This window comes from uncultured Chitinophaga sp. (assembly GCF_902168175.1).
In the GTDB taxonomy this organism is placed as follows: domain Bacteria; phylum Bacteroidota; class Bacteroidia; order Chitinophagales; family Chitinophagaceae; genus Chitinophaga.
This window is the reverse complement of sequence record NZ_CABHOU010000002.1, coordinates 1-47,495: the sequence shown is the minus strand read 5'-3', so window position 1 is coordinate 47,495 and position 47,495 is coordinate 1. Positions and strand designations below refer to the sequence as shown.

Sequence of the window (47,495 nt, the reverse complement as noted above, 5' to 3'; positions counted from 1 at the left end):
TAACAACACGCGTTCAGCTTCGGCTATTTCACCCTTTCTGAAATGTGCCTGGGCAACCTGGTACTTTTCCCATGGCGTGTGCCCCCCGCTATCACCTCCCAATACAATTATTGAATCAAGCAGGTCGCTGCAGGTAGGAAAAGAAGTATCGGAAGGGGGTAAATAACTAATCAGGCCGGCAATTGTTTCAAACACCCGCTGGGGATCATTTTTTTCATGCGCGTACCTGGTCATCGACAGCCAGTACTGCTTTCCGGTTACAAAATCTTCCTGGGAGAAATAACACATGGCTATGTACACGTTCATGCCGTTCGCATCGTCAAAAAGTCCGTTATCGAGGGCTGTTTTTTGAGCCAGAAAGGCATAGTGCAAGGCGCTGTCCTGCGCACTCCGACTGCTGCTCTGCCGGTAGGCGTAAGATAATCCACGCATGAAATAAAGCCGGTCGGACAGGGACAATTTGGGTAAGAAGACCTTCATCTGCGCTATGTCCCCGGATTCTATCGCTACCCTGGAACTAAGGTATTCGGCTGTCTCCAAACCCCGCTGATATTTTAATTGCCGGCAAATAAGCGTTGCGTTGCGAATCAGTTGCCTGGCACTGTCGAGATCTGCTACCCTTTCTTCGGGCTTGGAAATACAGTACTTCGCCAGCTCCAGCATTTGGTTTGCCAATGTTGTATCCCGTGGTGAGACGGTATTTATGCCCTGCATGAGGCGCGCGCGGTGCATTTGCGCTTTGGCAGGCATTGTAAACAGGAATAATAATAAACATATCAGGCACCACCTCATTACAGGCTATTTAAATTGACAAGGTATTTCACACTGCGGCTTTTTTATCTTCAGGTTTAAATAGCACAGTGATCGTTGTACCCCGTCCCTCCGCGCTATTAATCATCAATGTGCCATCCATATCCGAGGCGAGACCTTTCATCAGGCTCATTCCCAGCGAATCGCCCTCGCGTACCCGGTCGTTATCAACGATCCCTATACCGTCGTCGGCAATTAACAGTGTAATGCTGCCGTTGTAGTCCTCGTGCATCCGGACACTGATCAATCCCTCTTGCCTGCCATTAAAGGCGTATTTGAAACAGTTAGTGATCGATTCATTCAGGATAAGTCCGATTGGCAAAGCTTTGCCAATGTCTAATACTATATCATCTATGTTAAGATCAAACCGTACCAGCCGGCTTTGGTCAGCATATTCGCTTAAATGCTCCGTAAGCTCTTTGATGTAATGCGGCATATCCACCATCGCAGGATTGTCTGACTGGTACAGCTTTTTATGTATCAGTGAAATGGCGTTTACGCGGTGTTGACTATCCCTTATGGCCGAAATAGCGGTATCGTCCTGCAGGTAGTACGATTGGATATTCAGCAGGCTCATGACCACCTGCAGGTTATTCTTTACGCGGTGATGTACCTCTTTCAACAACCACTCTTTTTCGCCCAGTAACTTTTGCAGGGAAGCGTTTTTGTCAGAAATCAGTTCCCGCTGCTTCTCCAGTTGCCGGTTACTGCGTTGCTTAAGACGGTAGCGGCTGAAAATAAGTACCAGCAGTAATACCAGCAGCACCCCGCCTCCGAAAATAAGATTTCGCGTATTCCGGGCCTGTTTCAGCAAGTTCTTTTGTAAGCCCCATTCGCGGTTAAGCAAACTGTATGTTTCTTCGGCGTGCTTCAGCGAATCACCACGTTGCCTGGCCTGGCTTTGCGCACTGGCAATATACCCGCGTTGCAACTGGTCGCGCCTGCGGGCGTTTGTCCGGGTTTCGTTCAGCAGCGTTTCCCGCAGTCGTCCTGTTTCTGTGAGCCATACAATTTCATTCGCCTTCTGATCCAGCTCCTGTTGTCTTTTCGCCATTTGGTAGCGAACATTCAATGCCTCCAACTGTCCCATTTTTTCGCTGTTAAACAAACTATCGCTCAAACGTTTATGTTCGGAGAAATGCCGGATAGCATTCAGATATTGGTGTAAAGAGTTATTCACTTTATACCACATGAATTCGGCATGAATTTGCCGTGTTAGCTGCAGGCGGGCACGCGGGACTTTAGATTCACCTTTTTGCAGGTAAAGGAGCGCCTGCTGGTAATGCCCCATTTCGTAACTTACGTTAGCGAGTAAATAGTAGATATCCGAAGTAAGGTTATCCAGTTGATAATCCATCGCGGGCAATTTTTTTTCGGCATCATTCAGATAATAGATCGCTTTATGATAATCACCGGCCGCCAGGTAAAACTGCCCCATATGTTTGTCAAACTCAATGGCGTAACGTTCCGTTTGAACAGGTATTTTGTCCCTTCTTTCCAAAAGGTATTTAATGGCTGTTACCGCTCCCTTACTTTCACTAAGCGCCGTAGCATAGGCCAGGATCGTGAACCAGTTCTTCAACTGATCGGGGGGCATACCGTTTGTGATCTTACTGAGTTGCTCCTGAAATTTATCCGGCTTTTGAAAAGAGGCCTCAACTTCAGCCAGCCGGCCTTCGTATATCCCGTTGAGTTGAGGGCTGTTTTCTGTGATTTGCGCATTTGTCAATGCTTCCTTTGCATAAAACAGCGCCTTCGCCTCATTGCGTTTCGCCTCGTATAGTTTGCTAAGTATCTCAAAAGTTTTATACCGCTTAGTTTCTCCGATAGTTGCCTGCAGGGTGTCCAATTCCAGCATAAAGACTTCTGCTGCATCGAGCTCGCCTTTCCAGATCAGCAATTCACCCATATCCGACAATCCGATAACCAGACGCCTGTTGTTCTTTGATGCCCTCGACAGTTCTATCACCCTGAAAAGGCATTCCTTTTTTGTGGGATGGGTGGTATCATCGCCGGTGAGCGTAGCTGCCAGGGCCTGCCAAACAAATATCTCATTATCCCTATCATTGTTTCCACGGTGGTAGTCGGCCATTTTCAGGAAATGCCGCTTCCCTTCTTTTAGTTGATTTTTCCGCAAGTACCCCAGCGCAATATAATATTGCGCTTCATTTGCCGTGCTGTGATCCCTGAATTTGGTGGCATACTCTTTCATCAGGAACGCGTAGTGCAGTATACTGTCAGACGCATGTTGATCTTTGGACTGTTGGGCATAATATCCTGTCAGGATTCTTACCAAGCCTAAACGGTGTTGCGGGGCGACCCACTGCAGTTCCTTCGTTAACTCCGCCCAGTTTTGGGACCAATAGGCCCAATCTGCCCTCAGTTTGTGAACTGTCAGTTTTGCTTTTTCATCTTTTAACTGGGTGCAAAGATCGATCGCTGCATCCAGCAACTGCCTGGCGTTTTCCAGGTCTGCAGTATTTTCACCCGGCTTCTCGATCAGAAGACTCGCCGCCTCTGCTAACCGGCGGACCAGCAGCGTATCGCCCGGCGAGGCAGTATATCCCTTTGGGGGTATGCGTAATGGAATCCCTGCGTCAGACTGCGCATGGACTTCCAACCTGAAAACAAATAGTAAACAAATGCTCAGTAACAGCCTCATGAAGTAATCGTTTTGGATAAAAGACCAGCTATGAGCGTTCCATACTGGCGGCAGCTCTTTATACAACATTCAAAACAAGTAAACAGGAACAGTCCGATCATGAAAGCCTGGCATCTGGCTAAACCCGGATAAAGATACTGATATTCGGCAATCGCAGGGAGGTTTTAGCGCTGGTACAGGAACGAAGACTATCGGAAAAGATGACAATTTCATCGAAATGGTTGGGCGTGGCGTTTAAGCATGCAAAATATACGGTAGGTGACTGAGGACGGCAGGGCTCTTTCGCACCAATCTACGACTCATACGAAAGGCCGGAGTACTAAAACCCCGGCCTGTACGCTATGATAAAAAGCACCTGATTATGCCAGGTATTTCTTCAATTCGGCTGCTGCATGTAATATCAACGATTTGGTGGCATCCAGTTCGGCCATGCCGTTCAGCATGCCCCAATCGTGAATAACCCCTACATAACGGACCGTCGTTACTTTTACGCCTGCCTCGTCCAGCTTACGTCCGTAAGCTTCGCCTTCGTCGCGCAGGATATCATTTTCTGCTACCTGGATCAATGTTGGAGGCAGGCCTTTCAGTTGTTCTGTGGTAGCTTTCAGGGGTGATACATAGATGTTTTCCCTGTCGGCTTTATTGGGGGTATACTGATCAAACATCCATTCCATTACCGGCGCGGTAAGAAAACGTTGTGCGCCAAATTGTTTATAGGAAGCCGTCTGGAAATCGGAATTGGTTACCGGCCAAAACAGCACCTGTAATTTGATCGCCGGGCCGTTTTCCGCTTTAGCTCTCAACACCGTGGCGGCACTCAGGTTACCGCCGGCGCTGTTACCCACAATCGCCAGTTTATTACCATCCACATTGATTTCGCTGCCATGTTCGGCCACCCATTTGGTAGCGGCATACACTTCGTTTAATGGAACAGGGAATGTTGCTTCCGGGGAACGGCTATATTCCACGAATACAGAGGCATAACCGGTTGCCACCACCAGGTCGCGCACCAGCCGTTTGTGCGTGGGAAAATCGCCCAGTACCCAGCCGCCGCCATGTACAAATATGAAAACGGGCAGGGTTTCTTTAATGCCTTCCGGACGTACAATAAAGAGTTGAATATCCATACCATCTGTGTTGATGGTTTTTTCTGTTACTTCGATACCCGACAGGTCTACTTTGACTGCCTGCTGCGCGCCTTCCAGCACCTTACGGGCTTCCACCGGCGGTAAGGTTTCCAAACCAGGACCGCCACCATTCAGGGGTTTCAGAAAAGCTTTTGTTTCGGCAGTCAGGTGTGGGTCCACAGAATAGTCAACCGGCTGGCCGCTCGCAACGAGGGCCTCAATACTTAGCGTTGCTGTGCTCATGAGGAATTAGTTTGTTTTTTCAATATGAAGTGTACCGGGGCGCCGCGGGCGCCCCAACAGTGCATGCCTGTTTTAACGAAACAAAACTACGGCCTGCAACACCTCTCATCAATAACAAATACCCGGCTTCTTTTGCCAATATCATCGTAATAAAAAAGGCGGCCGATTACAGCCGCCTTCCTCATATTATAGCTTTACTATCTAAACGTCCATCGTTCCCTGCCCAGCTCCGCTCCCGCTGGCAGTTCGCCGTTATTACGTGCGGGGGGCTCCACGCCCATCAGATGTTTCACAAAGAAATCACGCTTCTTCATTCTGCCGTAAGGGCCGCCATCGCTATGTCCCATACCCGGCACGGCGAGAAAATCGAAATCCTTATTGGCTTTGATCAGTGCATCTGCCACACGGTACGTGGATTCGGGCGGCACGTTGGTATCGTATTCGCCTACGATGAGCAGCAGGTTGCCTTGTAATTTCGAAGCATTGGTTACGTTCGATTGTTCGTCGTAGTGTTTGCCTACAGGATATCCCATCCACTGTTCGTTCCACCATTGTTTATCTACGCGATTGTCGTGGCAGCCACAGGCCGATACGCCGGCTTTGTAGAATTCCGGATGGAACAGTAAAGCCGACACGGTGTTTTGTCCACCGGCCGAGGTGCCGTAGATACCCACGCGTTCATCATCTACGTACGCATATTTTTTGGCCAGTGCTTTTATCCAGAGGATACGGTCGGGCAAACCTGCATCGGCCAGGTTTTGCCAGCATACATCGTGAAAGGCTTTTGAGCGGTTGGCCGTGCCCATTCCATCGATCATTACCACGATGAAGCCCAGTTCTGCCAGGCTTTGCATTTCGCTGTAGGGCGTAAAGGTTTTAGGTACGAAGGAGCTGTGCGGGCCTGCGTAAATATTCTCCAGCACCGGGTATTTTTTAGTGGGATCATAATCGGAAGGACGGCTAACAATACCATAAATATCCGTTACGCCATCACGGGCCTTCGCTACAAAAACTTCCGGCGCACGGGCACCTGATAGTTGATACTGAGAGATATCGGCCTGTTCCAGTATAGATATTTCTTTGCCATCGGCCGATCTTTTCAGTTTTGTAACCGGGGGCACGTTTACCTGCGAGTAATTATCCGTGTAATAAGTTCTGTCTGGCGAGAACACGATTTCATGATTACCTGTTTCTGGTGTGAGCGGGGTAAGCCCTTTACCATCAAAACCAATACGGTAGTAATGCAGGTTGTATGGATCTTCACCCGGCTGCATACCGCTTGCCTGGAACCAGATCTGTTTCTTCACCGCATCAATGCTGTCAACACTTCTCACCACCCAGCTGCCTTTGGTGACCCGTTGTTCTTTGCCTGTTACCAGGTCTACCAGGTATATATGTTTCCAGCCGTCTTTCTCGGAGGTGCGCAGTAGTACGTTGCTTCCTTCCGGGTAGGCGGTAAACAGGGTGGATGCATAGATGAAGGTGTTCGTTTTTTCGTCTACCACTGCTTTGGCTTCCGCGGTTTGTGCATCCACCTCCATTACCCGGAAGCGCTGGTGACCGCGGTCTGCTTTTTCGTAGGTAAAGTAACGGGCATTGCCTTTTCGCCAATGCAGTTCGGGCGCCTGCAGGAAGTTGATGGGTTCGGCATTTACTTTCACGGCTTTCTGTTGTTCGAGGTTAAACAGGAACAACGTGTAAGTAGTAAAAGGATCGCCGGGTTGTTTGTAGGGTTGCGAGCGAAGTTGCCCGCGCATAGTGCCGGGTACGGATGTAAGAATGTAATAGATCGCCGAATCTTTTACCGGTTGTATGGCGTAACCTGCGAGGTATTTGCTGTCGGGACTCCAGGTAAGCCTTCCGTACGGTTGTTCATTACTGCCGTTGGTCGTAAACTGAACAGGCGCACCACCGGCAACAGGTTTAACAAATACATTCCCCTTTTCCAGGTAAGCTTCCCATTTTTTATCAGGCGATATCAATTGCTGCGGTCTGAAATTACGCTCGCGGCTGGCAACTGGCGGTGTTTGCAGCGTATCAGCAGCGGTAGCCGGCCGCCTGGTGCCTTTTACTGCATCTATATAAATATATTCTTTCCTATCCTTCAGCACATTACAATACCAGAAAGCCTTACCGCCGGGCAGCCATTTCGCATCTACGGTATATTTAAACACCGCGTCTTTGGTCAGGCTATCCATCCCCGCTGCCCTTTTATACCTCGCCACCAGTTCGTCGTGCGAAGGCTGGAAGCGGGTTACCGTTTGCGCGGTGGCTGGTCCCGCAACGGCCAGCATTACTGCTATGGCATTTAATAATTTCCCCATCTGCTCTACATTGTTTGAAGCGTTAAATATATTGGTTTATCGCATGCGGGGGTTCGTGGGGATTAACTGATTATTGACATTCTTTAGCAGTAAGGCTGGTGGTTGAGGGTAAATATATGGTTACAGGGGCACAGGAACGCCTTCAGCGATTACCGCGTGTTATCCTTTAACTACCCCCGCTGCTGCATGTCCGGATCGGCCCCTCCCATCCCCTTATTCACGATCTCCCCTCTTACCCAGGCCGCCATGGTATCGGTGAGCTTTTTATCTACCTTACCCCATACGCACTGGAAGCCCCATTTTTTACCGGCATGGGTATAATATGGCTGGTCGTCGTTTACTTTCCATACTACCAGGGGCATGGTGCAGAGGACGAACAGGCAATCCCAGGTGAGGTAGAATTGCCGGGGTTTAAGGCTGGATAGCGACGGTCTGCCATAGCTGCTGGCGCGTTGCCGGTCGCCGGGGGGCATGAGCAGGTATTCGGGGCGGAGTTTTTTTACCGGTGTTTCGATTTGCACGTCGCCGGCCCGGCGTTGCAGCGGTTCATCGAACAAACCCCGCCAGATGTCCTGCAACTCATGAACGTACTGAGCATAGCGCAGTTTCCCGATTTTGTCCAGTTCCACGATCCAGCGGTCGGTGTTGGTAGCTTTTAACTGTACGGTAACACCGTTAAAAGTCTTTTGCCAGAGGGTATTATTAGAGCCGAAAACGGGTGTAAACTGCAGGGAAAACAAACGTGACCCTGTGATGCGCAGGGGCATTAGTTCGCCCGACAACTCGGGCATCAAACGCAGGTCTGACGGCTGTATCCTGACGACCGTATTCTCCAGGGCGAAGTAATAATTCACCCGTACATCTTCATGCTCTACCATGCCTGCAATTTACTAATATTTTTAGCAAAACAATCCATCTTCAATAACTACTTTTTTATTAAATTTTCTGGCACCTAATTCGCACAGCCCTTCTTATGTTATATGAACAACAAGCAAAGCTGGAAATGGAATTCTGGCAATATAATATGCAGAAACGCCCCTCCTGGTTCGGCAAGGCCACTAAAGGCCTGCAAGACAAAGTGAACCAATGGATACCGCAAAAGGTACATGACGGTATTACCGCTGCTATTAAACAAATGGTGAAGGGGGTACTGTTTGGCTCCACGTACACATCTCCGGGCAAACAGGACTTTACCTCGCTGTTCGATGTGGAAGATGCGGTACGCAAACGAATTGTATGGTACCGCAACACGGCGGCGGCTGAAGGCGGTATTACGGGAGCGGGCGGTTTCTTACTCGGGCTGGCCGACTTCCCCATCCTGCTGACCATGAAGTTGAAACTGTTGTTCGATATTGCTACCTACTACGGGTTTGACGTGAAGGATTATAAAGAACGGCTGTACATCCTGCATATTTTTCAGCTGGCTTTTAGCAGTCAGCAGCACCGGCAGCGGGTGTATGAGCAGATAGAAGACTGGAACAATAAAGTGAAACAGTTGCCTGAAGACAGTGAATCATTCGACTGGCTTAAGTTTCAACAGGAATACCGCGACCATATAGACCTGGCTAAAATGGCGCAGTTGGTGCCGGTAATCGGGGCAGCGGTGGGCGTAGTAGTAAACTACCGGCTGGTGAACAAACTGGGCGACACTGCCATCAATGCGTACCGCATGCGGCTGGCACAAAAGGGCGACCTTTAATCCAACACCGTCCGCGTAAACATAGACGAATCTTTCATCGTAAACACGAACTTTCCTGTAATACGCATCTCCATCGCATTAGGCCCTGCGTTTTGGGTGAAGCCGGGTATCCTTATAAAATCTACTTCCATCGAGTCGAGGTACAGGTAACTGATACGCATGGTGGTATAACCCACCTCCTTCATATCACGGAAGGCCCGGGCGGTTTTTTCGTTGTAATGTTCTAAAATGGTCAGTTCTTGCGGAAATCCACCATGCGACAGCCGGTAATCCTTCATAGCGGCGGTAAAGCTGATGGTCGGGAAGGTTAATTTCCGTTCCTTTTTGCGGCCCAGCGGTACGTATACCCTGTCGTCGCCATAACGCGGTGGGGGATGATTACGGGTATAAAATCCGCAGGATGAAAAAACGGATGCCATTAAAAGCAGTAGTGTGCTAACTTTTTTCATGGGTAGATAAGGAGTCATTTGGTAACAAATTTAACTGCGGAAAAGCTGAGACGGTAGTATGCCTGTTTAAAACAACGATCTGGTAATTTGAAGCGGCACATTTATGTGTTTATTTGAATATCCCCTACCTTCGTACTATGACGACGGAAAAATTTATCAGGGAAACATATAACCAATTAAGGGAGGCAGTGCTGAACTTTCCGGAAGAAGATACGGACGATATTTACGCCATTTCTTTCTACAAAAGCAATGTGGACGACGATTTGAGACTGCCCGTGCTCACAGTGGGCTATAACACGGTAAGCAACTGGAAACTAAGCGCACCCGGAGAGATCCCTTCTCACCACGAAGAAGCTAAATGGAACTATGCCTTTTGGCTGCAGAACGAAGAAATGCTCATTGGCGGCGACGAAGATGCAGTATTCGACGCCTGGGTAAAAGGGCTGCCTTTCTATTATTCGGATGAGGAAGAAGAGGCTGAATACGAAGAGGTGTTTGAAAAGGGAATGAAGATACAGGAAGCGTTTATGGCCATTACTACGGCCCTGTCGCTGCGCCTGCACGAAGAAGGCGTAATCAGGGAAAAGTTCGGCCGCGATATACCCGTAATTATCCATGAACTGGAATACTACGATGAGCCCATTACCTGGACGCGCAAAGGCAATCCTCCCGGACTGCCAAACGAGTTTGAAGCCTGGGTTTTGTCGCTTCAGTAAGCGTATTTTACCTTAACATGATAAAAAGTCCGGGATTTCCCGGATTTTTTGCTTAATATGTAGGTAGAAACCTACAACATGAGATTTGGCTTTTTGGTGCTGCTGTTATGCCACGCGACCCTGAGCTATGCGCAGCCTACTCCCGACACTGTGAATCCGGCTAGGCCTGCATTACACTATATCCCGGCGGATACTTTCCGCCTCCCTCCTCCCATTCGTTATTCGCACAAACAACTGATCGTTCCTGCGGGACTTATTATTTCCGGCATCCTGGTAAACGGGAATGGGGATGAGAGTATCAAAAATGAGGTGAAGGAGATGCGGAATACGCACATGACGAGCTTTAAGACCAAGATGGACAACTACCTCCAGTACTCCCCCGTGTTGATCGCCTACGGGCTGGACGCTATTGGCATTAAATCGCGGAACACGGTTGTAGAACGCAGCCTCATACTGGCAAAGGGGGCCGTGCTGAACTACGCCACGGTGAACATCCTGAAACGGGTGACCCGGCAGTTACGGCCCGACGGAACTACTTACAATTCATGGCCGTCCGGGCATACGGCCAATGCCTTTGCGGCCGCTACCTTCCTGAGCGAAGAATATAAACACCGTTTTAAATGGATGCCTTATGCCGCCTACGGTTTGGCAGGCACCGTAGGTGCCCTGCGCATCTGCAACAACCGCCACTACATCAGCGATGTGCTGGCCGGCGCGGGCTTCGGTTATCTCTCCATGAAAATGGCTTATTGGACGCACCAGTACAAATGGAGCAAAAAACGCAAGAAGGACTACCCTACATTTTAGCGGTGTATACACCAACAGCATATACAAACTAACGTTACCCCCTGTTCCTGGAAACGAACAGGGATTTCTCCTATTTTTTGATATTTTAGCGCAGCTGAGGACAAAACATCCGATCAACAGATTCCTGACCTAAAACAAAGATTACCTCATGACGAGCTTAAAGAATGGCATTATTATTTTGTCCGCACTGCTTTCTCTTTCTTCCTGTTCAGAACCAAATAAAATTAAGCTCACCCTGGGGCATGGTATTAAGATCAGCCGCTTCCGTATAGAAGTGCAAACGATCGATTCTACCGTTAAAAAAGTGCAGTTCCGCCGCGATTCGGTGTTCTACATTCCCGACTCACACGGCGAAAACGACTGGCGTTTCATCTACAACGACAGTATTGAACTGGCTTTCCGGCATATCAAAACCAACCGGAACGATCATCACACTTACACTTTTATGGTGTATGAAAAAGACAGCACGATGATGGCCGACATCTCTATCAGGGGCGTGTCGAAGTTCGACACCATCATGCCGTTCAAACCTGTTAAGCGATAAATCCTCTCTTAATTTTTATTCACCAGGTCCTGGAAACGTACATCTGTAAAGGTTTCGGAGTACAGGATCAGCAGTTCATTGCCTAAACGTTTGGGGGCAAAACGGTTGGGGGTGGGTAAACGAAAACTGGTGCGGGCACTGCTGGCAATAGCGGCCAGGGCATATTCTGTGTCCTGCTGGTTCTTAAATTCCATGCTGATCATACCCAGGTGAAAGCGGCGGTCTTCACATTCGAAATACCTTACGGACGTAGCCGCGGCAAAGTATTGGGTACGGAACTCCCGGTTGAGGAAGGTTATACGGCCTTTCGTACGTTTATCATTCTCATAAATCCTGGTATCCTCACAAAGATTACCTGGCAAACGTTGCTGCAACTGGTCGAACAACAGATGTCTGTCGGCTGGTTTAAAAGAGAGGCAGATCAGGAAAAGCCATATATACTTCATATTCGGTATCATTTAGTAGTAAACGGATAACGCCCCAACGCCTTCCAGGGACCTTTAAGATACTGCCAGCTCAGCAGGCCGGTGGCAGTAATGGAAAAAGGCGTAAAATCTTTCAGCAGTTCCTCGTGCAGGCAGCTGGCCTTAAAAGCCGTCACCTTGTTTTGGATGGTGATGTGCGGCCAGCGCCTGAGCCTGTCCTGCCGGATAAGCCAGGGCCAGAAAGCCTGTTGCATGTCAACGTGTAAGGTATCCAGCTCTGGCGAATTGATGTTATAGGCCACCCCTTTGCCAAAGTTTTTAACACCACTTACCTCCAGCAACATAGGGCCGCGAACAGCAAAACGTTCGAGGTGTTCATGCACAGCCGGCTCATCACCCGGTAACTTATGAAAAAGTGTAATGTGCGCGTCCAGGTAATTAGCATGTCCGGGGAAGTGTTTTTCGCGAAGTGCATTAAAAAAGGACTGTGCCCCCGGCTCCAGTTCCAGTGTTATGATCAGCGACATCTAGTTCACACTGATCTTAATCACCACCTTTTTAACAGCCGCCGGCGCTGCGATCCTGATATTAGGCATATGCAGATCGGTAGGAAAAAAGATGGCGAAGTAACCCTTCTCCAGTTTTGAAAAGAACGCCGGTGTTTCGCCCCAGAGCATAAAGTCCTTTTCGGCATCATAAGCCTGCGAAGGAGCCTGCTGCAGCAGGAAGTCGTGCCCGATCAGTTCTGCACCGCTTACGATGTATTGCACATCGATGTACTTTTTGTGCGATTCCATCTGTTCTGTGGTGGCATCTACTGTATCGTACTCGTTCACGATCGCGAAAATATCCTGCCCTTCTATCTCGTATTTCCCCTTTTGCACCGTGGCAAAATCGGTTTGTGCCAGGTATTGAAAAGCCTTTTCGAATTTAGCGCCAAGGCCAAAATATAAGTGAGCGTTCTGTAACGTATCAATAATCATAATCCGGGTGCGTGTTTAGGCTGGCAAGATAGGGGGAAATTGGGAAATAAGCGACAGCAGGCGGCTTAACGTTTTCTTAATAATTCCTTAACCGATATATATAGTTAAAAAGTACCGTTTTTGCGACCTATGTATAAACGTCATGTCATGGAGAACGGGAAACCGATATATGAAGAGATCATAGCCCGCTTTCAGCAGTTGCTGAAGCAGGTGCAGCCACAGGTAAAAGAACTGAAAAGAGGCGATGTACACTTATTTAAAGCCCGCGGCCGGCATATGGGCCTGGTCAATACTTACGCCGATTACATACAACTGGTGGTGTTCCCTCCCACCCGCAAATTTGCCCGCAATATGGTGTATGACTACCGGGCAGATGAGCAGATCAACTGGCACCAGATTGAGATGATCGTGAAAGCTAATTACCAGCAGGCATAACAAAGCCCCGTCGTATGACGGGGCTTTGCTTTTTTATGTAGAATTATCTTATTGCACTTCTATCTCCAGCGCAGCTTCCCCTTCATACCCTTCAAGATCGTTATCTCCATCGGCCTGTTTCACCTCGTAAAAATGGACGCGGGAAGAGGCGAACTGCGCCATATGCTCGCTCTCAAAGTTGGTTTCATTGAAAAAGGCGAGCACCTTAAAAGTTTTACCGGGAAACTCTTCATGGACTTTATTGGCCAGCCGGTGGGCAAATTCGAGGGTCCATTTCAGGTATTCCAGCTCATCGTCTTCCTCTGGCAGGTCCGTATCGAACCTGTTCCTCGAGTATTCAAAATCCATCCTTTCCTGGTCGTCGGCAAATGAAGGCACATTTCTACCCTTATTGATGGCCGCAAGCAGGATGGTGTTATCCTGCTGGATTAACCCGTCATTGAGCACATTTTCTAACGCTTCCGGCAGCACGTAAGCTGCAGTGCGGAAGTCGTAATTCAGTTGCTGGAGGTAGGCCTCCATGTTTTTGTTGCTACGAATGATCATAGTCGTAAATGTAGGTAAAAAAAGAGAAAACTAAAGGTTTGGAAGGAAGATGGGGGAATAAACCGTTGGGAATCATGGGGATTAAAGTTAAAAGAGGACGAGTTGTATATCCCCGCTATATCGTTTCTATATCGTTTGTATATCCTCGCTATATCGTTTCTATATCCAGGTTAGTTCCAGGTACCTTTCATCCTCCTTCCAGGTAATATCGACCTCCAAAAAATCCTCCGTTCGGGAACAGTTTTTACTCCGTTCAGGAACAGATTCCGCCTGTACCCCAACCTATCTTTGTGGGGTAATCATTATTTCTTAATCATTTAAATTTTACACAATGTCAAATTCAAGAACAAACGCCATCACGTATGGCATGAGCGGAAAATTCGGTAATCAATTCGTACTCCGCGACGGCGTCCTTTGCCAGATGCCGAAGAAAAAGAAAGGCAAAAAATCGGAAAAGCAGCAAAAGGCGAACGACAACTTCCTGCTCGCCGCCAGGTATGCAAAAGCCGCTATTGACGATCCGTTACAAAAGGAAGTTTACCAGGCAAAGGCAAGCGCCAAAAAGAACGCTTACAACTTAGCCATGAGCGATGCATTTCATGCCCCGAGAATCCTCGCGGTAAAGACTATGGATTACTCAGGTGAAGCAGGCAGCAGGCTGCTGTTCAGTATTGTGGACGACTTCAGGGTACAGTCGGTAAAAGTGAGCATTTACAATGCTGCCGGCGACCTGTTAGAAGAAGGTGTCGCTACACAGGAAAACGGCCAGGCTGACTGGCAGTACCTCGTCAAACAGGGCGGGCATAGCCCGACAGGCGGGAAGGTACTGGTGAAAGCCACGGACCTTCCGGGCAATGAAACGGAAAGAGAATTCCTACTCTAACCCGTCGGTGAAGGCGGGTGCCTCTTTAGGGGCGCCCGACCTTTATCTTTTCAGCTATTTCCTGAACTTACCCGGGGATTTGCCTGTTATCTTTCTAAATATTTTACCAAAAGAAGGCAGGCTTTTATACCCAAGCATATATGCTATTTTACAGACCTTGAAGGTAGTTTCGCGCAACATCCGGCAGGCTTCTTTTATCTTCTTTTCAACATTCAATTCGCGCCTGCCTTTCTTGTTCCGTAGCTTAAATCCATCGCGCAGTTTGCGCTTGTTCATGGCAAACAACCGGGATAGTTGCTCTTCGTTTGGCTGTTCGTCATGCTCCATTTCCGCCAACGCATCCAGGTTTTTGATATCTTCTTCCGTATAAGATTTGGGTAAAGCAGCCCGTTCGACTGTAAATAACCGCATATATATCAGCAACAGGTCATTTAGCCGGCTCGTAAAATAAGTACTCCATTCCGGCTCGTGAAAGTCACATTGTATCATCTTTTTAAGCACGGCCTTTACATCGGTGGTCATGCGTCCCCTGATCTGCTGTATACCCAATTCAGATCCCGCGGCTACCCTCTCGCACACCTCGCGTAATTCGGCATATTTCAACGCCGCGCGTTTCAGGAAATCGACATGCAGCTCAATCATCAGGATCGTACAGTTGCCCTTATGAATAGACAAACTGTACTCCCCGCGTGGCAGGTAATAAAGATGATAATAACCTTCCCGGAACACGGTATCACCGACCCCATTCAGCTGCCAGGTAGCGTGACCTTTCATCACATAACAAAATGCAATGGTGGGATGCTCCGTATGCAACGGTACTGTGCCCGGCATCTTCATTTGGGAGTTCTTAAGCCGGATAGCATGCGAGTCGCCCTGCCTCTCCTGGAGGCTTGTACGACCGGAATTACTGGCTAAAACAAACACCTCTGCATGTGGGATAGCGGGCTCGCCCCCCGATAATTGACTGGAGGTGTAAAAGTCATCTTGCGCGCCGTTAGGCAAGCGGAATTTCATAAGCGTTTTACTGGTTTTGGGTATGGTGTTTTAAACGCTTAGACGATTTAAATAGACGGGCTGGGGAAATAAATTTAGGGGATTTGGATTGTTTGGCAAAAAAATACAGGCACAATGCACCTCCTTCGTTAACAAATGTTTAACCAAATTAGTTTATTAACAACTTTAAATTGTTGATTAGTAATTCCACGAATAATTATAATCAATAATCCCTAATTAACTTCCTCCATGAGCAAAGAAAAATTTGGTTTTCAGGCGCTCGCCAAAAAGAGCCTGGCCATTATAGCAGCAGCCCTGAGTACCCTGGCTAGCAGCAAAGGCGAAGCAAAGCCGCTGCCGACACTTTTAGAACCTCATCCAGACAATTCAGCAGACTACCACAGAAATGTTTTAAAACCGAAACTTGTTCTCAAGCTAAACACATCGAACCCAGAAAACAGCCTGGTTATAATGCACAGGTCACACAGCTCTCATCGGTCGCATTCGTCCCACAGTTCCCATAGTTCTCACTATTCATCATCTTATAGTCCCAGCAAGTCGAGCTATACCCCTCCGGCGCCGGCATATACACCATCTACCAGTTCTTCATCAAGCGGCTCGTCAACAAGCGGTTCTTCATCAGGCAGCTCTTCAAAAAAGACCTCGACAAGTCCTGCGAGATCTTCAAGAAGTGGTATTTCTCCACTATATACACCGGCTAAATCTTCTGCGGGTAAATCTACCTCCAATTATTCCCAAACTGATTCATCAACTTTGAGTTTAGGTGAACGAGTATTAAAAAGTGGATGCGAAGGCACGGACGTAGAAGAGTTGCAACGGTTACTACAGATTTTAAATAAGGACATTGTAATAACTGGCTACTATGGGCCTCAAACTCAAAAAGCCATAACAAAATTTCAAAATGAAAATGAACTTAACCCCAATGGAATAACCGACCAAAAGACGCTTACCGCGATAAAAAACAAAGCTAAATGAATTATATAATTGATAACCATATACTGAGTTTCCAAATTGACGCGCAAATTTACAATGAAGAAACAGTTTTGAAGACGCTCTACTGGCTCAGTGGGTCTTACCAAATAGACCTAAGAAAACCAAGCGAATTATGTTTTACTGTCCAGATAAAGCCAACTCACAATGAAATTACCGACTGGAACAATGTGATGACGAAAATAAACAAAGATTTGATTGACAATCAGCTAAGGTATATAATCAAAATTGAAACCTGTAATATCCGCGACCTGATAGTAGCCAAGGCATTTTTACATTACGACCTCTTAAACGAACCGGAAAACCCGGTTTCGGATCCTGTCGGCTTTGATCCTAAAGCAATTTAACATGACAAACACCCCAGCTGCCATCAAAGGGAAAAGAAAATTCACGAGCAAAGATACTTTCAGCAATAGTGATCCATCAGCCTACTTTCTTCTTCCGTTCAGATTCCTACAGTTAACCAGCGATTCGGAGATAATTGTCAATGACATTGGTGACTTTCTGATCATTCCATCGGGAACTGTTCAAAAAATAGTTACAAAGGCCATTTGCAAGGATCGACAGTCAGAATTATATGCAGACTTAATAGCTAACTTTTTCATCTCTGAAAAAGCTATTCCAGAATTAGTAGATGTAATTTCAACCCGGTACAGAACAAAAAAATCCTTTCTTGACAACTTTACTTCGCTTCACATCTTTGTCATTAGTTTACGCTGCGAACACACTTGCCACTATTGCCAGGTATCCCGCGTCACTTCAGACAAAGAGATGTTTGACATGAGCCGGGAAAATATAGATTTAGGGATAGAAATAATGATGCGATCACCATCTCCTAACCTCACAATGGAGTTCCAGGGAGGAGAAGCACTACTGGCTTTTGATAACATAAAATATGGGGTAGAAAAGGCTACGACTGAAGCTGGCAGAAAAAACAAATCAATCAGCTTCGTCATCTGCACAAATCTTGCGCCGCTAACAGATGATATTCTATCATACTGCAAAGAACACAACATACTAATATCTTCTTCTTTAGATGGACCTGAATTTATACATAATAAAAACAGGCATAAACCGCGTGCTAACAGCTATCAATTGGCTGTAGAGGGAATTTTTAAATGTAGAGAGGTTTTAGGAGAAGAAAATGTTTCAGCGCTGCTAACAACAACAAATCTATCCCTTCAACACCCGGAAGAAATCGTAAATGAATATGTAAAGCTGGAATTCCGGAACATCTTCTTAAGACCTATCAGTCCGTACGGATTCGCCACAAAAGCTGCTGAGAAAAATCACTACAACACGACCCTCTTTATAGAATTTTACAAGAAAGCTTTAGATGTCATAATCAATCATAATCTTAATGGATACTTCATAAGAGAAGACTACGCCTGCATCATACTAAAAAAAATACTAACCCCATTCCCTACGGGCTATGTTGATTTACAGTCACCGGCAGGACTTATAAACAGTGTGATTGTCTTTAATTATGATGGAAAAATATACGCCTCCGACGAAGCAAGAATGCTTGCTGAGATGAAGGACCACACCTTTCAACTTGGAACATTAGGAGTTGAAACTTATGAAGAAATATTTTACGGAGATAAATCGCAAAGCATCGCTGAATGTTTCCTCAATGAGTCTCTTCCTGGATGCTCCGATTGCGCATTTCAACCATACTGTGGAGCTGATCCGGTATTTAACTACACAACTCAAGGTGACATGAATGGCCATCGGCCAAGCAGCTCTTTTTGTCATAAGAACATGGAAATAATACGACACCTTTTCGTGCTTATGAATGAGGATAAAAGAATTCAAAAGATATTTAGAAACTGGTTAACTGGTAAGAGTTAAATTATGGAACTTAAAACCAAAGGAATCCCATTTGGCATAAATCGCCCGATTGTAGGGGTCGTAAATAAAAGCACGCTTGATCCTGGCTCAATAATGATCAATACCTTTCCAGGCGAGCAATTAATCGAAGACTGTTTTACCCTTTCCACTACTGGCGTGCCCCCTTATGGCCCCAACGGCATTTATGCCATTCCTGACCTAAATTATCTAAATGATGGCGACGTAATTGTTTTGAATACGGATGGAGTAATTAATACAATTTACAGATGCGAATCCAGACACAATTTTCTACTATTTACGGAACGTTGTAACAGCAACTGCCTTATGTGTTCTCAACCGCCGAAAGACAGGGATGACACCACTTATTTCTATAATTTGTACAAAGAAGCAATTCCCTTAATCCCTAAAAGCTGCTCAGAATTAGGAATAACGGGCGGCGAGCCTACTTTGCTAGGGGAACGTTTCTTTGCATTATTAGAATTATTGCAAGTTAACCTACCCGACACAGAAATACACTGCCTGACAAATGGAAGGTCATTCGCATGGAAAAACCTGTCGGACAGGTTGGGTGACTTATCTTACAACAAATTAATGCTGGGCATCCCTATCTACGCAGACTATGCAGATTTGCATGATTATGTCGTTCAAGCTAAAGGTGCGTTTCAACAGACGGTTTTAGGCTTACATCACCTCGCGGCAAACAATGTACGAATAGAACTACGGATCGTCCTCCACCAACAGACAATACCCAGACTGAAAAAACTATCCCGTTTTATATATAAAAACTTACCATTTGCCGAACATGTAACGTTTATGGCACTTGAAAACCAAGGATATACGCCGCACAACATTGATAAACTGTGGATAGACCCAATAGACTACGCTGATGAGCTGGAAGATGCAATTCATTATTTATCAGACTTTGGCATGAACGTATCGTTGTACAACGCGCAATTGTGCACAACACCTAAGAGTCTCTGGCAGTTTTCCAGAAAATCAATTTCCGACTGGAAGAATATTTATCTCAGGGAATGTGAAAAATGTGAGAAGTTAGACGCATGTGGAGGATTTTTCGCTTCCAACAAACTATTATTCAGCAGAGGTATAAAAGCGTTTGAATAAATATAAGCACCCCGCCCCCCTTAATTAAGATAATTACTATCTTCCCGCCATGGCACTACTCAAAGACCTATACAACACCACCTTCTACAAACAACTCTCCACCTGCCTCGCAGAAGCCATCCCTGGCTTTGATAAAAAGAAATTCTTAAAACAGGTAGATGTACCTGCGCTGGAGGCTATGGAGTTGAAAGCCCGGATGCGGCATACCACGGTAGTGCTGCACGATTTTCTATCGCAGGATTACCCGGAAGCATTGACGCAAATATCCTCGCTTATAAAAGTTCTAAGGGCACATGATTTCGCCGAACATGGTTTGGTATTCATGTTCCTGCCAGACTATATCGAATGTTATGGACTTGACGACTACAGCAAATCGGTGAAAGCACTGGAGGAAGTAACGCAGTTCATTAGCTGCGAATTTGCGGTGAGGCCCTTTCTGATAAAATATGGGGAGAAGATGGTAAAACAGATGGAGAAGTGGTCGAAACATAAGAGCTTCCACGTACGGCGTTTCGCCTCTGAAGGCGCGCGACCGGCACTCCCCTGGGCCATGGCGGTACCGGCATTAAAACAACACCCTGAACAGGTGTTGCCCATCCTCGAAAATCTTAAGAATGATCCGCACCCCTGGGTACGCAAAAGTGTGGCGAACAACCTCAACGATATATCAAAGTACAACGCAGACATCGTACTGGATGTAGCCAGCCGCTGGAAGGGCATTAGCGCCGAAACGGACGCTATTATCAAACATGGCTGCCGTACGCTCCTGAAGCGGGGAAATGCATCGATCCTCAGTCATTACCAGCTCGACAGCAGCACGCTGAGCGTGAAGGACTTTGCCATCGTTACGCCTGAGGTGATAGTGGGGAACAGCCTGGAGTTCAGCTTCTCGGTAAAAAATGAACATACGGCCAAACAAAAGGTGCGGTTGGAGTACGCGGTGTATTATCGCATGGGCAAAAACCAGTACTCTAAAAAGGTGTTTAAGATCAGCGAACGGGAATTTGGCGCAGGTGAAACTGCTGTTATCAAACGAAAACAACCTTTTAAAATCATCACGACACGGCGATTTTACCCTGGCATACATCAGTTGGCCATCATCGTGAATGGCGCGGAGGGACAAAAAACAGAGTTCATATTGGGAATGTGAGCCAAACACATCTATTCGCCTCCCCCATGCTCTTCTTCTGGCTTTTTTCGCTATATTCATTGCCGGAACCAGATCTATACGAACCAGGAAAAACCGGATAACTGCATGGCCCAACACTTTACTTGTCTACTTATTGATGATGACACTGACGACCAGGAAATATTCATACTTGCCCTTAAGCAAATCGACGATAATATCGGTTGCCAGGTGTTCGACAATGGCAGAACTGCCATCGAAACGCTGAAGCAGGCGCCGGAGTTACCCAACTACATCTTCCTCGACCTCAATATGCCCCTTATGGACGGCAGGCAGTGTTTGCAGGCCATCAGGCAAATCAGCCGGCTGGACGATGTACCTGTTATCATTTATTCTACCTCATCTGACCCAAAGGATAAACAGGAAACGTTGAAGTTGGGTGCCGGACATTATATAGAGAAGCAGGCCAGTTTGCCTCAACTGGTTAAAAAGCTGGAATATTTCTTTTAGGCACAGTCAGATGGGCGCTGATATTTAAGTGCCTGAAACAGCAAAGACCAGTACGCCGGTACGGGCGTTGGACTGGCCTTATGTAAAAAAATAGTGGAAATCACTGGGGGTAAAAGCGGCAGGCCGCAATATTTACGGTATGCCTGCCCTGCAAAGAATTAACTTCTCATAATACTCCACAACTTATGCTCCCAATCGGCAATCGCCAGCTTCGGCGTTTTTCCGAAACCTAATATCCCATTTTCTGCGTCTGCGCCCAGCAGGCAATAATAAAGGCTGCCCTGGCGGTATAATACGGGTTCAAAACTTCTAACGGCAGGTACTATATCTTCTGGTTTGAAATCGAACGGTATCTTCTGGTTATGGTCACCTATCATCTGCTCCATTTTTAAAACTTATTTTATGCATTTTACGCATTAATACGCAAGAAATATGCCGTTTGATATTTATTAATCATAAGTTCATTTTAGGGGCAATTATGGCAGGGTTTTCTACGAAATGTTATAAAGATCAGCCCCGGCACTCACCGGGGCTGACATGCACTATTTATTGATCACTATTTTCTTTGTAAACACTACTCCCTGGTTATCGCTCACCACAAACACATATACACCTGTACTGAACCCCGCAATATTAAGCGGTGCATTGCTGCCCGAAGCTCGTGTAGTTAACACCCTCACTCCCGCCATTGAAAATGCCTCCACGGTATACAACTTTGCCGGATCGGGGCCATTCAGGTAAATGACACCTGCAGCCGGATTGGGCCATAGTGCATTCAGGGGCGATTTAACAACCGGGTTTACGGCCAGCTGCTGGCTCAACAACAGTTGATCAGGATAGGTGAACGGGAAGTCGAGTTTAGCCTGCTGAAACTCCAGCTCATATTGCTCATTCCAGCCAAAAGCCGTGTCGGCCTGGTTGCGCAGGCTGTACTGCGCTGCCCCGCTCCAGAAGTGTACCATCTCTCCCATATTCAACCCACGCGCATACCCGCCGTTGTACTGCGGAAAGTATTGCGATAACAACGTAAAATAGCGGTTAAGGGCCGCGCTGGAATCGGCACGTGTGTAAATGGGATAAAACCAGTTTTTGAACCATTGCGTATTGGCGCGCGGAAAGTTATCGTACTGGGTTTGCATTTCCGTATACAAATCGTTGGCATCCTGCGTCCAGCCCATTCTTTTGTAGATATCATAGTTAAATATCTCACACCACTTGCTATCGCCCCAAAGACCGAATGTAGGCGAGTGATTTACGTTTTTGGAAGCCCCCTCCACGATATGACCTATTTCATGCGTGGTAGCACCAACATTCCAGGTGCTGCGTGTAGCCCAGCCACCGCTAAGGTCTACGGCATTCCTGTAATCATGGTCGGCATTATAGGGCGATACTGCATGCCCTCCGCTTAAATGTGGTTTGTTTACACTATGGAAAATCATGTACAGCCGCGGGTCGGAAAAGCTACCATAGTTTTGCTTCACATACTGCCAGGCCGCCGTGAAATTGCTGAACATCCAGTTGATGGAGGTACTTACTGCCGGATCGTAATAAACGGCTATATGCTGATCGTAATACACGCGGCTCAGGTTTTCGTTATGATCACCCCAATGTTCGGTCCAGGTGAGCGGTGCCTCGCCGGTGGTGGTGGTGCGGGTGGTAAATACCCAGGCCGAGTTACCTGCAGCATTGGTGGCCCTTACACGGTAGTAATACTTTGTAAACGGGGTAAGGCCACGGGAATAGAAGGTATTGTCGTTGGCGGGCAGGTCTTTCTGATAAGCCCAGGTTACACTATCTGTCGACATCTCTATCCGGTAACCTGTTTCGTTTTTCGCAGCATCCGTCCAGCTAATGATGTTTTGATACCCGGATGTAGCAAAAGATGATATGCCTGTGGGCGCAACGGGCGCACCGTTGTTTGAAGTACCGGTACCGGTGCCAAATAATTCCCATTCAGCGATCTGGAACCCGGAATTATCCAGGGTGGCTGTTACTTCTATGCGATAGTAGGTATAGGTAGTGGTATTGTACGGCATCGCATACAACCTCCGCTCCTTCCTGTTGGCGAACGCCTGGTTTGTTTTGGTGTCTAACACCGTCCAGTTGGTGCCGTTGTTGGAACCCTGTATCTGCCAGTTTTTAGGATCGCGGCCTGGTTCGTCATTAGCGGAGGTGAGGGCATAGGCTTTAACGATGGCGCCACCGGAGAGGTAGTATCTCAACCAGCAATAGGCTGCACCGTTATAGTACTTGGTATGCGGATTATTATCTACCACCATGGCACGGCCTTCGTTATCGTTTTTGTTGTAATAATCGCTCATCACTCCATTGGTAAAATCGGTGATGTCGGTTTGTGTAGTGATAGCGGCTGTCCTGATAATAGCCGGTGTGGATGGATTTGACACACCGCTTGCATTCTCGGCCCTTATGCGATAAACATATTGCTTGTTTGCGGCCAGTCCCGAATCGGGGAAACTCTGGGTATTGGCGGCCAGACTTTTAATAAGCAGGTACTTCGATCCGTCCACACTTCGTTCCACTAACATCGCAGTTTCATTATTGGCATTGTCGGTCCAGGTAAGGTTTACCTTGTTATTGGTTTGCAATGCCGTGGCCAGGTTCGTGGGCGTACCTGCGGGATGGTTGTCGGAAATCAGCTCCAGTTCGGCGAACTGAAGATCGCCGGCACCATGGTTCTGGGTAATACGCAGGCGAAAGTTCTTATACTTTGCCGCACCCGTCACGGTAAATTCCCTGCGCTGAAAACGCGTGGCAAAATCCTGGTTAGACCGGCTGTTAAGCGCTACCCATGTACTGCCATCCGCAGAGCCTTCCAGCGTCCATGCACGAGGGTCGCGGGTGGATGCGTCGTTAGCGGAGGTAAGGGCGTAACGGGTAATAGCAAAGGCATACTGGGCGTAAAAATATACGTTGATAGTAGCCGCATCAACATAATACTTAGTATTAGGATTATTGTCAAACAACTTCGGATAATTTTCACCGTCACCATAATCATAGGAACTGTCTGCCCAATAAGTGCCGCCGGGCAGGTCGGTAATATCTGTTTGTGCAGAAACGTTGGCCCATGCGAGTAATAAGCATGCGGCCATGCAAGACACCTGTAGTCGTCTTTTCATGTGAGTGTTGATTTTGGTTAAAACAAATGGTTCTATATTTCGCTCCCGGGGTGGAAATTCAAATTAATGCAGCTTCGCTCACATTGTCATATAGGCATTGCCTGAAAATAACGTTCCTTTTTACACCAACCTGTCAACAGAAATTAAACAGATTGTTAACGAAATTTAAATAACATCAAAAAGCCCCGGCAAAACTGCCAGGGCCTGTTGTTAACTTAAGAATTAAAGTGACTAGTACTTGATAACAGATGATTGTTTCGTTACTAGTATCTTTCTCGTAAACACCACACTGCCTTTATCACTTACGGCGAACAGGTATATCCCTGTGTTGAGCGCCGAAATGTTGAGCGGTGCGTTTTTACCTGAAGCTTTTGTGGTAAGTACCTTCACGCCAGCTAAGGTGTATACATCTACGGTATATAATTTACTTTCATCCGGACCATTAAAATAAATGGTACCCGATGCAGGGTTAGGCCATAATGCGGTCAGGTATTCCTTCACATCGTCCCAGTTTTTAGGCGGCTGTGGTTTGGGACGGCATTGTTCAGGGTAAGTGAACGGGAAGTCGATACGTGCCTGGTTAAACTGCAACTGGTATTCTTCGTTCCAGCCAAAGGCGGTATCTGCCTGGGCTTTCAGGTTGTAGCCGGCTGCTCCGCTCCAGAAGTGGATGAATTCACCCATGTTCATTTCGCGGGTATAATGACCATTATGTTGCGGGAAGTAATCGCGCAGCAGTTCGAAATAACGGTTCAGCGTTACACTGCTGTCGCCATTGGTGTACAGCGGGTAAAACCAGTCGCGGAACCAGTAAGTGCCTGGCCTTGGATAAACATCTGCGTTGGTTTGCATTTGCTGGTACACGTCGTCTGCATCCTTTTTCCATCCCACTCTTTTGTACACATCATAGTTAAATATCTCGCACCATTTGCTATCGCCCCAAATACCGAATGCAGGCGATTCTTTGACGTCTTTTGCGCTACCTTCCACAATGTGGCCTATCTCGTGAACAGGCGCACCAATGTTCCAGTCGTTACGGTTGGTCCAGCCGCCGCCTAAGTCGATCATATTGCGGTAATGGTGGCCGTAGTCGAATACAGTAGCAGGGTGACCGCCGCCGTATTTATCCTCGTGCAACACCACGTATAACTTAGGGTCGGCGAATGTACCGTAGTTCTTTTTGATGTATTTCCAGGCGGTGGTAAACTCGCTGAACATCCAGTTGGTGCCGTACGGTACATCCTTATCAAAATAGATCGCCACATCTTTATTGTCGTGTACGCGGGTGATGGCCTGTGTATGTACGTCCCAGTCTTCCTGTATATGCAGTTCCGCGCCCGCAGCAGGTGTGCTGGCCGTTGCATAGAGGTAGGGCGAGCGACCATAATTATTATAGCTGCTCAACCTGTAAAAGTAGGTTGTGTTAGGCTCCAGGTTGCGGGAGTAAAACTGCGTACTGCCCGGGTTCAGATCATTCACCGTATTCCAGCGCAAACTGTCTTTCGAGCGCTCCAGGCGATAACCGGTTTCATTGTCGGCTACGTCTGTCCAGTTTAAAATTACCTGGTAAGGTGATGCGTTGTTTACGTAGAAGCCTTGTGGCGCTACCGGCTTATCTTTCGCTATAGTCCCCCTGCCCTTACCCAGCAGTTCGAATTCGGCAATGTAAGTACCCCACCATCCGGCGTTTTCGGTAATGCTCAGGCGGTGATACTTGTAACTGGTGCTATTTGTAAATGCGTACACCCTGCGCTGGCCGCGCGAAAACAACTGGTCGGTCTGCCTGTTTAACTCCGTCCAGTTGCTGCCGTCGTTCGAACCTTCGAAGGTCCAGCTTTTAGGATCGTTGCCTGCACTGTGCGTCATGGCCGTAATCGCATACTGTTTCAGTACAGCGCCGCCGGGCAGGTAATGCTGCAGGAAACCGGTATAGCCGTAGATGTTTAGGAAAGTGTTGGGCGAGTTATCAATGGCTTTTGGCAAACCATTTTCACCGGCATAATCCCATTGCGAGGTTAACTGCCCTTCTTTGTACTCCGTAATATCAGTGTAAGAAGGCCCGTTGTCCGTACGGATCAGCACTGTAGCTGTAGCTTTGGAAGCACCTATCGGGCTGAGCGCCCTTATGCGGTAAGTGTATTGCTGGTTGGCGGCCAGGTTACTATCTATCCATAATTTAGTATTGGGCGGTACAATGGCTGCCACGCTGTAGTTTTGTCCGTCGGAACTGCGATCTATCGCGAAGCCCATTTCATCGCTGCTTTTATCGGCCCAGCCAACTTTTACACGCTGACCGGCTAGCATAGTTGCTACAGGACTGGCAGGCGCGGCCACCGTTACAGGTGCCAGCAATTCCCATTCGGCCAACTGAATATAACGGCCTACAATGGTAGCGAAAGCAATCAGCTGGTAGTGGGAAAACGTATCCGGCGTAGCAATGGTAAACACTTTACGCTCGGTGCGGGATGAAAAAAACTGTTGGTATTTGCCATCCAGCATCACCCAGTTCACGCCGTCTTTACTGCCCTGCAGCACCCAGTTCATAGGGTCGCGGTTAGGCTCATCATAAGCACTGGTTACCGCGTATTGCGTTACCAGCGAAGGGTGCGCAGTTTTGTAAGTAACGGTGAAAGAGCCCGACTCAAACAGATATTTAGACGTGGGATAATTATCTATCAGTTTGGGAAAGTTCTCGTACTTGTAACCGTTAACGTTAGGCGATGAAATAACTCCTCCGTCGTTGGTTACATTTACCTGGGAAAATACGGGTACATAAAGGCATAACAATCCCGCACACAAGGATAACCTGTGTAAAATTTTGATCATAATGGTTGATTTAATTACTAGGAAATAAGATCAGATATTATTGGGTAAAAGATTTCGGTCATTAGCTTTTGGTTTTTCTTTTCTCTCCTTCAAGTTCAAGAGTATAAAGCAAGATCAATAGAAATTCTTAGCGCCTTTCTTCATTTTATTTGACAGTTGACAAAATGTTAGCTGTGGTATTAAAAAAGTATTAGCTATTTTAAAGTTCCAAATCACGTTATGCTAAAAAAATTGCTCCCCGGCCTGCTACTGGCCCAGTTACTGGTAAACAACGCTTATGCCCAGGGCTTCCTGAAAACATCGGGCACTAAGATCGTGAACGAAAAGAATGAAAACATCCTATTACGCGGTATGGGCCTCGGTGGCTGGATGCTGCAGGAAGGGTACATGTTACGCGTGAACGGCGAAGGGCAACAGTATAAGGTCCGCGAACGGCTTACCACACTGGCGGGCGCTGAAAAAACACAGGCCTTCTACGATGCCTGGCTGGCCAACCATACCCGCCGGACGGATGTAGATTCGCTGAAGGCATGGGGCTTTAACTCCATCAGGCTGCCCATACATTACAATCTATACACCTTACCCATTGAGCAGGAACCAGTGGCGGGGCAGCATACCTGGCTGAACAAAGGTTTCGATATGACCGACAGCCTGCTGGCATGGTGTAAGGCCAATGAAATGTACCTGATACTCGATTTGCATGCGGCACCCGGTGGGCAGGGAAACGATCTCAATATATCCGACCGCAATCCCGCGCACCCTTCCCTGTGGGACAGCCGCGCGCAACAGGAAAAAACAATCGCGCTTTGGCGCAAACTGGCCGACCGTTACAAAAACGAACCTTGGATAGGCGCTTACGACATTCTCAACGAACCTAACTGGGGCTTTGAAGATCCGGCCGATAAAAATGGTTTAAAGGAAAAGAAGAACGCGCCGCTCAAAGCCCTGATGCAGGAAATTACCGCCGCCATCCGCGAAGTAGACCAGCGGCACATCATCATTATCGAAGGCAACGGCTGGGGCAACAATTATAATGGCATCCTGCCACCATGGGATAAAAACATGGTACTCAGCTACCATAAATACTGGAACTATAACGACCAGGCATCTATCGCCCACATCATCAAAACCCGCGACGAATACAACGTTCCGGTATGGCTTGGTGAAACCGGCGAGAATTCGAACGTATGGTTCACTGAATGCATTCGTTTGCTGGAGCGCAACAACATTGGCTGGTCGTGGTGGCCGTTGAAAAAACTGGGCAACAACAATCCGCTCGAAATTCCGATGAACAAAAACTATCAGCAGATACTCGATTTCTGGGCAGGTAAAGGCCCACAACCTTCTGCCGAAGATGCTTACCAGGGTATGATGCAGTTGGCCGCCGACAGCAGACTCGAAAACAACATCCTGCACCGCGACGTGGTGGATGCGATGATCCGCCAGCCCTTTCAGCCCAACGCAATTCCTTATCAACCCAACATCATCAAAGGTAAAACAATCATTGCCGCCGTCAACTACGACCTCGGCCCTAACGGTGCCGCGTACTACGACAAAGACACCGCCAACTACCGCATCTCCAACCCGCAACTGCAGGGCGGTAACCGCGGGCGCACTTACCGCAACGACGGCGTCGACATCCGCAAAGAGGGCGACACGTACATGGTTACCAACTTCGAAGCCGGCGAGTGGCTGCAATACACGTTACAGATCGATCAGAAAGGCAAATACACCTTCACCCCTTCTGCCGCTGAAGGCATTAGTGTGTGGGTAGATGGCAAGCCTGTTGCGGGGGCGGTGCAGTTAAGTAAAGGCCGTCATGTTTTACGCGTGCAGGCCGATGCGGGCGACCATACGATTAAAGAGATAGTGGTGGAGAGGAAATAGAGAGGGGATTAGCTCCTCCTGTATGTGTAAAAATATTCGGGCGACGCTTAACACCGATCGTCATTGCGAGAAACGAAGCAATGACGATAAGGGAGATGCCGGCTCTATCAGCAGTAGCGCGTACCTAGCTGACTAACGCGAACACGGCGCAACAGGATGTCTTTAGGAACACTTACCTTTCAAATAGCACAACTACGCCGTCCTGAACGCCAACGGTGTTACCGCCACCTGTTTCTTAAAGAAGTTATTAAAATGCGAAGGCTCCTCAAACCCCAGCGCATAACCGATTTCCGACACGTTCCAGTTCGTATGTTTCAATAAAGCTTTCGCTTCGTTGGCGATACGTTCGGCAATGTGTTCCGTAGTAGTTTTACCGGTGGTGAGTTTAATGGCGCGGTTGAGGTGGTTTACGTGTACGGCCATCTTATCTGCATAATCCTTGGCAGAACGCATCGTGAATTGCTGGTCGGGCGATTCGATGGGAAACTGCCGGTCGAGCAGTTCGGTGAATACGGCGGTAATACGCGAGTTCGCATCGGGGTGCTGGTACAACATGCCGGAAGGTTCCATTTTCAGCGCGTTGTGTACCATCTCCGTAATATAGTTGCGGATAAGGTCGAACTTATAGGTGTAGTCCGACTGCATTTCCGTGAGCATCTTTTCGAATATCGCTTCCACATTTTTTTCCTGTTCGGCGTTCAGCATATAAAATGGTTTTCCGCCAGGCGCGAACATCGGGAGGTCGCGGATGTTGCTTCTCATATTTTCAACGAAGAAACCTTCTTTAAATACGCAGAAGTAACCTGTAGGGTCGCCCGCCACGTTTTCCCAGGTGTAGGGAACGTGAGAGCTGAAAAAGGCGAGCGCGGTGCCAGCTACTTCCAGGGTTTTATCGGCGTAGTGGTAGCGGTTGGTGCCCCTGATCAGGGTTATTTTGTAATAGTCACGGCGACTGTAAGGCGAGGGTTCACTGGTGCATTTAAGCACATCTTCCAGGCGGAACACGTTAAAATGGTTGCCGTCCTGCGCCAGGTTAGCCGGCAGCTCGTAAAACTTGTGCTGGTAAAACTGCTCCAGGGTTTCCGGGGCCGACAATTGTTTACGTTTCTCCATACTATACAAATTTACTAAAAATCAGGTGTTTAAGCCCGAATGCAGTACAAAGGTAGGGATCTGTTACCCTATGCCGCTTATGTAAGCCAAAGCAAAAATTGCAAAATTCAAACAATTGGGGCACACTTTAACATTCCGTTGCAGGATATTTCCTTAAGTTCGTTTCACCCTAAGCCGTGTGTCGCTTGCCTTAATACAAATAAAACCCATTAAGATGCTGTGGTACGAGAAAATCCCTGAGTTCCTGTTCATTGTAGCCTCCCGCTATTATTTGCTGGCTGGAATTGCCTTTATTATCTGTTACCTGCTGCTGCGCAAACGCATCAGTAAATGGAAAATACAGTTGCGCTTCCCCGCTACGAAAGACTACCTCCGCGAGGCGGCCTACTCCACCCTTACCATTTGCATATTTGCCACGGTGGCGCTCATCTGCCTCTCATCCCCCTTAAAAGTATACACCTTAAGGTATAAAGAGATAGGCGAATACGGCCTTACCTGGTTCATACTGGCCTTTCCAGTCATGTTTTTGGTACATGACGCCTATTTCTACTGGATGCACAGGCTAATGCATCATCCGAAACTATTCAAGTCTTTTCACGTCGTACACCATAAATCCACCAATCCATCGCCCTGGGCGGCATTTGCGTTTCAGCCAATGGAAGCACTGGTAGAAATAGCCATACTACCCATTTTGCTGGTAATCATGCCGTTAAGTCTTCCCCATCTTACTGCTTTTTTCCTGGTACAGATGGTGTATAATGTTTACGGGCATTTAGGCTGGGAGTTATATCCAAAATGGTTCAGCCGTCACTGGTTTGGCAAATGGATCAATACATCTACCAACCACAATCAACACCACCAGTATTTTAAAGGCAATTATGGGCTTTACTTCCTTTGGTGGGACAGATGGTTCGGCACCATCCGTGAGGACTATGAGAATAAGTTTGAAGAAATAAGAAGCAGATAAATTGAAGAGGCCCGGTAAACACCGGGCCTCGTGCTATCTCACTAATGAGGTAGTATATCGAAAAAACGATTACTTGTTCAATATGGATTCCAGCTTCTTATAAAGCGCGGCTCCTCTTAGTCCTCTTGCAATTACCTTGCCGTCTTCATCTACCAGGAAGTTATCCGGCACCCCTTCGATACCGTACAATTTGGCGGCAGGCTCGTTCCACTTCTGCAAACCGCTCACATGGTACCAGGGCATACCGTCCTTTATGATCGCGTTCTTCCAGGGAGCCAGTTTATCGTCGAGGGATACGCTGAGGATGTTGAAACCTTTGTCGTGGAAGGCATTGAATGCCTTTACCACGTTCGGGTTCTCCGCCCGGCAAGGCCCGCACCAACTGGCCCAGAAGTCGATCAGCGTTATCTTTCCAGTTTTCACTACATCGTACAGCTTCAGGTCATTGCGGGACGTATCCTGCGAGGTAAAATCAGCCAGTTGCACGCCCACACCAGTTACCTTAGCAATGGCCAGTTTCTTCGCCATTTCTTTGCCCAGCGGCGTTAACTTCAGCGAAGCATCCAGGCTTTCGTACAACGGGTTCAGCTCCGCATAATTAATGACCATGCCACCCAGGTTCTCCACCGTTTCCAGCGATATAAACGATTTCGGATGCTGCTTCACGAAATCCCTTTTAAGTCCCCGGATGGTATCTATCAGCGCGTAATAGTGCTTTTCGAGCGCTTTGAATGCCGGCAGTTCCCTTTCTTCGACCGTGGTTTTAACAGCCGCCATCTTCAATGCTACGAACCGCTCCGTGGCCGGCTTGGTAAGCCCGCTAAGCAACTCATTATCGGTATGCGATGCAGACCCTTTCAGTACCGCGTGACGGATAGAATCTTTCGCCTCCAAAGTCATATTGCCCGGTTCCAGGTAAAACTGCCGGGCGTCGTTACGTTCCTTACGTGATTTGGCGCGGTACATCAGCACCACCTGCGTAGGTTGTTGCAGGGTGCCTTTGAATACGAAGCGGCCATTAACCGAGGGTACTGAATCGTTGATCTGTTCGCCGCTGGCGTAGTAGAACATGTATACCGTGTCTGCCTGCTGGTGTTCTTTTATATAACCTTTGAGCGTGTATTTGCCTGATTGTGCGGAGGCTGCGATTGAGCTAACACCGAATATGATTGTCAATATGCTTTTCATGAATATCTGTTTTATTCGTAACCTGGATTTTGTCCCAAATAAGGATTGTTTTGCCTGTCGTAAAATGGAATGGGAAAGAGAGCTGCTTCTTTTCTCCATTTAGGTTTGCGGGCACCGAAGATCACATCTGCCAGTCCCCTCCTTTTCACGTCCAGCCAACGGTGTCCCAGTTCTCCGAACAACTCCGTCTGGCGTTCCTTTTCGATAGCCAGTAACAGGTTTTCTTTAGAGATACCGGGGTTGGTATTGCTGATCAGCGGCAATCCCGCGCGGGCGCGGATACTGTCTACATCAGCGATGGCACCTGTCAGGTTATCCTGCATGGCACGGGCTTCGGCGCGGATGAGGTATTGTTCGCCGAGGCGGAGGATGTTGGTGGCTTCGGCGGTGAGTAATGGATTTGTATTTGAAAATACCTTGTATTTGCCATGGCCGGCAAAACCGTCGGTGCCGATCTTTACCCATTTCGTCCAACGCAGATCGTTGGGTTCGAATGCATCTTTAGTGTAAGAGCTTAACCGGTAAGTCGCAACGGCTCCACCACCAGTTGTTTTCCCAGCTTCGAGGGCATAGAGGTTAGTACCAGCATTTGCCAGTTGCAAAATCGCCTCGCGCGAGCGGATGTTGAAGGTGCTGTCAAGGTTTTCAAGCCTGTAAGGACCGGCATTGATAACGTTGCTGGCATTTTCTTCGGCCTTAATCCAGTTTTGCTGATATAGCTGCGTTCTCGCCATCAGTGCATAAGCTGCATACCTGTTGGCACGATAACGATATCCTCTTTCTGTGTAAGCTGTATTCATCTTTTCGATCGCGAAGGTGAGGTCACTGTTGATCAGCTCCCATGCCTTTTCCGGTGCAGTGCGTGGCAACAGTGCGTTCACCTGATAGTTGGACGATACTGCAAGGGGCAGGGAATCGTACAGGTTCACCAGGTAAAAGTTATGCAATGCGCGCAGGAATTTTGCCTCGCCCATCAATTCATCCTTAATTTTTGCACTTACGCCCTTAGACTTCTCTACATTCTCATACAGGTTGTTGATCATATAAAGCGAAGCATACATCGGCGCCCATATTGCGCTACTTACTGGCCCAGTACTCGCAGACAGGTTGTTATCGAAAAACAGCTGCTCGTCCGCAGAGTAAGTAGCCTTGGTAAACTCGTCGGAACTCAGTCCCAGCAAAGTAGTAAGGCCTCCGCTAAATGGCCCGTTGCCAAAGCCGTTTTGTGTGGCGGCGTAAATACCACGCATAGACGACTGGGCTTTGCCGTCATCAGCAAATGCAGCGGCATTGGGAATCTGGTTGATCGGCAACGGCACGTCTACAAACTTGGTGCAGGCTGCTGCTGCAAGCAGCAGGGCAATCGCCCCTATATATTTCAGTGAATTATTACTCAATATCATAAAATCCTTTTTACCCGTTATTAAAGTCCGATTTGAATACCTAATACTGTAGTACGTAATGGCGGAAGCCTGTACATGTAAACAGTTTCAGGATCTACACCTTTGTAACTGGTGAACGTAAACATGTTTTGGGCCTGGGCATAAACTCTGAGGTTGGAGAAATGAATACGCTTGAGCAGGCTGGCGGGGAGCGTGTAAGAAAGGGCAATATTCTTCACCCTTAAGTAAGATGCATTCGTATAACTATAATCAGACAATGACGCCACGTAGTTACCGCTAAGCGCGTTAGACGCAGGCTGGTTTGTAGTATACTTTTGCACCGGGGCAATATCGCCCGGTTGCTGCCACCTATCCTTAATAGCACCCGCAGCCACGTTCTGAATACCACCTACTGGCATTGGGTAAAAGCCGGAATTAGCTACAGATGATAGCCAGTTTTTGCCCTGCTGCCTGTTAAATTGCAACAGCACATCGAAGCTGAAATTTTTATAGCGGAGGCTGTTGGTCAAACCACCATAGAAATCAGGATCGGTATCCAGTAAAGGCGCAAGGTCTCCCGGGAAGCCAAACACGCCGTTTTTGTCCCTGTCCTCAATCATATACAGGCCAGTCAGGGGGTCTACACCAATTGCCTTCGCTGCCATTACAATGTTAAGTGGCCGGCCGATAATATAGCTGGTAGCATAGCTGCTCGATGCCAAACCAGGGAATCGTACCAGTTCGTTTTTCGGCACACTGATGTTAAAACCGGTAGTCCAGTCGAAATCAGATCGCTTAAAGTTGGTGGTCGTGAAACTCATTTCCCAACCGGTATTATCCACCAACACGCCATTAAGGTTCGCAGTAATAGTATTGAAACCTGTGGTGTTGGGTAGCGGATAGTTCACCAGCGGATCAGAAGATCGGTTACGGTACCAGGCTACGTTAAACAGTACGCGGTCGTTCAGGAAACCCAGCTCCAATGCAAACTCGAGCTTCTTATTACGCTCCCAGTGCAAATCTGGTTTAAACAGGGAGGTAGGTACAAATGCTGCGGAATCTTTGTAAGTGGGATAAAAAACATAGGAAGTATAGGAGTCCAGGTATTTGTAGTCACCAATACGGTCGTTGCCTGTTACACCGTAACTCGCACGCAACTTACCAAAGCTGAGCGCCTTCACGTCTTTCATAAACTCCTCGCTGGTAAACAACCAGGCGCCACCTACAGCACCAAAGTTGGAGAAACGGAAGTTAGGGCCAAAGCGGCTGGAACCATCTCTCCGGCCTGATAAATTCACTATGTATTTGCTTTCATAGTTGTAGTTGATACGACCGAAGAACGCATTATACTTGTATTCATTAAGGTTGCTGCTGGGACTCCCGAAATTCGCTGCGGTAATACCCGTAAGCGAACCTAAAAACTCATCGCTGGTGTAACCGTTCACGGTAAAGCTGTAACCTTCGTTGCGCTGCGACTGGAAAGTACCACCGGCCAGCACATTGAGGCGGTGTGCTTTAAACGACTTTGTATATTCGAGTTGCGGTTCTGCTATCCAACTGCGGAATGAGCTGTTGCCGAACTGGTTAGAACCAGTGGTCACATTGGCCGGGTTTTGCGCTGCTTTAGGCATAATCCTGAGTTCACTCGTTGCCAGGCTGTTGTACCCGATACTGGCGCGCACCTGCAATTCCGGCAAAATACGGTATCCCAGCATTGCGTTCGCATATACGTTGTCTGTTTTCACCGAGTACTTTTGCTTCAGGTAGGCCAGCGGATTATCTGTGATAATTCCTTTTTCGTTCCATGCCACATTGCCGGCAGCGTCATATAACAGATAGTTGGGAGGAAGCGTTAATTTACCTGCCAGGTCGTTCGCTACGGTATTGTTTTCATTAGACACGTAGTTACCGCTTAACTGCGTGGTAAACTTACCGTCCTCGGAAACCGTATTGATGCTAAAATTAGCTCCCGCTTTGGTAACAGGTACTTTATCCGGATAAACGTTCGTTTGTTTATCGTAGTTGCCCCCGACCATGAACTGGATGTTTTTTGTACCGCCCGACATAGAAACATTTGCGGTGGTAAATTCTGCATTTCCGCCGATAAGTTGTTTAGCCAGGTTGTTATCACGGGTGGTATCCCAAAGCAGCAAATCGTAGGCGTTGGTGTTGTTCATCGCTTTGCCATCGTTAAAAAATGCTTCTTTACGCATGGCCACATATTCCTTCGTCGATAACAGATCGGGAAGTCTTACATTACTGATGCCCGAACGTATGTCGGCAGCAATGCGGTTTTTACCTGCCTTACCTTTACGCGTAGTGATCAATATAACACCATTAGCGCCGCGGCTTCCATAGATGGCCGTAGCATCCGCATCTTTCAGTACTTCTACGCTTTCAATATCGGCCATGTTCATGGTAGATAAGGGACTCATGCCTAACAAACCACTTCCGGTAATAGCCGAATTAAGACGTGTAATACCACTGGTAGGCGCTGCCAGCGGCACGCCGTTAATGATATACAGGGGTTCATTATCGGCACCCACGTTTTTATCTACTCTGGTACGGCCGCGTATTTCAACCGTAATGGGCGATCCCGGCACCCCACTTGTTTGCGTGATGATCATTCCGGGCACCCTGCCCTGTAAAGCCAGTATAGGATCGCCTACAGGTGTATTGGCAATTTCTTTGGCTGACACTTTTTCGATGTTACCGGTATTCAAACGTTTGGAGGTAAAACCATAAGCCTGTACCACCGCTTCGTCGAGTTTCGTGGAAGCAGGCGATAAAAGGATGTTACCTAAATCGCCACGGGTAACTTTTACCTCCCGCTGCTGAAAACCAATAAAACGGATCAACAACACATCCCCCACTTTCGCCCTGATCTTAAAGTCACCCTGCTCGTTCGCCGCTACAAACTGTTTTGTGCCTACCACATTCACCGTAGCACCGATCAGCGCCTCCCCTGTTGCTCCATGCACCAGCCTGCCCGACACCACGATCTGCGGGTCCTGTGCGGTTACATAAGGGATGGCCGCTTTCTTTTTAATAAAGATGGTTTTGTTCTCAATCGTGTAATCCAGCGGCTGGTCTTTCAGCACTTCGTCGAGGAAAGCCTGGAGTTTAAGGTTGTTTACATCAATGCTTACCGGACGGGCAACACGCATACTCCCTCCCTCATAAAAAAATACGTATCCCGTTTGTTCTTTCACAACGGAAAACACATCTTCCAGTGCTACACGCTCGCCCTTAAAGGTTACCGACTGGGCATAGGTGCCGGCGGTTACTTTTAAACAGGCTGCTATGATCAGCATAACCGTTAATCTCATAATTAGCGCAATTTTTCTTCGCCGGTAATTTTCTTTGTTGGTTGATTGGCGCCCAGGCATAAAAAGGGCCTTACCATTACAATTCCATTGCATAGATTTGCAGTGTTTGGATTGAAGTGATTCAATAATAGTTAAGAGGATTGTTGTTTGCTGCTGATCCGGACGTTATAAACCGGTGCGGGTCCAATCGCCCCGGTTTTTTATTTGGACCAGAATGATGTTCCTTCGCTTACTGACTACCCATTTTGGTTGATTAATAGCTGGTTATTAATAAAAATCGTTTCCCCCGACTGTTTATGGCGTTACAATAAGTCTGCGCCCTTCTTCTATTCTAAAGTTTACGCCCATATTACCCAGGCCTTTTAATACCTGGTGCAGCGAAAGGTCGCGGCCTATTTCGCCCCGGAATACCCGGTATGGGATATTACCCTCGTAAATAACTGTTACATCGTACCAGCGCGATAATTGGCGCATGACGGCTTTAAGATCGGCGTCTTTAAAAGAGAATACACCGTTTTTCCAGGCTGTGGCTTCGCCCACATCTGCCTTGCTGTTTAAGGTGATGTTCCCGTTCAGTATGTTGGCCTGCTGGCGGGGTTGCAGTATTTGCGACTGTCCGCCGGCGTTGATTTTTATACTTCCATTTACCAGTGTGGTGTTAATGCCTGGCTCATCTTCGTAGGCATTGATATTAAAAGCGGTACCCAGTACGACCACTTCCATACCCGCTGTGGTTACCTTAAACGGCATCTGTGCATTTTGCACAACGTCCATATATACTTCGCCCTTCACTTCCACCTTACGTTCGTTGCCCGTAAAGGCAGTGGGGTAAGTAATGGACGATCCTGCATTCAGCCAAACCTGGCTGCCGTCGGGCAGCGTGGCGCGAAACTGGCTGCCGTGCGAGGTGGAGAGGGTATTGTAGGCTACTTCCTGCGGAGCGGTGCTGTTCTCATAAATCAATTGTCCTCCCTGCTGCTTAACGGCTGTGGCGCCTTGCCTGATGGTACGGCTGCTATCTTTATCCAGTGTTACCATGGAGCCATCGGCCAGGGTGAGTGTGGCCTTATTCCGCGCAGGCATTAAGTCCAGCAAGGGTGTTACCACCACTACCTTTTGTGAAGATGGGTTTTCCTTTACCAGCATCCAGGTACCGGCGGCCAGTAATAACAGGGCGGCAGCCGCGGCCCAGCGGTAACGGCGGAAAATACTGATTCGGCGGCTGCCGGATTTATCAATTCCAAGCACACTGGCGATGTTGGCTTCCATTAACGGGCCGCTTACTTCGGCCGGGGTGGCGGCTTCCAGCTCCATCATTTCCGCTATGTTCTCTACGAGCCAGGCGTCGTCGTCGGTATTGACCGTACGGAGCAGCTCCCCGCCTTCTTCCGGGGAAAGGCGATTATTAAGGTATTGTTCCAGCAGGTAGTTAAATCGTTGTTTTTCCATGAATGTCGGTACGCAGGCAAAGCATTATTTGTCTTTCCTGCCTGTAAGAAGGCCGAAAAAGCAATTGGTACTATCCGTTGAGGAATTTTTTTAAAGGATTTTTAACAATAGATAAAGCAGCAGGTATGGATGTCCTGCCGAGGCGAGGTGTTCACGTATTTGTTTCAGCGAAGTGCTGAGCATATTTTTCACTGTTTGCGGCGATATAGACAGCTGTTCGGCTATTTCGTTCACCTTTAGCCCCTGTTCGCGGCTCATTTTAAACACGCGGCGGCGCTGTTCCGGCAGTTGTTCCACGGCTTCCTTTACCAGGGCCTTAATTTCCCTTACATGCAACTGTTCAAATGGCGAAATGGGACCAGCGGCCGGTGTATGCTGCAGCGTGCCTACCTTTTCCTCATAATTCACCTGTTTGCGCAGCGCCGTTAAAAATTCGCGGGATGCTACCTTAAACAGCCAGGCATTAAAGTTTGCTATCTCAGGCAGCTTTTCCCGGTTCAGCCACAGGCGAATAAACGTTTCCTGGATAATTTCCTCGGCCTGTACTTCAGAGGCGGCGTTGCGGGAAATATATGGCTTTAACCGTGGATAATAATGACGGTACAGCTCCCCAAAACTGGTTTCATCGCCCTCGGCTACCAGCCGCAGCAATGCTTGTTCATTATGTATAGTAGTGTTCGCCAATAGCGGGAAATAGCTGTATTCTGCGCATAAACATACTCAAAAGTGGCTATAATGCTAAATCGGTTCGGGAAAATGGTAATTTGGCGGGAAGAACGGGTCAATTACTACCGACCATAAAACGCCCTCTCCCGGTAATGCACCGTTTTGGGGTATTTGGGGATGTGGCCACGTGGGAAGTCCTTCTTACGGTAGCTCGTCACAGGCGTTCGTTTTATCTCCCTTCCTCTTTTTCGTCTATGGCTTCCTGGTCTTCCTCCGCATCTGGCATATCTACCAGGTTGGCGCCCTCGCGCATGTATTTCTCCGCTTTTTTGTCCAGCATACCTTTTCCCGGCCTGTTTTCACTGCTGAATGGAGCCGGATTGCTGGCATTGCCTGCGGCGGGAACTGATTTGGGAGCTTCTTCCTGTGCCATGAGATTATTTTTCCCTATGGACTAACAAAAATGATTCCATGCAAGAAAACGGGTAGTTGAGGTCGCCGGACTTTGCCCCATAAAAAAAGTACTGCTGTGTTGCGGCGGAAGATTGGTTTTCAAGTGCCGGGACTGGTAAGTATCCCGGTTTTATAAAAAAGTCCCCTGCTTTAAAGCAAGGGACTACAACCAAAATCTATAGGCCAGGACTAAACAGTACCCCGCGTTATTTACTTTTTTTATGAGAATAACCTATTTTATTTCGTAGGGCTGCATCACTCTTTTCTCGAAGATGCCGCCGATCTTGTCATCCATATCGTTCAGGTGAATACGGGTAGCCGCATCCAGCCCTCCGTTTTGCACGGCCTTCCTCATCACCTGGCGCAACTGGCGCAGGTTATCTTTTAAAGTACCGGGAACATCAGAAATATAAATCTGGAATGCATAATCACCCATCATCAAACCCGGGTTATCTGCCAGGTTGGCCAGGAACAATAAACGGGTAACATACAACTGTTGCAGGGTGCGCCTGTAAACGTCTACGTTTTTACCACTGTATACCTCTGTAAAAATGCCTTTGTTCAGGTCAGCAAAGAACTCGTGCAGAGTGTACGTTTTCACTTTTCCGTTCGCCTGCACCTCCGCATTAATCAGCTTACTCATACGCTGCTGCGTAATCAACCCGTCAACCACTTCGCGCTGCAGACCAGCCAGTTCTATGGCGAAGTTCATGGGCAGCTTGTCTGTAATCGTTGGCTCGTTTAACCACATCGGCGTTTTAAACACCTCGTCGTTCATGAATTTCATGGCCGATTTCTGTTTCGCATAAGGCACAGTTACGTACACCGGGCCAGGTTGGGAATATAGTTTTTCGGTAGTATAAATGCCCCCGATATTCTTTGCCACGTGTCCTATGTAGCGGTAATATTGCTGGTATAATTGCACGTAGGTATTCTTCAGTTCCATATAATCCTTATCAGGATTGGCGGTCCATTTCACCAGTTGCGGTACGATCCTTTTCAGGTTTTTGATACCATAAGTACTGGCTAACATCGCATCGTCGCCCAGGTCTTCGCTCTGCGCGCGGGGATCGTGCTGGTCCATTTCATAACCGAACCACAGGCGCGGGTTAGCAGCACTGTCTGATGCCCACTTAGCAACGGTATGACGTTCTTCATCCGCCGATTTAAACTCGGGGAACAGGCGGTAGCCCCATTCAATAGCCCATTTATCATAGTCGTTAATACGCGGCATAATACCTGCATCACCAATATTATCTTCAGGCTGGGCTACATAATTAAAGCGTGCATAGTCCATGATAGATGGCGTATGACCGTATTTCTCCACCCAGGCTTTATCGCGCAGTTTCTCTACCGGCACGGTGGAGCTGGCGCCATAGTTATGCAGCAACCCAAGTGTGTGACCTACTTCATGTGAGGAAACAAAACGGATAAGATTACCCATCAGCGCATCGTCGAATACCGCTTTACGGGCACGGGGATCTACCGCACCGGCCTGCAGCATGTACCACTTTTGCAGCAGTTGCATTACATTATGGTACCAGAAAATGTGGCTTTCTAGTATCTCACCGCTGCGGGGATCGGCCACGTTGGGCCCCATAGCATTGGCCACTACAGAAGGCCTGTAAACGATGGCCGAGTGGCGCGCATCGTCAATACTCCAGGTGCTGTCTTCTTCTTTAGTAGGCGCTCTGCGGGCGTAGATGGCATTTTTAAAACCAGCACGCTCGAAGGCTACTTTCCAGTCGTTTACACCGTCGATCAGGTACGGTATCCATTTTTCCGGTGTAGTAGGATCGATATAAAACACGATGGGTTTTACCGGTTCTACGAGTTCGCCGCGTTTGTATTTCTCCATGTCCTCCGGCTTAGGCTCCAGCCTCCAGCGACGGATATACACAGCATCTTCCACGCCTTGCGGATGAATTTCGAAGTCGCGGTGCCCAACGGCAAAGTATCCGACACGCGGGTCGGCATAACGCGCCTGCATAGGTTTTTCGGGCAGGAGCATCATCGAGGCATTTAGCTCCACGGTGTAACTGGGGCCCGATGGATTTAAGCCAGGCGTGTAGCTTTTTACGGCATTTACTTCGATGTTAGTGGGAAAGGTACGCACATAGTTAAGATAGCTGGCCTCGTTTATTTGCGACCCCATGCCGGCACGTTCTTTAAACGCTTTCCGCTGGAACCAGATAATCTCGTTATCGCTGTTCAGCAGTTCAGTGGCCTCAAATACCGAGGAAGAGCTGTCTTTCGAATAAGCCAGTACCGGGTATACCGCTGCAATAGCCTGCACGCCGTTTTTCTGTACGCTGTTGTACATAGAACGGGTGCTGTCGGCCGCGTATTCGATAAAAGAAATACGGCGCAGGAACACCTTATCCTTCGGGCCTTTTTCAAAACGATAGACCGTTTCACCGATCTGGTCGCCGGCGTAACCAGCGGCGCCGTTACGCATTTCAACCGAAGCTTTGGATATACGGCTTACCACAAGAATATCGCGGCCCAGCAGGGTGTTTGGAACTTCAAAGTAGTATTTATCATCCTTTGTATGCACGGTTAAAAAACCTTTACTGGCCTTCGCGTCTTTCAACACTTCCTCATAAGGTTTCAATTTCGGCGCATCTTTCTTTTTGGTCGTATCCGCTGCCGCAACTGGCGGTGGCGTAACCTTCTTCTTCTTCCAGAACTGCGCCTGGGCATTACCTGCGGTCATAATTAGGGCGCAGGAAGCCACAGAAGCGAAGATCTGCATCTTACGTTTCAACATAAAAAATTGGATTATTTAAGCCTGGTTTAGTTTATCGCGGGTTTTGTTCTATTTCCGGGTTTAATAAAATGTACTTGCTGCCAATTGGAAACACGTAGCGATTACTGTTAGGCGCAAGTGTGTATGTTTCGCCAAGCAATTGCCTGGTCACTGTTTTCGCGAAGTGCGGTTCTTTGTTCAACCTTTTCTGATCGAACCAGCGTATGCCACCGCCGAGCAGCTCTCTCCTCCTCTCTTCGATTACCAGGTCTAGCGCCTCATCAGCCGTTGTGGCACTAAGGGCAACATAATCTGCGGCCCGGAAACGTTTCTGGCGAAGGGTGTTGAGTATGTCTACTGCATCGCCGCCATTGTTTGCCCTGGCCAGGCTTTCTGCTTTGATCAGCATCATTTCGGGCACGTTCAGTCCGATCTGCAACACATAACCCGTGGTACCAAACGTACGCAGATAGCGGAAATAAGTGCGACCATTAAAGGGCCTGAAAAATACTTCCTGTCCATCTGCCGTAAACAGCTCGTAACGCAGGTCATTCGCGTCGAACAGGTCGATCGTTTCCTGGCTCAATGCCAACACACCAACACCGTTAAGGCTTTTGGAGAAAATCAGCTCCGGGTCATTAAACCTTGCTGGCAAGGTAAACGGATCGGAAATGTGATCATTGAGATCGAGCAGGCCATTTTTGCGCAGCAACGCACTGTCAGCGAAACGGCCGGCATCGGCATACGCGCCCATTTGCAGGCAAGTGCGCGCCAGTACGGCAAAGGCAGCGGCCTGTGAAGGGAAAGTATTGAACTGCGAAGTGGCCGGTAAATCGGCTATTGCTTCTGTCAGGTCTTTTTTAATCTGGGTATATACCTGTTCTACTGTAGCGCGCTTCAGGTTGACAAAAAACACGGGTTGTAACAACATTGGCACACCGGGATCAGTAGCTGCAGTGGTGGCGTCGTACTGTTTGGCGTACGTATTCACCAGCACCCAGTAAGCGTATGCACGATGTACCTGTGCTGCTGCACGGATGCTGCGCTTCTGTTTGTCTGTTCCCCCATCACTGTCCATTACTTCGTCGGCCACCTGGTTAAACATAAAAATGCTCTTGTACAAAGCGTCCCAGTCGGTATCATTAGTGTCACCGAACAAATCGGCAGCCCAGCGGTAAACACTTTTCTCCTGGTCGCTCATAGCATTAGCGTACATATCGTCGTACACGCTCATTTCATCGCTGGCCAGGGTGGAATAGTAATAAGACTGTTCCACCGCATCTATATTATTGAGTATGTTCTGGTAATCGCTGGTATAATGCAAAGTACGTTTGCCCACCTGGTCTATCTCCACATACTTACGGCAACCGGTGCTGCCGAATAAGGCGGCACCTGCCAAAGCTATATATATGAGTTTCTTCATGATCAATGTTTAATTAAAATGAAACATTTACGTTGAACGTGTAAGTTGTTGCAGGGCGTAAGCTGCTGTAAGCACCGGCGAACATGTAATCAGGATCAACCCCTTCCCTGTTCTTTTTCCAGATGAGCCCCAGGTTACCCACGGTGGCACCCATTGTGAGCGACTTCACTATGCGCAGACTGCGAATTGCCGCAGCATTCAGCGTATAGTTCAGTGTTAACTGCTGTAACCTGATGTTATCGCCTTCTATTACGTTCAGGTCCGAATTGATGTAGCGTTCAATGCTTTCGAAATTGATGCCGCTAAGACCGGGAACATTCGTAGTGGCTTCATCGCCCGGCTGACGCCAACGGTCGGCCAAAGCTTTATTGCTCGTTAAAAAGCCCTGGTAGAAACCGCCGTTCGGATAAGAGCTCGTGGTAATCGGGTTCATAGCCACCACATGCCCAAGGTAAATAACGGCCCTGGCGGAGAGGCTCAGGTTTTTATAACGGATAGTGGGACTGTAACCACCCGTAAACGGAGGTGTTCTGCGGCCTACTGATTTCAGGTCATCTGCACTTAACTCATAAGAAGGAATATCAGAGGTAATGATCTTACCGTCAGCAGTATATATCTGCGACTGGCCCTGGTTATCAAGGCCCGCCCAACGGTACACCCACATATTATCAGCGGCATAGCCTTTCACGAAAGCGCCCCTGTTTTCTACCAGCATACTTTTCGGGAAACGGCTGTCGGTAACTTTATTGGTGTTGTAAGCAAGGTTAAAGTTGTTGCTCCATGTCCAGTTGCGCGTACGCACTGCTTCGCCGCCAATAGATACTTCCACGCCATGCGATTTCATATTAGCCGTATTGTAGGCCAGGTCCTGCCATCCATACACCGGATTGATGGGGAATGCGTACAGGATGCCTTCAGACTTCTTCCTGTACACATCGAGTGTAAGGGTAAGCCTGCTTGCAAAGAAAGCCGCATCTACCCCCAGGTTTTGTGTTTTGGACGTTTCCCATCTCAAACCGCGGTTGCCCGGCAGGCCCACGGTACCGTAAGGCAGTTGCGTGATGGGATCGATAGCGATGGTGCTGTATAAAGTATAGTTGGAGCCGCTGGCGGGGATGCTTCCTGCGATGCCATAACTGCCGCGCAGGGCCAGCACATCCAGCCAGCTCACATTGCTCATGAAATCTTCTTTGTTGATATCCCACTTTGCACCGGCCGACCATAACGGCAATGCGCGGTTGCTGCGGTCCATGCCGAGCATGCTGTAATCGTCGTAACGGATACTGGCGGTGGCGTGGTACTTGCCTTTGTAGTCGTAGCTGCCATTTCCGTAATAGGATAAATAACGTTTCCGGTCTACCATTACGGCTTCGTTGGGCGAAGGCAGCGTGCGGGAGTAGCCGTATATAGTACGGTAAGGCACCATCGGGTTTACGGGTATGCCGGAAGAGGCGTCTTTATCAAACCCATAACGTATCCTGGCCTCGCCTGTAACATTCGTTTCCCTGATCTCACTGCCCGCTATAAACGTTACCTGGTGTTGACCAAATGTTTTGTTGATATTCACCTGGAACCGCAGTGATTTGTCTTCGCTGGTAGAGTTGGTGGTTTTAAGTATCCCTCCCATAGGCACACCATAAGTTGGCAGTTGGGTGAGAAAAACGGTACCGGTATTGACCATATCGCGGGTTTCATAGCTTTCCACATCCGCCAGGTTTTTCATATTGGCGCTGTTACGCTGGTACATGCCGGATACGGCTACATCCAGCCAGTCTGTGGCCTTCACCGTTACCTGCGAAGTGATCCTGGTTTCGTTCCTGGTGTACAAAGTATTGTTCAAATCAAGTTCGTTAATGCCATTGTACGACCAGGGCAGGTAACCCAGGTTAGCCAGACTGTCGGACGTACTTTTTTTGAAAGCGATATAACGGTCTACTGAATTGCCCGAAGCATCAACCAGCTGATCATAAGGCCTGAGGCCATAATTACCCTGGCTTAACGAGCGGATAGCCGCGTTGTTTACCTTGCTGTTGGAAAAGCCCTGCGTTAATGCGGTAGACAATTTCACACGCTTGTTAAACAGATCGTTGGTGATGTTTGCGTTCAGGAAGTACTTTTCAGCGCTGTTGTTCTTAAACACCGGGCGGTCTTTGGAATAGTTGCCGGAAATATAATAGGTGCTGTTTTCACCGGCACCTGAAACAGACAGGTTATATTGTTGTGTGATGGCTTTCTGCAGCATGTATTGCTCCAGTTGCCCCCTGTTATTGCGGAGCGACAATTCCGCCAGCTTCGCATCTCTTTCGGCTGCACTGATCTTACCGCTCTGCGCGTTGAACATCAGGTTCACTGCGTCGCTCACTTCAGGATAACGCCAGTGATCGTTGGGGTTTGGAAAGAAGTTCTTATCGAACATTTCCTGCTCCAGGTCGATATATTGCGCACTGTTCATCACGTCCAGGCGGGAAAGGTCGGCAGGAGAAGAAACACTGAGCGCAGAACCGAATACCAGTGAGCTGGCGCCCTTTTTTCCTTTCTTCGTTTCAATAACAATTACACCGTTAGCTGCCCTGGAACCCCAGATAGCAGCAGCAGCCGCATCTTTCAAAAAAGAAATACTCTCGATATCGGCTGGGTTAAAAGAATTCAGAATGGTATTGTTGGTAGCCCCCGTGGTACCAGACTGGCCAGTGCCAGGATTGCTCATCAGGTTCTGGTCTATGGCCGGAAAACCATCTATAACGATAAGCGGCGGCGTACCTTCAAGATTTAAGTTATTTACGCCTCGTACCTGTATCCTGTTGTTACGCACATCGAAGTATACACCGGCCACTTTACCTTCCAGGCGCTCCATGATATTGATAGCAGGGCTGGCGGCAATGTCCCGGGCGGTGATCAGTGCTACAGCACCCGTTACTTTAGTAGGATCGATCTTTTGGTAACCCGTGCTGATAGTCACCCCTTCCAGGTCTACCCCACCCTTGATGGTAAACGTAGCATTGTAAGCCTCTTCGCCCAGCGTGATCTTCTGCGACATCTTCTGGTAGCTGATATGCGAGAACTGCAGGGTGTATTCACCCGGGTTCACCACATCAAAAATGAAATATCCTTCTTTATTGGTAACGGCATACCGGTTTTGCGGTAACATCACCACCACCACTTCTGCCACGGGGTAACCCTTTTCATCTTTCACAAACCCCGATACCTGCTGAGGTGCGGGCGGCACCTCGTCCAGCAGTTGTGCCAGGGTAGTTTTTTTACTGATGATGATGGTTTTGTTCTCGAAGGCATAAGTTAAAGGCATCCCCTTAATTACTTCGCGTACAAAACCTTCCAGCGGCTGCGCTTTGGCTTCCACGCTCACTTTTCTCATACCGCTTACCACCGCCTGGTCATAAAATACCAGGTAGCCCGTTTGCTGTTTAATGGCTTTAAAAACATTCTCGAGCGATTCGTTCTTGCAGCTGTAAGTAATGGTTTGCGAATAACTGCTGGCGCTGGCCTGCATAAAAAATGCAAACAATAAAATGGTTGATAATCGCATAACACGTTGTGTTTGGACACTAAACCGCGGACAGTTGTTGATAAGGACCCGTAACAACTGGCTAAGCTGCCTTTTGGGCAAAACATTAGCACCCCGGTTACAAAAAGTTTCAAAAT

38 protein-coding genes are annotated in these 47,495 nt (G+C 48.0%); 14 read left to right on the top strand and 24 right to left on the bottom strand.

Going from position 1 to position 47,495, the window contains the following annotated elements; genetic code table 11:
- The 5 genes from QZT80_RS00200 to QZT80_RS00180 all read right to left on the bottom strand — a co-directional run.
- Nucleotides 1-792 (bottom strand): hypothetical protein (locus tag QZT80_RS00200; protein WP_295116424.1); only part of this gene is annotated, 792 nt, incomplete at its 3' end.
- A 28-nt stretch (nt 793-820) separates the two neighbouring features.
- A complete protein-coding gene (locus QZT80_RS00195; RefSeq protein WP_295116422.1) occupies nt 821-3,472 on the bottom strand; it encodes a histidine kinase dimerization/phosphoacceptor domain -containing protein in 2,652 nt (883 codons plus the stop codon).
- 359 nt (nt 3,473-3,831) lie between these two features.
- Nucleotides 3,832-4,842 carry an alpha/beta hydrolase gene (locus QZT80_RS00190; protein ID WP_295116420.1) on the bottom strand — a complete coding sequence of 337 codons (1,011 nt, stop codon included), beginning with the start codon at nt 4,840-4,842 and terminating at the stop codon, nt 3,832-3,834.
- 197 nt (nt 4,843-5,039) lie between these two features.
- On the bottom strand, nt 5,040-7,166 hold the full coding sequence (locus tag QZT80_RS00185; RefSeq protein WP_295116417.1) for a S9 family peptidase: 2,127 nt from the start codon (nt 7,164-7,166) through the stop codon (nt 5,040-5,042).
- Between the two features lie 170 nt (nt 7,167-7,336).
- Nucleotides 7,337-8,044 (bottom strand): hypothetical protein, encoded by a 708-nt coding sequence (locus QZT80_RS00180; protein ID WP_295116414.1) that lies wholly within the window; start codon nt 8,042-8,044, stop codon nt 7,337-7,339.
- A gap of 95 nt (nt 8,045-8,139) precedes the next feature.
- Here QZT80_RS00180 and QZT80_RS00175 point away from each other — a divergent pair, with 95 nt between their 5' ends.
- On the top strand, nt 8,140-8,865 hold the full coding sequence (locus QZT80_RS00175; protein ID WP_295116411.1) for an EcsC family protein: 726 nt from the start codon (nt 8,140-8,142) through the stop codon (nt 8,863-8,865).
- Here QZT80_RS00175 and QZT80_RS00170 read toward each other — a convergent pair.
- Nucleotides 8,862-9,332 carry a hypothetical protein gene (locus tag QZT80_RS00170; protein WP_295116408.1) on the bottom strand — a complete coding sequence of 157 codons (471 nt, stop codon included), beginning with the start codon at nt 9,330-9,332 and terminating at the stop codon, nt 8,862-8,864. The two genes, QZT80_RS00175 and QZT80_RS00170, sit on opposite strands and share 4 nt — an antisense overlap.
- A gap of 119 nt (nt 9,333-9,451) precedes the next feature.
- On the opposite strand from QZT80_RS00170, the gene QZT80_RS00165 reads away from it, so the two are divergent.
- The 3 genes from QZT80_RS00165 (at nt 9,452) to QZT80_RS00155 (ending at nt 11,381) form a co-directional block, all read left to right on the top strand.
- Nucleotides 9,452-10,030, top strand: a complete 579-nt coding sequence (locus QZT80_RS00165) for a hypothetical protein (RefSeq protein ID WP_295116406.1) — start codon at nt 9,452-9,454, stop codon at nt 10,028-10,030.
- 78 nt (nt 10,031-10,108) lie between these two features.
- Entirely contained in the window at nt 10,109-10,837 is a 729-nt protein-coding gene (locus QZT80_RS00160; RefSeq protein ID WP_295116403.1) for a phosphatase PAP2 family protein, read from the top strand.
- 148 nt (nt 10,838-10,985) lie between these two features.
- A complete protein-coding gene (locus QZT80_RS00155) occupies nt 10,986-11,381 on the top strand; it encodes a hypothetical protein (protein ID WP_295116400.1) in 396 nt (131 codons plus the stop codon).
- An 8-nt stretch (nt 11,382-11,389) separates the two neighbouring features.
- Here QZT80_RS00155 and QZT80_RS00150 read toward each other — a convergent pair whose 3' ends face one another.
- From QZT80_RS00150 to QZT80_RS00140, 3 genes are read right to left on the bottom strand one after another with little or no spacing between them, the layout of a single operon-like run.
- Nucleotides 11,390-11,827 (bottom strand): hypothetical protein, encoded by a 438-nt coding sequence (locus tag QZT80_RS00150; protein ID WP_295116398.1) that lies wholly within the window; start codon nt 11,825-11,827, stop codon nt 11,390-11,392.
- 8 nt (nt 11,828-11,835) lie between these two features.
- On the bottom strand, nt 11,836-12,333 hold the full coding sequence (locus QZT80_RS00145) for a 2'-5' RNA ligase family protein (RefSeq protein ID WP_295116395.1): 498 nt from the start codon (nt 12,331-12,333) through the stop codon (nt 11,836-11,838).
- Nucleotides 12,334-12,789, bottom strand: coding sequence for a YhcH/YjgK/YiaL family protein (locus QZT80_RS00140; protein ID WP_295116392.1), 456 nt, complete (start codon nt 12,787-12,789; stop codon nt 12,334-12,336).
- Between the two features lie 147 nt (nt 12,790-12,936).
- On the opposite strand from QZT80_RS00140, the gene QZT80_RS00135 reads away from it, so the two are divergent.
- Nucleotides 12,937-13,224 carry a hypothetical protein gene (locus tag QZT80_RS00135; protein ID WP_295116389.1) on the top strand — a complete coding sequence of 96 codons (288 nt, stop codon included), beginning with the start codon at nt 12,937-12,939 and terminating at the stop codon, nt 13,222-13,224.
- A 48-nt stretch (nt 13,225-13,272) separates the two neighbouring features.
- On the opposite strand, the gene QZT80_RS00130 is transcribed toward QZT80_RS00135, so the two are convergent.
- Complete coding sequence (locus QZT80_RS00130) at nt 13,273-13,770, bottom strand: hypothetical protein (protein WP_295116386.1); 498 nt, start codon at nt 13,768-13,770, stop codon at nt 13,273-13,275.
- Between the two features lie 331 nt (nt 13,771-14,101).
- Between QZT80_RS00130 and QZT80_RS00125 the strand changes: the two genes are divergently transcribed.
- Nucleotides 14,102-14,653: a hypothetical protein gene (locus QZT80_RS00125; RefSeq protein WP_295116384.1), complete on the top strand. Its 552-nt coding sequence runs from the start codon at nt 14,102-14,104 to the stop codon at nt 14,651-14,653.
- 54 nt (nt 14,654-14,707) lie between these two features.
- Here the strand turns inward: QZT80_RS00125 and QZT80_RS00120 are convergent, their stop codons facing one another.
- Nucleotides 14,708-15,667 (bottom strand): AraC family transcriptional regulator, encoded by a 960-nt coding sequence (locus QZT80_RS00120; RefSeq protein ID WP_295116382.1) that lies wholly within the window; start codon nt 15,665-15,667, stop codon nt 14,708-14,710.
- A gap of 228 nt (nt 15,668-15,895) precedes the next feature.
- Here QZT80_RS00120 and QZT80_RS00115 point away from each other — a divergent pair, with 228 nt between their 5' ends.
- The 6 genes from QZT80_RS00115 to QZT80_RS00090 all read left to right on the top strand — a co-directional run bounded on the left by QZT80_RS00115 (nt 15,896) and on the right by QZT80_RS00090 (nt 21,266).
- Nucleotides 15,896-16,642: a peptidoglycan-binding domain-containing protein gene (locus tag QZT80_RS00115; RefSeq protein ID WP_295116380.1), complete on the top strand. Its 747-nt coding sequence runs from the start codon at nt 15,896-15,898 to the stop codon at nt 16,640-16,642.
- Nucleotides 16,639-17,004, top strand: a complete 366-nt coding sequence (gene hxsD, locus QZT80_RS00110; RefSeq protein ID WP_295116379.1) for a His-Xaa-Ser system protein HxsD — start codon at nt 16,639-16,641, stop codon at nt 17,002-17,004. Before QZT80_RS00115 ends, hxsD begins: the two co-directional genes overlap by 4 nt.
- A 1-nt stretch (nt 17,005) precedes the next feature.
- Nucleotides 17,006-18,508: a His-Xaa-Ser system radical SAM maturase HxsB gene (gene hxsB / locus QZT80_RS00105; RefSeq protein WP_295116377.1), complete on the top strand. Its 1,503-nt coding sequence runs from the start codon at nt 17,006-17,008 to the stop codon at nt 18,506-18,508.
- A 3-nt stretch (nt 18,509-18,511) separates the two neighbouring features.
- Nucleotides 18,512-19,630, top strand: coding sequence for a His-Xaa-Ser system radical SAM maturase HxsC (gene hxsC, locus QZT80_RS00100; protein WP_295116376.1), 1,119 nt, complete (start codon nt 18,512-18,514; stop codon nt 19,628-19,630).
- Between the two features lie 49 nt (nt 19,631-19,679).
- On the top strand, nt 19,680-20,780 hold the full coding sequence (locus QZT80_RS00095) for a DNA alkylation repair protein (protein ID WP_295116374.1): 1,101 nt from the start codon (nt 19,680-19,682) through the stop codon (nt 20,778-20,780).
- Between the two features lie 105 nt (nt 20,781-20,885).
- A complete protein-coding gene (locus QZT80_RS00090; protein WP_295116371.1) occupies nt 20,886-21,266 on the top strand; it encodes a response regulator in 381 nt (126 codons plus the stop codon).
- 158 nt (nt 21,267-21,424) lie between these two features.
- Here the strand turns inward: QZT80_RS00090 and QZT80_RS00085 are convergent, their stop codons facing one another.
- The 3 genes from QZT80_RS00085 to QZT80_RS00075 form a co-directional block, all read right to left on the bottom strand.
- Entirely contained in the window at nt 21,425-21,652 is a 228-nt protein-coding gene (locus tag QZT80_RS00085; protein ID WP_295116369.1) for a hypothetical protein, read from the bottom strand.
- A gap of 156 nt (nt 21,653-21,808) precedes the next feature.
- Nucleotides 21,809-24,403, bottom strand: coding sequence for a T9SS type A sorting domain-containing protein (locus QZT80_RS00080; protein WP_295116366.1), 2,595 nt, complete (start codon nt 24,401-24,403; stop codon nt 21,809-21,811).
- Between the two features lie 231 nt (nt 24,404-24,634).
- On the bottom strand, nt 24,635-27,229 hold the full coding sequence (locus QZT80_RS00075; protein ID WP_295116363.1) for a fibronectin type III domain-containing protein: 2,595 nt from the start codon (nt 27,227-27,229) through the stop codon (nt 24,635-24,637).
- A gap of 219 nt (nt 27,230-27,448) precedes the next feature.
- On the opposite strand from QZT80_RS00075, the gene QZT80_RS00070 reads away from it, so the two are divergent.
- Complete coding sequence (locus tag QZT80_RS00070; RefSeq protein ID WP_295116360.1) at nt 27,449-29,116, top strand: cellulase family glycosylhydrolase; 1,668 nt, start codon at nt 27,449-27,451, stop codon at nt 29,114-29,116.
- A gap of 192 nt (nt 29,117-29,308) precedes the next feature.
- Here the strand turns inward: QZT80_RS00070 and QZT80_RS00065 are convergent, their stop codons facing one another.
- Complete coding sequence (locus QZT80_RS00065) at nt 29,309-30,229, bottom strand: helix-turn-helix transcriptional regulator (RefSeq protein WP_295116357.1); 921 nt, start codon at nt 30,227-30,229, stop codon at nt 29,309-29,311.
- Nucleotides 30,230-30,443: 214 nt separating this feature from the next.
- Between QZT80_RS00065 and QZT80_RS00060 the strand changes: the two genes are divergently transcribed.
- The gene (locus QZT80_RS00060; protein WP_295116353.1) at nt 30,444-31,196 is read left to right on the top strand and encodes a sterol desaturase family protein; all 753 of its coding nucleotides are present in this window, start codon (nt 30,444-30,446) and stop codon (nt 31,194-31,196) included.
- A 69-nt stretch (nt 31,197-31,265) separates the two neighbouring features.
- Here the strand turns inward: QZT80_RS00060 and QZT80_RS00055 are convergent, their stop codons facing one another.
- From QZT80_RS00055 to QZT80_RS00015, 9 genes are all read right to left on the bottom strand, one after another.
- On the bottom strand, nt 31,266-32,384 hold the full coding sequence (locus QZT80_RS00055) for a TlpA disulfide reductase family protein (protein WP_295116350.1): 1,119 nt from the start codon (nt 32,382-32,384) through the stop codon (nt 31,266-31,268).
- A gap of 11 nt (nt 32,385-32,395) precedes the next feature.
- On the bottom strand, nt 32,396-33,787 hold the full coding sequence (locus tag QZT80_RS00050; RefSeq protein ID WP_295116347.1) for a RagB/SusD family nutrient uptake outer membrane protein: 1,392 nt from the start codon (nt 33,785-33,787) through the stop codon (nt 32,396-32,398).
- 20 nt (nt 33,788-33,807) lie between these two features.
- A complete protein-coding gene (locus QZT80_RS00045; protein WP_295116344.1) occupies nt 33,808-37,095 on the bottom strand; it encodes a SusC/RagA family TonB-linked outer membrane protein in 3,288 nt (1,095 codons plus the stop codon).
- Nucleotides 37,096-37,389: 294 nt separating this feature from the next.
- Nucleotides 37,390-38,544, bottom strand: coding sequence for a FecR family protein (locus QZT80_RS00040; RefSeq protein ID WP_295116342.1), 1,155 nt, complete (start codon nt 38,542-38,544; stop codon nt 37,390-37,392).
- Between the two features lie 90 nt (nt 38,545-38,634).
- The gene (locus tag QZT80_RS00035) at nt 38,635-39,228 is read right to left on the bottom strand and encodes an RNA polymerase sigma factor (protein ID WP_295116339.1); all 594 of its coding nucleotides are present in this window, start codon (nt 39,226-39,228) and stop codon (nt 38,635-38,637) included.
- 211 nt (nt 39,229-39,439) lie between these two features.
- Nucleotides 39,440-39,643, bottom strand: coding sequence for a hypothetical protein (locus tag QZT80_RS00030; protein ID WP_295116336.1), 204 nt, complete (start codon nt 39,641-39,643; stop codon nt 39,440-39,442).
- Between the two features lie 252 nt (nt 39,644-39,895).
- Nucleotides 39,896-42,433 (bottom strand): zinc-dependent metalloprotease, encoded by a 2,538-nt coding sequence (locus QZT80_RS00025; RefSeq protein WP_295116333.1) that lies wholly within the window; start codon nt 42,431-42,433, stop codon nt 39,896-39,898.
- A 31-nt stretch (nt 42,434-42,464) separates the two neighbouring features.
- Nucleotides 42,465-43,835 (bottom strand): RagB/SusD family nutrient uptake outer membrane protein, encoded by a 1,371-nt coding sequence (locus QZT80_RS00020; protein ID WP_295116330.1) that lies wholly within the window; start codon nt 43,833-43,835, stop codon nt 42,465-42,467.
- A gap of 13 nt (nt 43,836-43,848) precedes the next feature.
- Nucleotides 43,849-47,379, bottom strand: a complete 3,531-nt coding sequence (locus tag QZT80_RS00015; protein WP_295116327.1) for a SusC/RagA family TonB-linked outer membrane protein — start codon at nt 47,377-47,379, stop codon at nt 43,849-43,851.
- Nucleotides 47,380-47,495: the final 116 nt, after the last annotated feature.

Bases quoted from the DNA above. Each gene is read 5' to 3' on its own strand.
- QZT80_RS00195 (WP_295116422.1), bottom strand. From the start codon at position 3,472: ATGAGGCTGTTACTGAGCATTTGTTTACTATTTGTTTTCAGGTTGGAA.
- QZT80_RS00190 (WP_295116420.1), bottom strand. From the start codon at position 4,842: ATGAGCACAGCAACGCTAAGTATTGAGGCCCTCGTTGCGAGCGGCCAG.
- QZT80_RS00185 (WP_295116417.1), bottom strand. From the start codon at position 7,166: ATGGGGAAATTATTAAATGCCATAGCAGTAATGCTGGCCGTTGCGGGA.
- QZT80_RS00180 (WP_295116414.1), bottom strand. From the start codon at position 8,044: ATGGTAGAGCATGAAGATGTACGGGTGAATTATTACTTCGCCCTGGAG.
- QZT80_RS00175 (WP_295116411.1), top strand. From the start codon at position 8,140: ATGTTATATGAACAACAAGCAAAGCTGGAAATGGAATTCTGGCAATAT.
- QZT80_RS00170 (WP_295116408.1), bottom strand. From the start codon at position 9,332: ATGACTCCTTATCTACCCATGAAAAAAGTTAGCACACTACTGCTTTTA.
- QZT80_RS00165 (WP_295116406.1), top strand. From the start codon at position 9,452: ATGACGACGGAAAAATTTATCAGGGAAACATATAACCAATTAAGGGAG.
- QZT80_RS00160 (WP_295116403.1), top strand. From the start codon at position 10,109: ATGAGATTTGGCTTTTTGGTGCTGCTGTTATGCCACGCGACCCTGAGC.
- QZT80_RS00155 (WP_295116400.1), top strand. From the start codon at position 10,986: ATGACGAGCTTAAAGAATGGCATTATTATTTTGTCCGCACTGCTTTCT.
- QZT80_RS00150 (WP_295116398.1), bottom strand. From the start codon at position 11,827: ATGAAGTATATATGGCTTTTCCTGATCTGCCTCTCTTTTAAACCAGCC.
- QZT80_RS00145 (WP_295116395.1), bottom strand. From the start codon at position 12,333: ATGTCGCTGATCATAACACTGGAACTGGAGCCGGGGGCACAGTCCTTT.
- QZT80_RS00140 (WP_295116392.1), bottom strand. From the start codon at position 12,789: ATGATTATTGATACGTTACAGAACGCTCACTTATATTTTGGCCTTGGC.
- QZT80_RS00135 (WP_295116389.1), top strand. From the start codon at position 12,937: ATGGAGAACGGGAAACCGATATATGAAGAGATCATAGCCCGCTTTCAG.
- QZT80_RS00130 (WP_295116386.1), bottom strand. From the start codon at position 13,770: ATGATCATTCGTAGCAACAAAAACATGGAGGCCTACCTCCAGCAACTG.
- QZT80_RS00125 (WP_295116384.1), top strand. From the start codon at position 14,102: ATGTCAAATTCAAGAACAAACGCCATCACGTATGGCATGAGCGGAAAA.
- QZT80_RS00120 (WP_295116382.1), bottom strand. From the start codon at position 15,667: ATGAAATTCCGCTTGCCTAACGGCGCGCAAGATGACTTTTACACCTCC.
- QZT80_RS00115 (WP_295116380.1), top strand. From the start codon at position 15,896: ATGAGCAAAGAAAAATTTGGTTTTCAGGCGCTCGCCAAAAAGAGCCTG.
- hxsD (WP_295116379.1), top strand. From the start codon at position 16,639: ATGAATTATATAATTGATAACCATATACTGAGTTTCCAAATTGACGCG.
- hxsB (WP_295116377.1), top strand. From the start codon at position 17,006: ATGACAAACACCCCAGCTGCCATCAAAGGGAAAAGAAAATTCACGAGC.
- hxsC (WP_295116376.1), top strand. From the start codon at position 18,512: ATGGAACTTAAAACCAAAGGAATCCCATTTGGCATAAATCGCCCGATT.
- QZT80_RS00095 (WP_295116374.1), top strand. From the start codon at position 19,680: ATGGCACTACTCAAAGACCTATACAACACCACCTTCTACAAACAACTC.
- QZT80_RS00090 (WP_295116371.1), top strand. From the start codon at position 20,886: ATGGCCCAACACTTTACTTGTCTACTTATTGATGATGACACTGACGAC.
- QZT80_RS00085 (WP_295116369.1), bottom strand. From the start codon at position 21,652: ATGGAGCAGATGATAGGTGACCATAACCAGAAGATACCGTTCGATTTC.
- QZT80_RS00080 (WP_295116366.1), bottom strand. From the start codon at position 24,403: ATGAAAAGACGACTACAGGTGTCTTGCATGGCCGCATGCTTATTACTC.
- QZT80_RS00075 (WP_295116363.1), bottom strand. From the start codon at position 27,229: ATGATCAAAATTTTACACAGGTTATCCTTGTGTGCGGGATTGTTATGC.
- QZT80_RS00070 (WP_295116360.1), top strand. From the start codon at position 27,449: ATGCTAAAAAAATTGCTCCCCGGCCTGCTACTGGCCCAGTTACTGGTA.
- QZT80_RS00065 (WP_295116357.1), bottom strand. From the start codon at position 30,229: ATGGAGAAACGTAAACAATTGTCGGCCCCGGAAACCCTGGAGCAGTTT.
- QZT80_RS00060 (WP_295116353.1), top strand. From the start codon at position 30,444: ATGCTGTGGTACGAGAAAATCCCTGAGTTCCTGTTCATTGTAGCCTCC.
- QZT80_RS00055 (WP_295116350.1), bottom strand. From the start codon at position 32,384: ATGAAAAGCATATTGACAATCATATTCGGTGTTAGCTCAATCGCAGCC.
- QZT80_RS00050 (WP_295116347.1), bottom strand. From the start codon at position 33,787: ATGATATTGAGTAATAATTCACTGAAATATATAGGGGCGATTGCCCTG.
- QZT80_RS00045 (WP_295116344.1), bottom strand. From the start codon at position 37,095: ATGAGATTAACGGTTATGCTGATCATAGCAGCCTGTTTAAAAGTAACC.
- QZT80_RS00040 (WP_295116342.1), bottom strand. From the start codon at position 38,544: ATGGAAAAACAACGATTTAACTACCTGCTGGAACAATACCTTAATAAT.
- QZT80_RS00030 (WP_295116336.1), bottom strand. From the start codon at position 39,643: ATGGCACAGGAAGAAGCTCCCAAATCAGTTCCCGCCGCAGGCAATGCC.
- QZT80_RS00025 (WP_295116333.1), bottom strand. From the start codon at position 42,433: ATGTTGAAACGTAAGATGCAGATCTTCGCTTCTGTGGCTTCCTGCGCC.
- QZT80_RS00020 (WP_295116330.1), bottom strand. From the start codon at position 43,835: ATGAAGAAACTCATATATATAGCTTTGGCAGGTGCCGCCTTATTCGGC.
- QZT80_RS00015 (WP_295116327.1), bottom strand. From the start codon at position 47,379: ATGCGATTATCAACCATTTTATTGTTTGCATTTTTTATGCAGGCCAGC.